Raw genomic sequence first — 54,494 nt, forward strand, 5'->3', positions numbered from 1 at the left:
TAAAAGAAACTTACGACGTCTATCAAGCGATTATAAAAACCGTAGGCGAGAATGATTACGAAGGTCTTGAGAAGCTAGTCACTCAAGCTTACTCTAATGGCCTCTCTTCTTATATGAAAACAAGTATCAAGACATTGAAAAAGCACTTACCTCATATCAAAAATACTTTTACCTTCCCGTACACGAACGGAAGAATAGAAGGTATGAATAACAAAATAAAGGTCTTAAACCGCGTAGCCTATGGCTACAGGAACTTTAACAACTATAAAAATCGCATCATCCTGCATTTTAATTTAAAACCAAGACCAAACCATAAGGATAGAGTACAAATAAAAACAAGTTCTATGGCCGCTTAAAGCGAGCCATAGAACTTATCTAAAATATTTCAATAAAAAAGATTATTATTCTCCACCAACGTTATTTGACGTAGAACCGATTTATACGCTACTGGAAAAGTTGATACAACGATTGAAGGCGTAGATATGTATGCTGATGACTGGTTGGAACAAGCGGCTGAAGCAGTGAATGCAGTCGAAGGGGATACTTGCGTTAAATTGGACCGTGGATTGTTAACGGTCGACCAAATAAATTATTTCTTAGCTTCTATGCCAATGGAACTGACATACGCTGATCACAACAACCAGTTCTTATACTACAATCATATTTTACCAGCTGAAGAGATGCTCGCTTCGCGTACACCTGGACAAGTCGGTAATCCTTTAGCTAAATGTCACCCGAAACAAGCCTTTAAAAATGTAGAATGGGTCATTCAGCAATTACGTTCGGGCGCAACAGATGCGGTTCGTGTGAATGTTCCCACTCACGGTCCTGATAAATTTGTAGTTCATAACTATCAAGCGATGCATGACAAAGAAGGGAACTATGTGGGAATTAATGAGTACATTTTAGACATGAAACCAGTGATAGACTGGTACTTGGAACAAACTGGTCAGTCTCTTGTAGGTGACGTAGATGCTGTATCTGGTGCTTCTAAAAACGAAAGCAAAGAAGAAGTAGCCGTAGATGCTGTTTCAGGAGCATCTGTTAAAGGGTAGTTTTCTATCCACATGATAATTTTTATAAATTCAATCAAAAAAGACAATCCTGTCTAGAAAACAGCGGGATTGTCTTTATTTATTTTACTATTTTTTTACGAGATGGGATTTTAAATAGACGCGTCCCATGCCGTCTAGTGTACATTCAATATCATGGTCATTGTAAGGCTCACTTAGAATACTTAAATTTTTTCCTTTAGCCCCTTGTTTAATTCTTGAAGAGCCAGATAATTTAATATCTTGAATAACTGTCACCGTATCTCCGTCAAAAAGCTCGTTCCCATTTACATCTCTTACAATAGCTGCTTCGTCAATCGCTTCTTGTTCTTCTTCTGTCCATTCGTGGGCACACATCGGACAAACAAGCAAATTCCCGTCAGTGTACGTTAAGTCACTGTCACACTGAGGACAATTAGGTAAAGCACTCATGTTTAGTCTCCTTTAATTAATCATCATTTTTTATCGCCTTTTAGCAATCAGTTCAATTTCCACTTCCGCTCCTAAAGGCAGTTCCAAAACTGCGACACATGTTCTGGCTGGGAAAGGGTCCTTGAACTGAATTTGATAGACATCATTCATTGCTTCAAAATGTTTCATCGTTGTTAAGTACACATTCACTTTTACAACATCATCAAAGGTCATCTTAGCCTGCTCCATGACGTCGCGTAAGTTATCAAACACTTGCTTTGTTTGGGCAGAAATATCTCCAGTCATATCGGGAGCGTCAATTGCATTTTTAGCCGTCTGACCCGAAAAAAAGACATATTCTCCTGCATCCACTGCATGTGAATAGGGGCCGGAAGATTCAACGTGCTGTCCTGTATATGTTTTTCTAACCATTTAGTTCACCACCTTTAAAAAGTCATACGAGCGACTTACTCTCCATCACTGAATACCCCGTCAACTTTTTCGACTTCAGCCTTTTTATATAAGTATCTGGCCTGCTGGTTTTCTGGCTTATAAGATAACGTTAGAGTTGTATGATGGAAGTCTTTCCTTTCTTTCTTTCGAATTGGATAAGTAAAGCATAGCCAAAAATAGGAAGGAAAGCAATCTATAAAAAGACTGTAACGAAAGACTTAATCATGTGAGCACATGTCAGCACATGTTAAACTGAATATACATAATAAAAGGAGCTGAGCAAGTGGAAGGAGTAGAGCATGCTTATATTGAAACAAACGGAATCACGCTGCACGTCGCTCAAAAAGGACCGAAAGACGGGAAGTTAGTGATACTCTTAGATGGTTTTCCAGAATTTTGGTATGGCTGGCATAGCAGTTAGATTATCTGGCTAATCAAGGCTTTCGTGTTTGGGCACCAGACCAGAGAGGCTACAATTTAAGCGACAAGCCAGAAAAAGTGAGTGACTATGATATCCGTCATCTAACTAAAGATATAGCTGGTTTGATTAAAGCATCGGGTCGTGAGAAAGCAACGATTGTGGGACACGACTGGGGTGGGATTGTTTCCTAGAGAATGGCAAGAGAGTACGCCCATTTACTGGACCAGGTTGTGATTTTAAATGCGCCACATGAAAGAGCGATGCCAACACACCTAATCAAACACCTAACACAATTAGTCAGAAGTTCTTATGGTGTCTTTTTTCAGCTACGTGGGTTGCCTGAAAAGTTAATCAGTCTTTCGAATTGGAAAGTAGGGATAACCATGCTTGAAAGCTCCAGTCTAACCCATGCGTTTTCAGAAGAGGACCTCAAGCTCTACCGTCAGGCCTGGTCAAAACCGAATGCAATGAAAGCAATGATTAACTGGTACAGAGCGAATATGAAAAGCATGACCCGGCCAGATCTACCTGCTAAAGTAGCCCTTCCAACATTATTAATATGGGGCGCACAGGATCAGTTTTTAGGAAAAGAATTAGCGGGAAAAAGCAGCCAATTTATTGAAGAAGGCCGATTGGTCTTTTTAGAAAATGGCACTCACTGGGTTCATTTGGAAGAAGCCGACAAAGTGAATGCCTTAATCGCAAAATTTATATAACTCTGTATTAATTCCTGCGCAGAAATATTTTTGAGCAGGAATTTTTTAAGTGAGTAGAAAAGTAAAACTTTAAGCTCAAAGGCTAGCTCTGTTTACTTAATGTAAATGAGAGGGTTGTTATAGGCACACTAGCTATGATATCGATGCAATAAATTAATTTGCGACCCATTAATTTGAGTTTCATGATTTATTGGGTCGCAAACTATATAAATGACACTTTAGGTGTAGTAAATTCCTCGAACTGATCCGAGCACTGTACTAAACTTTTTTAAACTAATTAATACTGACACGATAAGCTTTCGCAAAAATGAGAAGCTTTTTCTAAATTTTGTCAGTTGCATTTTTAAAAGAATAGAGTATACTATTTACTGTACATACTATATATAGTGCTTGTTATAATTAAAAACACTATATAATGTTGTTCTTTGACAATTAAAATCAGTTTGAAATGGAATCCGGTGAGAATCCGGAACGGTCCCGCCACTGTAAGAGCCACGTGCTTAAGTCAGGTCTTTTTTTAACTGTTTTTAAACTCGTTTAATGTTTCGCGGCAGAACATTACTATGACCCTAGGGACCAGTCTATCTTCTTTAGGGTCTTTTTTGTTTTTATAAGTATGAAGGGGGAAGACAATGATTGTTTTTATGTCTTTAGTAGGAAATACGCGCAAGTTTGTAAATAAAGTAAATGAGCCAGCAGTAGAATTATCCATAGATAATTCTTTGGATCTAGAGCTTAATACTCCATTCATTTTAATCGTTCCGACCTATTCCGAAGAAACATCGGATATCGTTAGGGAATTTTTGGAAAATGAGACAAACAGAGACCTCTGTAAAGGGATAGTCGGCGCAGGGAATCGAAACTTTGCTCAGCTGTTTTGTTATACAGCAAAAGATTTGAGTAAAGAATTCGACCTTCCCCTACTGCACCTGTTTGAATTTCAGGGCAGTTCATTGGATGTAAAAAAAATAGAAGAGGAGCTTGAGGCAATTGTATAAAATAAAAGAAGTAGATAAACCAAAAGCAGTGACGTATTTTGAATTAAATAACCGGGTGAATATTCCTGTAGATGGGAAGATCCCTCTTGATAAAGATAAAGAAGCCGTCAAAGCGTATTTTCTAGAGCAAGTTAACCCGAATACAGTTTTCTTTTACACTTTGAAAGAAAAAATCGATTATTTAATCGAAAACAACTATATTGAAGAGTCCTTTATCAAGCTGTATGATTTTGAATTCATTAAGCAATTATTCCAGGAACTGTATACTAAAAAGTTCCGCTTTAACAGTTTTATGGGAGCTTTCAAATTTTATAACCAGTATGCTTTAAAAACACGTGATGGAGAAAGGTATCTCGAAAGATACGAAGACCGCATTGCCTTTATGGCCCTTTATTTAGCTCAGGGAGACGAAGAGCTGGCACTAAACATTGCGGAAGAACACATTACTCATAGACTGCAAATGGCTACCCCCACGTTTCTTAACGCTGGAAAAAAAGCCCGTGGAGAGATGGTGTCCTGTTTCTTAGTCGATATTCAAGACAATATGGAAAGTATTGGTCGGACGGTCAACTCTGCTTTGCAGTTGAGTAAAAGAGGCGGAGGGGTTGGCATCAATTTAAGTAACTTAAGAGAAGCCGGTGCACCTATTAAAGGAATTGAAAATGCCGGTTCGGGCGTAGTTCCAGTCATGAAATTATTTGAAGATTCTTTCAGTTATGCTAATCAACTAGGTGCACGTCAAGGAGCTGGCGTGACTTATTTATCTGTTTTCCATCCTGATATCTATTCTTTCTTATCAACTAAAAAGGAAAATGCAGATGAGAAAGTAAGAGTGAAGACTTTATCTTTAGGAGTTGTTGTTCCTGATAAATATTATGAGCTGTTGAAATCAAATGAAACGATGTATCTGTTTAGTCCGCATGACGTTGAGCGTGTGTATAATAAGCCGTTTTCTTACGTCAACATTACTGAAGAATATGATGCTATGGTAGCTGACGACAGCATTAGAAAGTATCAGACAAATGCGCGTGAGTTGGAGCAGGAACTGTCTAAACTGCAACAGGAGTCGGGATATCCTTATATCGTTAATATTGATACAGCTAATAAAAACAATCCGGTTTACGGCGATATCATTATGAGTAATTTGTGTTCAGAAATATTGCAAGTTCAAAGTCCATCGGTTATGAATGAGGATTTATCTTACAGCGAAGTCGGAGCAGATATCAGTTGTAACCTCGCTTCTACCAATGTTTTAGAAATGATTAAGAGTGACCGATTTGAACAATCTGTCGAGACAGCTGTCCGAGCTCTGACACAAGTATCTGACTTGACAGAAATCCAGGCTGTTCCAACTGTTCAAAATGGGAACACTAAATATAATTCAATCGGGCTAGGAGCGATGGGTCTGCACACCGCTTTTGCGGTCAACCAAATAGAATATGGCTCAAAAGAGTCCGTTGAATTAACCGATGCTTATTTTAGAACCCTTAGATATTTCGCATTAAAAGCGAGTAATAAAATAGCACAGAAAAAAAATCAGACCTTTTATGAATTTGAAAAATCGGAGTATGCGGATGGTTCCTACATTCAGCGCATGTATTTAGACGAAGCAGAATTTGATTTTGAATTTGAAAAAGTAGCACAGATTTTCAGCGCCGTTCATATTCCTACGAAACAGGACTGGAGAAAACTAAGCGAAAATATTCAAGCACATGGTTTGTATCATTCTTATTTACTAGCCGTCGCACCGACAGGATCTATTTCCTATATCAATGAAACATCAAGTTCGCTTCATCCAATCGTCCAGCGTGTTGAGCACCGTCAGGAAGGGAATGTGGGAGCTGTTTACTACCCGGCACCTCATTTATCCAATGAAACAATTGACTATTACACGTCTGCTTATGACATGGACCAGCGCAAGATTATTGACGTTTATGCTGCGGCACAAAGGCACATTGATCAGGGTATGTCACTTACTTTGTTCATGCGGTCAGAATTACCAGAAGGCTTGTATGAATGGAAAAAAGGAAAAACGAATAAAATGACAACGAGAGATTTAAACCGATTAAGAAACTATGCTTACGCTAAAGGGATTAAAACTCTTTACTATGTGAGAACCTATACGGATGATGGGCAGTTAGTTGGAGCGAATGTATGTGAAAGTTGTTTAGTTTAAAAGAATTCGAGGAGGAGTAGAAGACGTGGAAAAACAAAAAAGATATTTTAATGAGATTTTAAATGGTGAGAGTGTAAAAAAGAATGTTTCCTATTATAAATCTGTCGACTGGAATCGACTGGAAGACGCAATCGACAAGCAAACATGGGAAAAATTGACCAGTCAGTTCTGGCTGGACACGCGTATCCCTGTTTCCAATGACAGGAGCGATTGGCGACAGCTTTCAGAAGAAGAGCGAGATGTGGTTAATAAAGCCTTTGTTGGACTGACTATGCTAGATACTCTTCAGTCTGAAGAAGGGGCAAATGTCATGCGCGAGGATGTGCGTACCCAGCATGAAGAAGCTGTCCTGAACAATATATTATTCATGGAAAGTGTTCATGCCAAGTCATATTCCACCATCTTTATTTCATTAAATGAATCGAAAAAAATAGATGAAATTTTTGAATGGGGAGACACCAACGAGCGTCTTCAGTATAAGGCTAAAGTGATCAACGACATTTATCAGAATGGAACAGGTCTGCAAAAGAAAGTGGCAAGTGTGTTTCTGGAGTCCTTCCTGTTTTACAGTGGGTTTTTCACCCCTTTATGGTACTTGGGAAATAACAAGCTCGAAAACGTGGCTGAAATTATTAAGTTAATCATTCGGGACGAATCAGTTCATGGAACATACTTAGGGTATAAATTCCAACTAGGTTTCAACGAATTGTCGGAAGATGAGCAATACGAGATAGTCGTCTGGATGTATGACTTACTGGAAAAACTGATGGTCAACGAAGACAAATATACAGAAGAAGTTTATGACAAAGTGGGATGGACAAAAGAAGTTAAAACATTCGTCCGCTATAATGCCAACAAAGCTCTTCAAAACTTAGGCTTCCCTGCTTATTATGATGAAGGAACAGCTGAAAATGTGAATCCGATAGTCATGAACGGTTTGTCGACAGATACGTCAAATCATGACTTTTTCTCACAAGTCGGTTCAGGCTATTTAATGGGAGAAGCTGAAGCAATGGATGATGACGATTACGATTTCTAATAACAAAAAGGAGGCTTTACAATGGCAGCTGTAACAGTTTATTCAAAACCGAATTGCATGCAATGTCAATTTACGAAACGCTTTTTAACTGATCAGGGAATTGACTTTGATATAAAAGATGTAGAAGAAAATGAAGAAGCTTTGGAAGAAGTTATCGCTCTTGGGTTTCAATCCTTACCAGTGGTCGCTATCGAAGGACAAGAAGCCTTCAGCGGATTTAAACCGGATAGATTAAAGATACTGAAGTAAAAAATCATCCAAACAAAGTGGAGGGAAGATATGTTAAAAATTGAATTACCCGCAGAAACCAGTCTGAAAGTACTAAAAAGGGACGGACGCGTTCAGTCTTTTTCCAGCCATAAAATTAACGAGGCTTTATCTCGTTCAATAGCAGGTACAAACACTGTGTGTACGGAAAAAACGATTGATGAAATAGTTGAAGATGTCACGACATCTATTGCTGAGATAGGTGACACTGAAACAATAACCATCGAACAGATTGATGAGTGTGTCAGGACCAGCTTGTATAAAAAAGGTTTGTCTGATATCGCCAGACACTATACACATTATCGGGTTGAAAAAGTTCGAAACCGTGAACTGAGACGCGATGTTAATCATATGATTGAACAATTAATGAATAAAGAATCCTCCGTAGTCAACGAAAACGCGAATAAGGATAGTAATGTCTTTAATACACAGAGAGATTTAACAGCGGGGATTGTAAGTAAAGCGGTGGGATTGAAGATGCTTCCGAAACATGTCGCGAACGCGCATGAAAAAGGAGATATCCACTATCACGATTTAGATTACACTCCTTATTCCCCGATGACTAACTGCTGTTTAATTGATTTTGAGAATATGTTTAAGCATGGCTTTTATATTGGGAATGCAGAAGTCGAATCTCCAAAATCTATTCAAACGGCTACTGCTCAAACGGCTCAGATCATTGCAAATGTCGCCTCCAGCCAGTACGGAGGCTGTACATTTGATCGAATTGATGAAGTACTGGCTCCATATGCTGAGCTCAATTATCAGAAACACTTGAAAACAGCAGAAGAATGGATTGAAACATCTGAGAAACAGCATTTATTCGCCGAAGAAAAAACGAAGAAAGACATTTACGATGCCATGCAGAGCTTGGAGTATGAAATCAATACCTTGTATACATCACAAGGGCAGACACCTTTTACCAGTGTGGGATTTGGCTTGGGAAGAAACTGGTTTGAACGTGAAATTCAGAAATCAATTCTCCGCATACGCCTGAAAGGTCTAGGGAAAGAGCAACGAACAGCTATTTTTCCAAAGCTCATTTTCACTCTAAAAGAAGGCCTGAATTTAAATCCAGAAGACGCTAATTATGAGATCAAACAACTTGCGTTGGAGTGTTCAATTAAACGCATTTACCCGGATATACTTAATTATGAAAAGATTAAAGAGTTAACAGGCAGTTTTAAAGCACCGATGGGTTGCCGTTCCTTTTTACAAGGATGGAAGAATGCTGAAGGCGAAGACGTGACTGCTGGTCGAATGAACTTAGGCGTGGTGACACTTAATATTCCTCGCATAGCGATTGAATCGAAAGGAAATGAGGAGCGATTCTGGTCTATTTTAGAAGAAAGACTTCTCGTTATCAGAGATGCCCTATGGTATAAAGCCAAGCGAACCATGGATGCTGTGCCGGAAAATGCCCCTATTCTTTACAGATACGGTGCGTTTGGAGAAAGATTACATACGAACCAGTCTGTCAGTGAGTTGTTTCTAAATAAACGAGCCACTGTGTCACTCGGTTATATCGGCTTGTATGAAGCAGCGACTGTGTTTTATGGGTCAGACTGGGAAGGAAATGAAGAGGCTAAGGCATTTACGCTGAATATTTTACGCCGACTTAAAGAAAAAGCGGATCAGTGGGGTCAGGAAACATCCCTTCATTTCAGTGTCTACTCCACACCTTCTGAAAGTTTGACCGACCGCTTCTGTCGCTTAGATACTGAAAAGTTTGGCCTGATGGATGACATCACAGATAAAGGCTATTATACCAACAGTTTCCATTATGACGTCAGAAAGAAGCCGAATCCTTTTGAAAAAATAGACTTTGAGAAAGAGTATGTTCCGTACTGTAGTGGAGGCTTTATCCATTACTGCGAGTATCCTAAGCTTCAGAATAATCCTAAAGCTTTAGAGGCCGTATGGGATTATGCTTATGACAAAATAGGCTATCTGGGAACCAATACTCCGATTGACCGATGCTATGAATGCGAGTTTGAAGGAGAGTTTCATCCGACTGAAAGGGGCTTCCAGTGTCCTAATTGTCAAAATACAAATCCCGATACCTGTGATGTTGTGAAACGGACGTGCGGGTATTTAGGGAATCCTCAAAAACGTCCTATGGTAGAAGGGCGTCATAAAGAAATTGCAGCGAGAGTTAAGCATATGGAGGAAAGATAAATGGCTATCAATCCTGTAAAATGGACCACGAAACAATTTAGCCGTAACTATGTAGCAGACTACAAACCCTATAACTTTGTGGACGGAGAAGGAGTCAGGTGCAGTCTTTATGTAAGCGGCTGTCCTTTTGCCTGTAAAGGATGTTATAACAAAATAGCTCAAAACTTTTCTTACGGTCAAGCTTATAGTACTGATTTAGAAAATCAGATTATAGAAGATTTAAAAGCGGAGTACTGTCAGGGTCTGACCTTGCTGGGTGGGGAACCATTTTTAAATACCGGTGTCACGATACCTTTGTGCAGACGGGTTAGAGAAGAATTTGGAAATGAAAAAGATATCTGGTCCTGGAGCGGGTACACATGGGAAGAACTCCTATATGAAGCAACAGGAGACAAAAGAGACCTTCTTTCTTTAGTGGATGTTCTAGTAGATGGACGTTTTGAACTAGAAGAATTTGATTCGAACCTGACGTTTAGAGGGAGTCGTAACCAGAGAATCATCGATGTTCAGCGTTCTTTAGAGGAAAACCAGCTCCTCTTATGGAAAGACGGAAGGTATAATTAAAGAAGAGGTAGGAATATATTTTAAACATGCTATGATGGATACATTATGCTCTAAGGAGAGTTATCCATGAATATCCCTATTTTATTTGAAGATAATCATCTGCTTTTAGTCGAAAAGCCTGTTAATGTCCCTGTGCAAGAAGACAGCAGCGGGGATCCTGATCTCTTGACCCTTTTTAAAAGAAGATATTAAAGTGCGGTACCAAAAACCCGGCAATGTCTATTTGGGATTGGTGCACCGATTAGACCGCCCTGTCGGAGGAGCAATGGTGTTTGCGAAAACATCCAAAGCGGCATCTCGTTTATCGGACATGGTCCGCCGCTATAAGATTGAACGGGTCTATTTGGCCGTCGTACACGGCACGCCCAAAGAGAAAGAAGGCGAACTGGTTCATTTCCTTTACAAAAATAAAAAGAAGAATCAGGTCTTTGTTTCGACCCATCCTAAAGCAAAAAAAGCCATTTTAAATTATACCGTACTGGAATCAAAAAATGGTCTAAGTTTGCTGGCTGTGAAACTTAAGACAGGCAGACCCCATCAAATTAGAGTACAGTTAGCGACTACCGGCCACCCCATCGTCGGGGATCAGAAGTACAATCAGCCTTTAAGCAAACCGGGCCAGCAAATTGCGCTGTGGGCTTACACTCTGACTTTTGAACACCCTGTTAGAAAAGAGCCGGTAAAAGGTACTTCCAGGCCACCTAATGAATACCTTTGGAACCTATGGGAAATAGAAAAAACTAGCTTCGACGCTCCCTTATCCAGGTAGAGTGTCGTAAGTTAGTTTTTTTATGATGGCTTCGTGTTCCGGATAGTGTGCCGATAAGTCTGCTTGAGTAAATAATTTAAAGTCAGCGAAATCAAAGCCGGGTACAACCGTACAACTGACTAGGGCATAGCCTTCTTCTACTGTGGAACCAAATATAGTTCCAGCTGGGACAGTATAATGAAGCGCTTGACCGTCTTTGAGTCCTAGGGTGACAGATGAGTAAGTACCATCCGTATGAAGAGAATGGACGGTCAATGGGTTTCCAGCATGATAAAACCAGAGTTCATCAGATGTGAGCTGATGAAAATGAGAAGGGCTCTCTGGAGTGAGTAGAAAATATATATTCGTATAAAGGGGAAAAGCTTTCCCGTTTTTCTCAGTCGTCTCTGAAGACAGATCTGTTTGCCTATAATACCCGCCTTCGGGGTGGGGTTCCAATTGAAGCTCTTCAATCCATTGTTCTGCTGATTTCATAAAAAGGCTCCTTTTTGAGTGGTATAGTTAATAGTGTATCACACTAATAAATGCTTACACGACCTTTAAGTAGACTATTTGAAGTATAAGGTCTATAAAAAAGTACATATAAGACCTCAGTCAATTGAAATAATCTTCGGAAGGCTTATATCGAGCTTTTATACGACCCGAAGAGTGAAATTTCCATTGATGAGGGCATATATAAAGCGGCCTTATATAGGGTCATGGAAAATGTTACACATCCAGTGTAGAAATCACATCTCACCTTGATAGCTTAGCTGAGGTATACTGAAGGAGGTAGAAACCAGACATTGGAGGAATGAATTTTGGAAACGTTAACGTTAAAACAAAAAATCGGACAATTAATGGTGATCGGTTTTCATGGTCTCTCAGTACCGGAGAATTTTACGGAGTTAATTAAAGAGTATCAAATTGGTGGCGTCATTTTATTTGGAAGAAATGTAGGAACGGCTGAAGAAGTGCTGGAATTAACGACCCAGTTACAAAGGAGTGCCAAAGAAGCAGGGAATGCCCAGCCTTTACTGATTTGTCTGGACCAGGAAAATGGCATGGTCAGACGTTTAGGAGAGGGGAGTACGATTTTTCCGGGGTCTATGCTTTTAGGGGCCACAAAAGATAAACAAAACGCGTTTGACATTGGCTACGCAACTGGAAGAGAATTAAAAGCCTTAGGTATTAATTGGAATCTCGCTCCAGTTATGGATGTCAACAATAATCCGGATAATCCCGTTATTGGTATACGCTCATTTGGAGAATTCCCCGATTTAGTCGGAGAGTTTGGTTCTGAAATTATGAAAGGCATGCAGAAAGCGGGTATCTTAACCACGCTAAAACACTTCCCTGGACACGGAGATACAAATGTAGACTCGCATTTAGATTTGCCAGTCATTAAGCATGACATGGATAGATTACGAGAAGTGGAACTCAAGCCTTTTAAAAAAGCAATCGATGAAGGCGCAGATACAGTCATGTCTGCACATGTTTATTTCCCGGCACTGGAAAAAGAAAAGAACAAGCCAGCTACTTTATCTGAAAATGTTCTAACCGGTTTATTGAGGAAAGAACTTGGGTTTGAAGGGGTTATTACAACGGACTGCTTAGAAATGCAAGCCATTTCCAATACAATAGGAACAGAAAAAGGAGCCGTTGAAGCGTTTAAAGCAGGAGTCGACTTATTGATGATTTCCCATAATTATGATGTGCAAGTCGGGGCTTTAAAAGCGTTAGAAGAAGCCTTTGAAAAGGGCTATCTGTCTATGGAACGATTGGATGCATCCGTCAATCGTATTATGAAGATGAAAGAAAAGTACTTAAGCTGGGATAAAGTAGATATACTCACCCAAGACAACTTAAAAAATGAAGTAGGAACTGAAGAAGCTAGACTCTTAGCCGAAGAGGTATACAAAAAAGGGGTCACGCTAGTTAAAGATGAAGCCTCCCTTCTTCCCGTTAAAAAAGGGGCTAAAGTCTTAGTTGTATTTCCTGATAACGGGCATTCGGTTTTAGTGGAAGACAAGCGCTTTACAGAGTTAGATGTCAAACCGATTCTAAAAGAAATAGATCCGGAAGCTGAAGTGTTCATCAGTGATGAGCTTGAAGAAGAGGCTTCGCTCCATTCCTTTATGGAAAAAGCCAAGCAGGCTGATTATGTCATTATCGGCACATTAAACGCATCGTCTGGAGACAAGCAGACAGAGTTGATTCAGAAAGTGAGACAAGTCAACCCGAATACGTTGGGTATTGGCTTAAGAAGTCCTTATGATTTGAACCACTATCCAGAACTGCCCACTTACGTAACGACCTATGAATACACAGAACCAGCTGTAACTATTGCTTTAAAAGCGATATACGGATTAGTCACGGTGGAAGGAACCCTTCCGGTTACTTTAAATTAAGAGAGAACGTTGCTCAATTAAATGGGCGACGTTCTTTTTTGTTTCATTAATTCAGTGAATAAAAGCTAATAATTTCCATAATGTGGTACAATGTTTCATAAAGTAAGCGGTTTATTGACACAGAGTTCCAGAGTGATATGATAAAGCTGAAGAAGGGGTTTTGATTATGGCCATAGCAACGATTAAATTAAAAGAATACAAAAAAGATGCAAGTCCGACAGAAAAAGCAATTATTGACTATATTTTAAACAATCCAGAAGAAACCAGTCGGCTCACTATTTATATGCTGGCGGAGAGAACCTATACATCTCCTTCTTCTATTATTCGTCTGTGTAAAAAGAATGGATACGGTGGTTTCAAAGATTTTATTAAAGAGTTGATTTATGAACAAGCTATACGAACCAATTACAAAGAAGTAACGAGTTCTGATTTAAAACGAACAGATGACATTGAAGAGATTGTATCCAAAGTGACACATAAAAATATTATCTCTTTAGAAGAAACAGAGTCTCTATTAGATTACGATGTTTTGAAAACGTGTGTAGAAAAAATATACAATTCTGAAAAACTGACTATTTTTGGAATGGGCGCCTCTCAAATTGTGGCTAAAGATGCCCAGTTGAAGTTTACACGGATTAATAAAATGTCTTATGTGAGTGAAGATTGGCATACTCAGCTGCTCTATGCGAAAAACATGGATAAAGGAGATGTCGCACTCGTGATCTCTTACTCCGGTCAAACGGAAGAGATGATTACATGTGCCCAGACAGCAAAGGCGAATGGAGCGACTGTGATTTCCATTACAAAAGTGGCGGATTCTCCGATTGAAAGACTGGCAGATTATTCCCTCTATGTTGCTTCTAATGAATTTAGCTTTAGAAGTGGGGCCATGTCCTCTCGTATTGCCCAGCTTAACTTAATCGATATTCTCTATTCTGGTTACGTCAATCAAATGTATGATGAATCACTGGAACTACTTGAGAAAACACAAATAAAAAAGGAGTAATCGTTTTGGTCGATTTAGCCAAAATGGAAACAGAAAAACAAAATCCAAATACTATGAATTTAGATAGGATGAGTGTAAAAGAAGCATTAGTCGTTATGAATAAGGAAGATAAAAAAGTAGCTGAAGCCATTGAGGAGGTGATTCCAGAAATTGAAGAAGCAGTTCAGGTTATCATTCGTCAGTTAAAAAAAGGAGGGAGGTTAATTTATACCGGTGCTGGAACAAGCGGCCGTTTAGGTGTACTCGATGCAGCTGAATGCCCACCTACTTTTGGCACACCGAAAGAACAGGTCATCGGGTTGATTGCAGGGGGAAAAAGAGCCTTTACAGAAGCGATAGAAGGCTCAGAAGATAGTCTTGAGAAGGGGAAAGAAGACTTAATTAATCTTGGCTTAAATGAAAACGATGTAGTCGTCGGTTTAGCGGCTAGCGGTCGAACGCCTTATGTTATTGGCGGGCTGACTTACGCTAACGAACGGAATGTCCCGACCATTGCGGTGGCGTGTAATAAAAACAGTGAAATTGGACAAGTCGCTTCTATTGCGATTGAAGCCTCACCAGGTCCAGAAGTGTTGACGGGGTCCACGCGTTTGAAAGCGGGTTCTACTCAAAAAATGATATTAAACATGTTATCTACCATATCTATGGTCGGTATCGGAAAAGTATATAAAAATTTAATGGTTGATGTCCAGCCAACCAACAAAAAATTGATATCTCGAGCTGAAAACATTGTAATGAAGGCAACAGATGTCGATAGAGAAACAGCCAAGCAAAAACTGGAAGAAAGTGACGGTAAAGTTAAAGTAGCTATTATTATGATTTTATTAGATGTGGATAAAGAAACAGCCGTCAAAAAGTTAGAAGAATCAGAAGGTCATATTCGAAAAGCTTTGTAAGAAAAGGAGAATGTTCAATGGCGAACAAGACAAACGAGCAATTAATTAAAGAAATAGTTGAAAACGTTGGCGGAGCAAATAATATTAATTCAGCCACCAACTGTATGACACGTTTACGTATTCGTATTAAAGACGACAGCCAAGTCAATCAGGAAGCATTGAAAAACCTTGAAGGTGTAATGGGCGTAGTGGATGCAGAGACGCTTCAAATCGTAGTAGGTCCAGGTAAAGCGAAAAAACTGGCTGACTTAATGATGTCTGAATATAAAGTGCCTCAAGATTCAGATCAGAAAAGCAATTGGCAAGAGAATAAACAAGAAGTAAAAGATAGACAGAATAAAGGAAAAGGGAAAAGAGTATTAGAAACCATTGCTAATATCTTTATCCCAATGATTCCGGCTATCATTGCAGCCGGTATCTTCCAAGGATTTAGCAGTTTGATTGGAACCATGATTGGTGAAGGAACCATTAGTGGAGACGTTTGGGAAGGCATACGTATTTTATTTGCACTCATCGGTAACAGTTTCTTAGGTTACTTTGCTATTTTCACCGGTGTGAACGCAGCGAAAGTCTTTGGAGCAACAGAAGCCCTCGGTGGAATGATAGGGGCAGCTTCCATTGCTGCACCTTTAGTAGAACTTTCTACTTTAATTGGATGGTATGATGCTGAGCAACCACTGGATTCTATTTTGACTACTGGTAAAGGTGGAATCATCGGGGTCATTATCGGTGTATGGATTCTATCTAAAATTGAAAAAGCGGTTCGTAAGCGTATGCCAGATGTTCTGGATATTATGGTTACACCTGTTATTACCTTACTTATTACTGTAGTGATTATGGCATTAGTGATCATGCCTATGTCAGGTTTCTTATCAGACTGGCTAGTGACAGGATTAAGCTACATTATCGGTTCAGATAATACGATTGTCAGCATCTTATCCGGTTATATTTTAGCTGCTGTCTTCTTGCCGATGGTATTGCTTGGTTTACACCACGGTCTCATTCCTATTTATGCGATTCAGTTAGAGGCTTTTGGTGGGGTTTCATTATTCCCGGTATTAGCTATGGCGGGTGCTGGACAAGTAGGAGCAGCGATTGCCATTTATATGATTGCTAAAAAAGTGGGAGACGAAAGAATGAAAGGGATCATTTCCGGAGCTCTTCCAGCTGGTATCTTAGGAATTGGGGAACCGCTTATTTATGGGGTTACTCTTCCTTTAGGTAAACCATTTATCACAGCTGGTTTGGGAGCAGGATTTGGTGGAGCGTACGTTATGATGATGGGCGTTATGGCAAATGCCTGGGGTCCTTCAGGATGGGTTGCTCTTCCGTTAATGCAAGAAGGTATGATTCATTACGCTATTGGATTAATCATTTCTTATATTGCTGGCTTTATCATTACTCGATTAGTCATTAAAGAAGATGATCTAGCGAATGTTTAAACCCTTTGGACTAGCTGTTTATGTCTCGGCATTCAAGCAGCAACTTCCTTTTTTAGAAAAATTAAAAGGACAGCACGTGCCTATCTTCACCTCTCTTCATATTGCAGAAGAAGTCACAGACACGTATGTCAACGAAGTAGAAGAGATGTGCCAGTGGCTTCATAAGAATGAGTTTTATATTATGGCAGACGTTTCGCCGTATACGCTTGAACATTTTGGGGAAGAGTCGCTCTCTTCCTTAGTCAAGCGGCTCCACATCGACAATGTTCGTCTAGACTTTGGTTTTGATAAAAAAAGTCTAGGTGATCTTTTCAAAGAAGTAGATGTGACATACAATGCTTCGACTATTCTTGGAGATGAGGATAGAGTTCCGGAGGCTTATTATATGCATAACTTTTACCCGCGACCAGAGACAGGACTGGATTCGGAGTTATTCGAAGAGTTAAACCGAGAGATACGAGCGGTCAAAGGGAAGATACTGGCCTTTATATCAGGAGATAAAATGAAGAGAGGGCCGATTTTTGATGGCTTGCCCACTCTGGAGAGTCACCGTTATGCGGCACCTTATGCTCAGTTCGTCGATTTGATTCACCGGTATCAAGTGGATGCGGCCTATGTAGGGGATATTTCTCTTTCTCATCAGCAATTGAAATGGATTTTGGCTTATTTAGAAGAACCCATCGTTAAATTGCCGGTTATTTTAGCGGAAGCATATCACTATTTGTATGATAAGAAGTTAACGGTTCGCGTCGACTCACCGAAAGGGTTTATTCGTGTACAAGAATCACGGGAATTTGCTCAAGAAGGTGAGAAAGTAGAACCTGCCGATGCGATTCTTCGTCGCAGAGGAACAGTCACGATAGATAATTTGCATTATAAACGGTATTCTGGTGAGATTCAGGTAATGAAAGCTGATTACCCGGACGATACAAGAGTCAATGTGATCGGGCATATGCCTGAGGAGTATCTGCTTTTGCTAGAGAATATAAAAAATGGCGAACAATTTAGTTTTGTTCCAATAAACGAAAACCTTCAAGGGTAATCCTTGAAGGTTTTTTAGCTAGAAAATGTGTTTCCTCTTCATTCCAATGTATTTCGAGTACTGGAGTGAAGGGAAACGGGTTTCCTCCTCACTCCAACTTTTATTATGTCTCTGTATGAAGAAGTTCTCTTAATTATACTTATTTTTCACGCACCCGTGTAAAGTGTGATAAACTGATATAAAATCAGTATATGAATGGGGCAAACAATGAATCCACTTTTTAAATTTTTATTAAAGTTAACTTCTTCTCCCAGAATTGATATGCAAGAAGATTATCTATGGGTGAGAAGAGCTCAAAATTTATTCGCTAAAGGGCCTTCAAGAGGATTTCGCTTTTTAGATGAGAAGATATACGCCTTGGATGAAAATCAAGAAGAAACACATGAAATTCCTGTTCGCATTTTTTATCCGAAAGAAAAATTACATGACGAAGCTATCATTTACTTGCACGGTGGGGGATGGGTCATTGGAAATATTGATACGTACACACGGGCCTGTATAAATTTAGCAGATAAATTAGGACGTATTGTGTACTCTATTGATTACCGATTAGCCCCAGAAAATCCGTATCCGCATGGATTAAATGACTGTCTTCGTGCAATTGAAGTGCTGCTGACTCCTATTGAAGGAGAAGAAAATAGAAAGTGGATTTTAATGGGTGATTCAGCTGGAGCTAATTTAGCCGCTGCTGTTTCTTTGCGTTTAAAAGAAGAAAATAGAGTACTTCCAGACAAACAAGTTCTCCTTTATCCCGTGACTTATTGGGATCATACAGAAAACTCGCCATTTAAATCAATAACCGATAACGGCTATGAATACGGATTGACTATCAAAAAAATACAAGAGTATATGGAAATGTACGCACCTGATGAGAGTATTCGTAAAGAACGGTTTATATCGCCTTTGATGGCTGAAGATTTAAGCCATCAGCCGGACACTTTAATCATTACGGCAGAGTACGACCCTTTACGAGATGAAGGCGAAGCCTACGGAGAAGCTTTAGAAAAAGCTGGAAATAAAACACGTGTTCACCGAATCCTCAATAGTGTGCATGGTTTTATCACTTATCCGGCTTTTGCGGAGCCCTTAGTCGAAGCGATTAATGTAATGAAAGAATTCCTGGATGAAGAATAATGCAACAATTGAATTTTAGTTTAAAATGTTTACTGAAGGAGGAGCAGTGATGGAGGTTGAAAACAGAAGATGGGCGAGGTTAGATAACGCCTCGAATATCTTTTTAGCGGCTCGAAACGATATTGATACGAAAGTCTTTCGTTTTACAGCTGAACTAAATGAGGCGGTCGATCCAGAACTGCTGCAAGAAGCCTTATTGAAAACTTACAAAGAGTACCCCTTATTTCAACATACATTAAGAAGGGGTGTCTTCTGGTATTACCTCGAACCTTATGAGGCTCTTCCAGAAGTAAAGAAAGAATTTGAACCGCCTTGTACTCAAATTTACCATTACGATCGAAAAGAGTTTCTGTTTCGTGTTTTATACTTTGACAACCGTGTTCATTTTGAAGCTTTTCATGCCCTGACAGATGGAACAGGCGCCTTTTGGTTTTTTGAAGATTTATTGGCAGAGTATGTCCGCCTAAAGTACACGGAATTTTTTGATTCAAGTGATGATCGAACCAAACGAGAAAAAGCCGATTTAGAAGATAGCTTTAGACGGTATTTTAAGAAAAAGAAAAAAGAAGTGAACATGCCGACAACCAATAAACCTTTAGAAGATATCTATATTCAGCAAGAATTAGATGAAGAAAAAACACCGGAACCGACTGATGAGCCGGTGAAAAAGAAAGTGTACCAAATCAAGGGAGAAAAAACGCCCGATCATCGTCCGCGTGTTATTAATCTCTCTTTGCCGGTCAAGCCCGTTCTAAACCTGGCCCGCTCTTATAATGTGTCTTTAACTATGTATATGTCGGCCTTATATATGTTAGCTGTATACAGAGCTAAAAAGACTAAGGAAGCAGAGACAACAATAACAACGTCTATACCGATTAACTTAAGACAGTTTTATCCTTCTGTATCGGTCAGAAATTTCTTTAGTACGACGACGGTTTCTTATACATTTAAAAGGAATGAAGAGCCAGACTTAGAAGATATCTGTCAAACCATTGATACACAATTTAAAGCACAGTTAGATAAAGAAGAATTGGAAAATCGGTTAAGACGTTTTATTGAATTTGAATTTAATCCATTTACCCGAGTCATATTTAGACCGATTAAAGACTTCATATTAAAGAGTGTCAATAAAATCAATAATCGAAAAGTAACTGTAGCGATGTCCAACTTGGGGAGAGCGAACTTGCCGGAAGAACTGGCAAAATACATTGAAAATATTTATTTTTACACGTCTGTTATTCGCCCCCAATTTTGCATGATCAGCTATGCTGGGAAACTCACGATTAGTTTTACGAGTCCCTTTATTAAAACGGACAGCCAGCGTGAATTTGTCCGTCTCTTAACATCACAAGGGATAGATGTGTCTGTTGATTCCAATAAAGTGACGCGAGAGGAGTTGGATGATGATGCAGTATTGTAAGGCATGTCAGGCTCAAATTAAGGGTAATTGGTCTGTCTGCCCTTTATGTCAGACCTCATTAGAAAGAGGAACAGAAGAATTAGAAGAGTCATCTTTCTTACCTGTTTCACTGCGATTTAACCGTAAAAAAGTAATGAAGGGATTTACTCTCGCTTCTTTCATTGTTATTGTCTTATACTTTGTTGCTCATTTTATATGGCGTTTTCGCTTTTTCGGTCTGGAGTATGTCTTATTTGGATTGATGATATCCTGGTTGATGACTGTTCTCCTTATCCGCAAGAGAAGAAATGTAGTAAAAGGGATTGTCTATGTCTTAATCATATTTTCACTCCTTAGTCTATATTTTGATTATGTCAATGGGTGGCTAGGTTGGTCAGTTACATTTGCTATACCCATTTTATGTATAGCAGCTATACTAGCTATGTTTATATCTATTCAGTTAGTTGATTTAAAAGCAGATGATTATATCTTGTACCTTCAGCTAGCCGCCATAGTAGGTATTATCCCCTTGCTCTTCTTGCTGATGAACTGGGTTGGTCATCCATTACCTAGCGCTTTGTCCGTCTTGTTTAGCGTCATTATTACTCTCATTGTCCTGTTGAAACATGGAAAAAAAGTAAAGAGAGAACTTCAAAAGCGGATGCACGTGTGATGGTGTACTTACTTTAGATTGGAGAAATTAAATGTATTCACTGCTTACTAATACTTCGAGGAGTACTTTATATAATGAGTTAACTCAATCCTTAAAAGAATGCAATCGATTTTTCTTTAATGTGGCCTTTATCAATTACTCTGGTCTTCAGTTGCTTCTGGATGCTTTAAAAACATCAGAGGAGAATAATATAAAAGGACACATACTGACAGGTACGTATTTAAATTTCACTGACCCTCAGGCTTTGAGAAAGTTGACTGAATTCAAAACGATTGAGAGCCGTGTATTTGTTACCACAGCAATTACTGGTTTTCACCCTAAAGCCTATATTTTTGAATACGATACCTACTACAAAGTTATCGTGGGATCGTCTAATATTACGCAAAGTGCTTTGAAAAGTAATATCGAGTGGAATTTAAAGATAGTGACGAAAGAAACACCATCTGTAGAGGATGAATCCTTTATATCGAATGTTCTGGATTCTTTTCATGAAGTTTGGAATCGAAGCGAAGAAAACAATGAGGAGTTTTTACAAGCTTATGAAAAATTTAAAGCAAAAAATCATGAGCACGTACAAGAAGTCTCCCGTTCTTATATTTTTAAATATAATAATTCGGACAGAATTATAGCTAATGAAATGCAAAAACAAGCTGTTTCTAATTTAGAGTTTTTAAGAAAACGTGGCCAATCCAAAGCTCTTATTGTAGCAGCAACTGGTACTGGAAAGACGTATCTTTCAGCTTTCGATGTAAAGAAAGCTAAACCCAATCGGGTATTGTTTTTAGCTCATCAGGAAAATATACTGAAAAAATCTCTGAAGTCATTTGAGAAGGTACTTTATTTACAAGAAGGAGAAGCGGGTTTGTACTCTGGTTCAAAAAAAGATACGGAGTCACGCTACTTATTTTCTACCATACAAATGATGAATAGAGAGTATTCAAGTTTTGCTAGTGATTCATTTGATTATATTATTATAGACGAAGCGCATAGAGCAGCCAGTCCGACATATCGAAAAGTAATGGAATACTTTAAACCCCAATTTTTATTAGGCATGACTGCGACTCCTGAGCGTACGGATGGAGTCAATTTACATGAACTGTTTGATCACAATGTAGCAGTTGACATCCGTTTAAGAGATGCTTTAAAAAATGACTTGCTTGTTCCTTTCCATTATTTTGGAATAACAGACATTGATTCTATTGACTTATCTGATGTGAGACCGAACGATATAACAACTATAGCCAAGAAGTTGATGATCAACCAAAGAGTCGATTTTATAATAGAAAAGATGGAATTTTATGCTCAAGATGGAGTTGAGAGAAGAGGTCTAGGGTTCTGTGCAACAATTGAGCATGCAGAATATATGGCGCGGGAGTTTAACAAAAGAGGGATACCTAGCATTATTCTTTCCGGAAGAGATTCAGTTGAAGCGCGAGAACAGGCTATCAAAAGATTAGAAGAAAAGACAGATCCATTAGAATTTATTTTTACAGTTGATATTTTTAACGAAGGGATAGATATCCCAACAGTTAATATTGTATTGATGCTGCGTCCTACACAGTCCCCCATTATTTTTACTCAGCAACTGGGACGAGGACTTAGAAAAGCTGAAAATAAAGAATTTTTAACAGTATTAGACTTTATTGGGAATCATCAGTCAAACTTTTTACTAGCAATAGCCCTACACGGTTCAAAAGTATATGACAAGGATAGTCTTAAAACGGCAGTGAAGAGAGGATTCACAAACCTCCCAGGAAGCAGCCATATCCAACTAGATGAAATCAGTAAAGAGCGCATTTTAGAACAACTAGATAAAGAAAACTTCAATAGTTTGGAACATTTGAAAAATAATTACTTTGAATTTAAATCTTCAAACAACGGTCAAATCGTCTGGTATTTAGAAGACTACTTATATGTTGATTCCGCTCCCGATCCTACTCATTTTTTTGTAAAAGCAAAAAACTATTTAGAGTTTTTATCAAAAGTAGAGAAAAATAATGAACGCCTATTAGCTCATCTCTCTGATGAAAACTGGATGAGTGTATTAAATTATTTATCTGGCATGCTTCCTATAAAAAGGATCCATGAATTTGTAATCATAAAAGTTATAATGGAAAACAATGAAGTAACTTTTGAAGATATAAAAAGAGAGTGTTTAAAGTATCTTGAAGAAACAGAAGATGAGATTATTATCCATGCTATTAACAGGCTATTACTGGAATTTGCCGACAAGCGCGAATTAAAAACGTATCCTCGTTTAATTAAAGAGGAAAATGGGAAATGGTATGCTACAAAGCTTTTTCGTTCTATATTTGAAAATGAAGAGTATCATCTATTTTTAACGGATGTGATTCAGTACGGTATCCAGCGGTACACAAAAGAATTCGGGCATAAGAACTATGGTGTTCCTCATTTTAAGTTATATGAAGAGTATTCCATGATAGATATTGCTGTATTATCGAATTACGAAAAAACACATTCATCCTTTAGAGGATCGGGTGTTTTAAGAAATCCTGAAATCAATCATTATTTTTTATTTAATGATCTACATAAGGATGAAGATATTGAAAGTCGTCTACAGTACCAAGATAAATTTATTAACCGTCAAGTGTTTCAGTGGGAGTCATCAAATACAACCCGCTTGAATAGTGATAGAGGAAAGGATTTGACTCATCCACAAGAACGGGAAGCAGTCATCCATCTGTTTGTTCGGAAATTCAGAGAAATTGACAGAGTGGTATCTAAATTTATCTATATAGGTACAGGAACGCCAACCTATTATCAGAATGAAAAGCCTATAAAAATACATTATCAATTAGAGGAAAAAATACCAAAATATTTAGCTGAAGAATTTGAAGTGGAATAAAAAGAGACGATGGCCATGTACATGGCACTTTCGTCTCTTTTTTAATGATTTAAATATCTATGTGCTGCAATTTATCTACTGCCGGTATATCTGCCGGAGCCCATTCCAATGTCTGGAGCTTTTCAATCGGAAGCCACTTTAAATTATGATGTTCTAAAAGAGAGGGCTGCACATCTTTTAATTTACATAAGTAAGTAGATAAATGAACTCTACCAAACGAATAGGTATAAGAAGTTTTATCAAAAAAGGATTGGACAGTTATAGTGCACCCCAGTTCTTCCTTTATTTCCCTTATCAATGCTTCCTCTGGTGTTTCCCTATCTTCAATTTTTCCACCAGGAAATTCCCATAATAACTTTAATGATTTTCCTCTAGGTCTTTGTGCACATAAAACACGGTTCTGATCCATTATAATTGCTCCAACTACTTGAATATCTTTCACTGCCATTATTCTCCTTATGTGGTTATGAGTATTAGTCATCTTAATTATAGATGTTAAAGGAAAAAAGTTCAAAAGTGATTTACAATACCTAACTTTGTGATAAAATGAACATGGAAGCCAACTTAGGAGGAATCGTATAAAAAGATTAGAAGGAAAAGTAGCTATTGTGACAGGAGCAGCAAGCGGTATGGGAGAGACACACGTGAGAGCCTTCGTAGAAGAAGGAGCTAAAGTCGTGTTCACAGATATCTTAGAAGAGGAAGGAAAAGACCTGCAGAAAGAGTTGGGTGATCAAACTCTCTTTTTAGTTCATGATGTGCGTGAAGCTTCCGCTTGGGAACAGGTTGTAGAAAAAACGAAAGAAACCTTTGGACCAGTGGATATCTTAGTGAACAATGCTGGTATTTCTGTAGCTAAGTCCATGTTTGACATGTCTGAAGAAGAGTACCGACGCATTTTTGAAATCAATCAACTCTCTGTCTTTTTAGGGATGAAGTCTGTCGCTCCTTTCATGAATGAAGGCGGATCGATTATTAATATATCTTCTATTAATGGCTTAGTAGGAGGAGCAGTCGGATATACGGACACTAAATTCGCCGTTAGAGGAATGACTAAAGCAGCTTCTGTCGAATTAGCCCATAGAGGAATTCGAGTCAATTCTGTTCACCCTGGAGTCATCGAAACACCAATGGTGACAGAAGGAGATGCAGTAGAGCAAATCAAACAATTCGCTCAGACCATTCCTATGAGAAGAATGGCTCAACCTGAAGAAGTCACAAAAATGGTCGTCTTTTTAGCTTCTGATGATGCCAGTTACTCAACGGGTTCAGAATTTATCATTGATGGAGGACTAACTGCCAACTAAATAATAAAAGCAAATCCTCTTAAGTGGAAGTCAGCTTAAGAGGATTTTTTTAATAAGTATAAAGGGTCTAAAGTGCCTTCCATATCGAATGAAGCTTAGGAAAAACAACGTACGTTAAGGTGATGATGAGCGCAATTATAATAGGATAAGCGATTAAGACAGATGCCTGCATATGTTCACTCAAACTGTACTCTCCCCATTCCAGCCACAAGCGCCATCCCATACCTACGGAACTTAAGATAAGGCTATGAAAAAATACGAATAATAAGTGATCTCTTAAAAGCTCTACGAAAATGGTCGCAACGAAAAAATATAAACAGAGGGATGCGAATAAAAACATCCAATTAAAGCCTTTTAATCATGGTATGACAAAAGTAAAGGTTATACCAGCAGTCACAATCACAATAAAACTACTTATAAAGAGAGCACGCCGACGGTACTCTTGAATGAGGCTATTAAAGTGTTCTCCTGACATCTGTTAATCTCCTAATATCAAAAGAGCAATCAAATGGATTGGCTCTTATTTATCTGATGTTTTTCTACACTTTTATTTGCATTCGTTCAGCCCTGTCATTTACTATGAAAGTAAATAGTTAGGAGAGGATGCTCATATGTCCATTATATATTATATTCTAGGCTTTGGTTTAACACTTCTTGTGACAGTTGATTTAATTTGGACCACGCTGTGGATAGATGGAGGGGCTGGCCCCCTTTCAGATAATTTAACGAGTTTGCTTTGGAAGATTTTAAGAAAATTAAACAATAAGTTTTTATTGAATATTTCAGGTCCTCTGATTTTAATCGCTATCTTATTAAGTTGGTTCTTAATCGTATGGCTGGGAGTTACGTTGATATTTGCAGCGAATCCTGAATCCATTGTAAACCCATCTACCGGAGATCCTGTTTCATGGATTGAACGTATTTATTTTTCTGGCTTTACGATTTTTACTTTAGGTATTGGTGACTATACACCTCAGTCTGGTTTCTTCCAGTTAGTGACTGCTTTTTCATCAGGATTGGGAATGATGGTTTTAACTCTAAGTGTGTCGTATGTTATCTCGGTAGTTGATGCAGTGGTTCAAAAAAGATCGTTTTCTAGAAGTATTTCAGGTTTAGGTCGAAACAGTATTGAGTTGATAAACAAGGTCTGGAACGGCCAGGATTTTCACCAATTTGATTTAATCCTCTCTACCGTTAACACTCAGATTACTGAATTGACTCAACAAAATCAGGCTTTTCCTTTACTTCAGTATTACCACAGTGAATCCGTTGAAAAGACATTAGCCGTCAATATTATTGTATTGGACGAAGCTTTGTCTCTCCTTCGTTACGGGGTAAAGCAGGATGATCCTATCATGCATACAGCCTTAATAGAAGCGACACAGTCAAGTATCCAAACGTATTTAGATACTGTAATTGAAGGATATGGAAATGAAGCTAAAAAAATAGAGGATGTACCGCCAGTTATGAATTTATCTCTTATCAAAGATTCAGAACTTCCGCTCACAGTTGAATCAGACTACTATAAAAAAATGGAAGATTTGTCAGATAGAAGAAATAAATTATTATCTATTGCACGAGTCGATAATCATGAATGGCCCAACCCTGAATCATAATAGAGTATAAATAAACTAAAAAAACAGAACGAGTAACGCTTAGGCTTTCATAGAAGCTAGCGTCACTCGTTCATTTTATTCATTATTCTATTGAAAAAGGAGCATAGACTTCTTGTCCATTGACTTGTTTGACAATCCGGTAATCCCCTGGTTCTAAATAGTCTTCAAATAATGTCAAATCAATGGTTTCTTCCGTCTGTTCACCTGCAGGCAAGTCAATAGCTATTTGAATAAAGGACATCTCCTCTTCAAAAGGCACTTCTTCCCATTCTCCATCTACTCGTCTGTCTACTCTGAATTCCACACCATAATAGGCATCTTCGTCTGTATTATTGGTTATAAAAACGGACAGTTGGTCTGTTTCAGATGGATAGGTGCTCTCTTCAGTTTCCATACTGAAATTATTTACTACACTGGGTTCCAAAGAGTCTTCATCTGAATCCTCCGATTGATCAACCCTGTCTTCCGGTACATCCTCGGGCTCTTCTTCATTTGTCCCGCATGCTGTGATAAATAATAAAGCTACACACATGAATAGGGCTAGAAAGGTCCTTTTCTTCATTATAATCTGCCTCCTTTAGCTAAAAACTAGCTGGTTAATAAGCTAAATATAATGGAAAGAAATCCACTATTCAATAAATATCAGTTTGAAGGATAGAAAAATTATCTTTATCTCTCGTTAAATCATGTGAATAGACAGAACCAGAAGCAGAAAACGAATTGACGTCTCATCATTTGAGGAAAGGTCAATCCGCTTTAAGAGTGTATTAAAGAGAAAGAGTTGAGCTCTCTAAATATTTATCAATAAATCGTTTAATACGGAAACGGTACTCTTCTTTATCGGTAACATAGCCATAGGCATGCGCAGCACCTGGTACGATATATAATTCTTTAGGTGCATCAGTGGCGTGAAAGACTTCATAGGCCATATGAGTCGGAACAAAGTCATCTTCATCCCCATGGATAAAGAGAATAGGGGTTTGACTTTTTTGAACTTGCTTTTTAGGATTGGCTTCTCCAAACCAGTAACCCGCTTTGACTTTCGTCACAAAACTGGCCAGAGGTAAAAACGGAAACTGAGGCAGTTTATACATACGCTTCATCTGATGGGCTAACTCTTTAGAGACGGAGCTGTACCCACAATCTTCGACGATAGCTTTGACGTTAAAAGGAAGGTCTTCACCGCTCACGTTCATGACAGTAGCTCCACCCATACTTAAACCGTACAAGACAATTTCAGTATCTGATCCGAATTTTTCAATTAACTGATCAATCCAAAGGAGGTAGTCTTTACGCTCATGCCAACCAAATCCGATATAATCACCCTCACTGTCGCCATGTCCTCTGGCATCAGGGATTAAGACATGAAAACCTAAATCGTAAAATAGCTTAGCCCAAGGGGCCATATCCTTACTGCTTCCGTTATACCCATGAGCGACTATCGCTACTTTCCTTGACTCCGTTTTTGCTGGAATAAAAAGACCAGAAAGCACTAACTCATCTGTGGAATGAATCGTTACGCGTTCATGCTCGACTTCTTTATACCATGTTTTTTCTTCTGTCCATGGATCATCAGGGTAAATTTCAGACATGCTGTATTCACTCACAAAATCTTTCTTACTAATGCCTACAGCTGTTTTGTAAAAATAATGAGCCGCAAAGGCTAACCCGCTTGTAACCAGGCTTAAACCACCAAGAGCTCCTAAAACTTTCTTATTCTTCAACTCATTTCATCCTTTCTCAGAACTATCATTACGTCTATTGTAGATGGAAAAAGTGAAGAAAGTAAGAAAGAAATAAAATATACATCTTAATTCACGTCACTAGTGTTGCATAAAACTTAGAATAAAGGATTTCCATAGATTGTTACTTTCGTCACAACTAGTTTTCGTTAAAATTTCCAAAAAAGTCAATTGCTGGCGCAAAGGATGACTTTTTCCAGAAATTTTTAGGGTTATTCAGTTGTGGATTAGTCTTTTTGTACTCTCTTTCACTTAACCAGGTGCGAACGATTCTTTGAAACACTCAAATGGTTCATACTGTAACGCTCTGATTTGTCTCAAAATAGTGAAGAGGGTTGATATCAACCTTAATTCTAGTTTCATCAGTAACGTCAATAAGTAGACAATCATCGCAAGAATCACTTGATTCTCTACGCCTTGTTCAGACTGTGACTAGTACGTTTTAATGGTCAAATGTTGTTTGATGTGCTTGAAAAACAACTCGATCTGCCATCTTGATTGATACATCTTTCCGATAGCCTCTGCTGAAAGATCCATTCGGTTCGTCAGGATACGTAGATTCGATTGATGCTTACGTTCAATCGTTACTAAGCGAAACAAACCCGTCAGGTAGGTCGATTTTCCCAGATGAAAAGTATGCTATTCAAGTAGCCATAAGTTTAGATGTCACGGTTTATGATTTACCAGAAGGCTACCGACAAGCTGTTGATACTCAAAAAATCATGCGCTTACTTGAAACAGCACCGCGTATTTTATCTTATCAAGACACAGGTTTGTATCAGTTGTTTTTAGAAACAAACACGCTAGCCTCTTTGGAACACTTTATTCCGGTTAGTGTGCGGGAAATGAAAGAAAACAAACCTGAGCTTCTAGAAACACTCTTTACCTTTATTAATAAAAATCAGAATTATTCTAAAACAGCCCAAAGCCTGTTTGTGCACCCTAAGACTGTGCGTTATCGAATAAATCAGTTAAAAGAACAGTATGCCATTGATTTTCAAAGTCCAGAAGAAATGCTGCGTTACAGTATTGCTATACGAATTCTAAAAGTCCTTCCTAATCATCAGGTTAATTAAATACTCTCATATATGTAAGTATCTGAGCGTATTAACTGCAAAAAACGTTCATCCCTGATATGATATCTGTGTGTTTTAAAGATAGCAATAGGAGAGGATGTTTATGATGAACAACAAAGCTATAAAATTAGGAGTGCTTTCAGTATCAGCAGGATTACTACTTGCGGCTTGCGATACCTCTAATAACGAAGACCTGCAAGACACAATACCTGAAGACGAAACCGGTCAAGTGGAAGATACACCTACGGATGAGGGTACAACAGACGATACCACTACAGATGATGGAACAACAGACGACACCACTACCGATGATGGAACAACAGATGACACAGCAACCGATACCCAAGGGCAAGGCCTGGAAAGTATGACATTTGAAGTGACTTTAGACGATGCGATTAGCACGTTCTATGACACATTTGGAAGTGAAGATATCAACATTGAAAGTATTCAACTCAACCGTGATGATGGCCGATTCTTATACGAGTTTGAAGGTTGGGACAATCAAAGCGAATATGAGTTAGATATCGATGCAGAGACGGGAGATATCGTACAGCAAGAACAAGATGAAGATAGTGACACTGATGGAGATGTACTAGAATTAGATAGTATTATTACTCCTGAAGAAGCGATGACTACTGCATTAGAAGCATCTGGTTCTGGATATGTTCAAGAATGGGATTTAGAAGTAGAGGACGGAGTCACTGTTTTTGATATTGACGTTGAAGATGGCGACGATCAAAAGGTTGACGCTTTAACAGGTGAATTAGTCCAGTAATATAATATAAACTGAAAAACGAGCATCCTTAGATAATCTAGGGATGCTCGTTTTTTTCTTACCTAACAAGCATGATAGATGAAAACTCCCTCTCATGCCTGTTATGCTTGAAGTAGGTGATACAGGAGGAGAAGCCAATGAAAACACATAAAGGGATAAAGCTCAGTATGCTTTCTTTATCTGCAGGACTTTTGCTTGCAGCTTGTGACACTAATGATACGGTGGATACCACTCCAGTAGATGAAGGAACGGAGCAAGTGGATGAGGCGGATGACTCGACAGCAGGAGAGAGTGACACGGAAGAGACGACAGACACGAATGAGTCAACCGATACGGATGAGGAGATGACAACTGGAGACGATACCGCAACAGATAGCGAAGGAACGGATGCAGCTAATGGCAATGATGCGGGGACACAGACTCAAAATGACTCCCCAGGGATTGAAGATAGTGAGTTTGATGTCAGTTTATTTGATGCTATTGATCTCTTTTATGAAACGTTCGGCAGTCAAGAGATTCATATTGAAGAAATAGAATTTGATAGCGATGGAAGTCGCTACTATTATGAATTCGAAGGCTGGGATGGCGAATACGAGTACGAACTGGAAATTGATGCAGAGACAGCTGAAATACTGCAGCAGGAAATGGAATTGGACAGCGAGACTGATGATAGTTTAGACTTAGACGGTATTATTTCCCCGCAAGAAGCCATGTCTCTTGCACTTGAAGCAGCAGGAGACGGATATGTTGAAGAATGGGAACTGGAAGTAGAGGATGGTCGAACCATTTATGACATAGATATTGAAGGGGCGAGAGACCACGAAGTCGATGCCCATTCTGGAGAGGTATGGCCCGATTAAATGGATAGGTAAACACAAAGGAGTGTGACAAACACGTCATCCACTGTCATAGGGACTAGTGATACTATAAACAACACAAAATAGGAGAAGCGTTAAATCCGAGTGAGGGGTTCGCTTCTCCTATTTATTATGTGATTTGTCTGCTTATTTATACGTCTGAGACTCGTTTCTCTCTAGACTAGTCTGACTGTGAGTCAGTTCTCCTAAACGAAGAATCGTACTGCATGTGGCACGTATGCCGTTAAAAAATTCTTTCAACCCCATATTTTCGTTCGGTGCGTGATTATCTTCGTCCACATTCGCGTATGGAACAGTGACAGAGGGAATATTTAGTATATCAGTAAAAACATACATAGGTCCTGTTCCACCCAGAGCGGGAAGCACAACGGGCTTTTTATCATAAGCTATATGGACAGCTTCAATCACTTCTTGTACTAAAGGATGGTGCAAAGACGTTTTAGATGGTTTAACGGCGCTTAGTTTCTCGATAGTAAACTGACAATCGGAAGGGAAATGCGCGACGTGTTCTTTTAATAAGCTATAAATCAGTTCTGGATCTTGTCCGGGTGCTAAGCGTATGTCTAATTTAACTGTCGCATGGCTGGGTATAATCGTCTTTGTGCCTTCGCCCGTATACCCGCTTTCGATTCCCGCAATCGTAAAGGTCGGTTTGAAACACAGGTTGGTATAATATTCCTCTTTACTCATATTAAGGGTAGGCATCCCGATAACTTTAGCCGTTTTATCTGGATGATAAGGGAGGGTACTTAGGTGAGCTAATTCTTCTTCTGTAGGGGGCCAAATATCAGAATAAAAATCTTTAATCAGCACTTCTCCTTTTTCGTTTATCATAGAGCGAATTAAATGGATACTAGCAAGTGCCGGGTCCGGTGCAATGTTTCCTTTGTTTCCTGAATGGTTATCTCGATTAGCCCCGTATCCTCGAATTTCGGAATATAAAATACCTCTGTTACCTAAAGTAACCGAAGGCTGATCCTCTCCTTCCATCGGACCATCTGCCGTATAAGCCAAATCAGCTTGAAGCAGCTCTTTATTTTCTTCTACAAAGGAAGCAAGATTGACACTTCCCATTTCTTCTTCTCCTTCAAATAAAAATTTGACATTCACGGGTAAGGAACCCAGTTCTTTTAATAGCGTCCCGACAGCAAGAACATGAGCAATCAGCTGGCCTTTATTGTCACCTACGCCACGCGCATAAATTTTCTTATCGCGAATAGTTGGTTCGAAGGGATCGGATTTCCATAAATCTAAAGGCTCTGGAGGTTGAACATCATAATGGCCATAAAATAAGACTGTTAGCGTATTGTCAGGATGAATCACTTCTCCGTAAACCACTGGATGACCTTTCGTTTCCATTATTTTTGTATCTATCCCACTGTCTTCCATAATCGAACATAGCAAGGAAGCGCATTCTCGGACACCTCTATTTTGAGTGCTTATACTGGGTTGGCGAAGCAGAGAAAATAAAATACTTAAGTGGGATTCTTTTTGATAGTCTAAGGACTGGACTATAGAAAGAAACTGTTTCTGTATCATATGTATGTGACCTCTCCTTTTTTATTATAAAATGATTAGAATAAATGTTTATTTTCTCATATTATACACATAATACTAGCGATGTACAGTCCTATTTTCTTGGGAGGAAATAAAAAAAGTCCTATTCGGTCTGTTTCTCTATTAAAAAGGATGGCCATATCAGTTAAACTAGAGAAGAAGCAGAAATAAGCGACAGAGGGGTTATGAAATGGATAAAAGAGCGATTATTTTAGAAACAGCAGATATGGTAAAAGAGAAACTGAAAAATGAGGGAACAGGGCATGATTGGTACCATATAAAAAGGGTGTGGAAAACAGCTCAGTCAATTGGAGAGCAAGAAAAAGCTAATCTGTTTATTATTGAAATGGCCGCTCTATTGCATGATTTGATTGATGACAAGCTAGTTAAAGACGCATCAATAGCAGCAGAAGAAGTAGAATACTGGTTGGAAGGGGCTGGTGTGCATTCGAAGGACATGGAAAGCATCATCAGTATCATTCACTCGATCTCTTTTAAAGGAGGAGGCAACCGTTCTTCCCTCTCTCTAGAAGGGCAAATTGTACAGGATGCCGATCGATTGGATGCGATAGGAGCCATAGGGATTGGACGCTGTTTTTCCTATGCCGGCAGTAAAGGACACGTTATGTTTGACCCCGAACTTTCTGTTCGAGAACAGATGACTGAAAAAGAATACAGAGAAGGAAAAACCAGTGCTATCCATCATTTTTATGAGAAGTTACTCAAGTTGAAAGATCTGATGAATACGGAAAGTGGCAAACAGCTGGCTGAAGACAGACATGCTTTTATGGAAGATTTCCTCGTTCAGTTTTTTGAAGAATGGGGAGAATAGAAAGTGAAAGACAAGACTCTTTAAACAAGGAGTCTTGTCTTTTTTTAGAATTCAATATGGTCGAAATCATCATGGGCTGTACGAGTCGTTTCTGCTCTCAAATTTTCGGTGTAGGGACTGTTCGTTCCTTTAATAGAGAGCATGATTCGTCTCCCTATGAAGAAAAACACCATTAAGCAGATGATAAACACCGCAGAAATCACCAAATACTCAACAGGGCGTTCATCCACTAAATTCGAGAGAGTCATCATCTCAAAATGAAGATCCATAGCATTCGGCTCCGGTGTCAGCATAGCGGGAAGAATAACAAATAAATTATACAGTGCATGAGCTATGATGGGGTAAAACAGATTATTATATTTTGCATAGATAATGGCACAGAACAAACCTAATAGTAATTGAGGAATAAATAAAGACTGGAAATGAACTATCATAAATATAAGAGAACTAAACCATATGCCTTTATTTAATCCGTATTTGTCCACCCATTTATTCATTAAGTAACCTCTAAACACCACTTCTTCCACTAGAGGAGCAAAGATAACTGCTGTAACAAAAATATAGATATAGGAAATCTCTACTTCCGCAAAAGACACATCCATAACGTATGGCATGACGATATCAAATAATGGAGGAATAAAAGAAACTGAAGTTAAGATAAACTGAATAAATGTAAAAGCCATGAGTGCCAGTAAAAGTGTGATTCCAAAAATAGAGAGGATGGCTTTTTTATTTTTAGGTCCGGGTTCAGATAAAGCTTCTGTACTGAGGGATTGTCTCTCCATTTGCCTCAGAGTGATTTTATAAAAAGCAAAGTACAATAATCCATCAGTCAAAATACTGATGAACGCTAGAAACTGGAAGTTAAATAAGCCCATCAACAGGCCGGCAAAGAGTGTTACGCCTAATAAAGCTAAAGCTGAACGCCATAAAATAGCCCATATGGAAGCTTCTTTGAACGTGGGTTGATACATTGAAATCCACTTCTTTCATAAGATGTTAAGCTTAGATTAGCATAGTTCAGGTAACAACGCTAGATAATTAAGAACAGGGGGCATTTTTGTGATAAACTATGAGAAAATGCTGAAAGTAGGATGTATGGTGGAACCTATTTTAGAATTATCTCATGTACGTAAAAGTTTTGGAGAAAAAGAAGTATTGAAAGGCGTCTCTTTTTCAGTCATGCCTGGAGAAATCATTGGGTATATTGGTCCGAATGGTGCAGGGAAAAGCACGACTGTCAAAATACTGTTAGGTATGATTGAAAAAGATGAAGGAGAGATCCGTCTGTTTAATCAGCCTTTAAACACTCAGAATGTCTCTTATAAAGCACGCATTGGGTATGTGCCTGAAAATGCAGAGTTATATGATACGCTAACAGCTAAAGAGTACCTTCTTTTTGTTGGAGAACTTTATGGAATGACAGAAGAAGAGATTATGAATAAAAGCCTGACTATGATGGAAGCTTTGGGCATTAAAGAAGCGTTTAACACACGCCTGTCTTCCTTTTCTAAAGGCATGCGTCAGAAAGTCCTGATTATATCTAGTCTGCTGCATGACCCGGATATATTATTCTGGGATGAACCCTTGAGTGGCTTGGATGCCAACAGTGTGCAGGTGATTAGAGAAGTGCTCATTCAATTGAGAGATGCCGGAAAAACAATCTTTTATTCTTCTCATGTGATGGATATGGTACAAAGACTGAGTGACCGTATATTAATCTTACATAACGGAGAAGTGGTAGCGAATGGTCCCTTTGAAGAGCTGAAAGAAGAAGCAGAAGGCACCTTGGAGCAGCTCTTTAATACCCTGACAGGCTTTGATGAACATGCTTCTCTGGCGGATCAATTTATAAAAGGCATGAAGGGGGAACGAGCCGATGATGCGTAATACCTTTGGCTCCAATACTGAAGCGAAGACCCCATTCTATTTAAGGATAACAGATGCTTTAAAACCTATTTATTCTTCTTTAGGTGTAGATTACCCTCAAATGCGTGCGATATTAAAGATGAAAATGACTGTAGACAGTAGAAGAGAAGCTGTAATTCAAGGGACAGGCAGCTCAGATCAAGAAGAAGGAAAAGAGAAAAACCAGTTTTTTAGCTCTCTTTGGGTTTATACCTTACTTAGTAGTTTTTTTATACTATTGTTTGTGTATGATAACTGGGTTTTCCAATATACGACTTATTTTAGTTTCGTCTTTATAATGATCTTTTCCACTATGCTAGCGAACTTTTCAACTATTTTACTAGATGTGAAGGATTCCGTTTTAATTGGGACAAAGCCTGTATCCAGTCAAACCATTGGCGCCGCTAAAGCGACGCATATCGGCATTTATTTAGTGTCGTTTACTCTAGCTATCGGCTTACCGATTATTTTATTCACCTTTTACTTTAATGGATTTCTGGCAGGTATCCTTTTATTACTCTTAACGTTCTTAGCCTCTCTTTGGAGTCTGGGGCTAACGATTGTTATGTATGCGACTGTTTTAAGAAAATTCGATGGAGAACGGCTTAAAAATATTATTGCTTACAGCCAGATTATTCTCTCTATAGGGATTGTGTTTGGTTATTACATTATGGGTCAGTTATTTGAAGTCATTGATCCTGAAACGCTCTTAGTAGAAATGAATCTGCAGCTCGGCCATATCGTTTTATTTCCCATGTGGTTCGTAGCTCCTTTCGGCCTGTTACAAGAAGGATTTTCAGTGGTGTATGGTGTATATACCCTTCTTCTTGTTATAGGAACCATTGTTATTGGAGTATTGTATTACACTCAAAACAATAAAATAGAACAAAACCTGCAGAAAATGAATAGCTCTCAGGCTAAAGAGTCGACCCGATCGCTCATTGAAAAGGCGTTTGCCAAACTCTTGTGTTTTGATTCCATTGAAAAAGCGTATTTTCATTTTTCGTGGCAAATAACCAAAGAAGAGAGAGAATTTAAAACGCGGATCTATCCTTCCTTGGCAAGTGCCCTTGTTTTTCCTGCGGTGATTTTATTTCAAGAATTGAGCGGCGACAGGGACAGTAACACTTTTTTATTAGGTATTCTTCCCTATTTTTCTGTCATGCTTGTTCCTATGCTCGCGGTATCTATCCAGTTTTCTACCCAGTATAAAGGAAGGTGGGTATTTCACTTAAGTCCCGTTCGCGTGCGTCCGCCCTTTTTGAGAGCTGTGACTAAGGTGATACTGATTAAAATCCTTATACCGGTCTATGTAGCTATTAGTGTAGCCGTTGCTTTCTCAACAGGCCCCACTTATATTTGGCACCATGTCAATGGTCTATTATTCATGATGCTCCTGATGTATTTTGAAACCCAGCGGACTGCTGTAACCCTTCCATTTTCAAGAAAATATGGGGCATCAGAGGCCAATATGGGATGTATGGCGACCTTGATTTTCTTTGTGCCCGTTTTTGTTATAGCCGGTGGACTGATTTTAATCCAATCGCTTTATCCGTTTACAATAGGGGTTCTACTGGTTCTATTAGTAGCACTGAACTTCTGGTGGATGAACAGAGGGTTCACCTCTCATCCGAAACGAGCAAAAAAGACAAATACGGTAGCCAGTTAACCTTTTTTTTCAGGAATAAGTAAGATACAATGAAAGCAATGAGATCATCTTGAAGGAGATAAAAAAATGGAAAGAGTCATACTAACAGGCGACAGACCTTCTGGGAAATTACATTTAGGTCATTATGTCGGCTCATTAAAAACACGTGTAGCATTGCAAGAAGATGAAAATACAAACATGTTTGTCATGATTGCTGACCAGCAGGCTTTGACAGATAATGCAGATAATCCGCAAAAAGTAAAAGAAAGCGTCATGGAAGTCGCTTTGGATTATTTGGCGGTTGGACTGGATCCTGAGAAGACGACACTCTTCATTCAGTCTCAAATTCCACAACTGCCTGAACTAACCGTTTATTTGTTAAACTTAGTAACGGTATCCAGATTGCAGCGCAACCCGACAGTAAAAGCAGAAATTCAGCAAAAAGGCTTCAATGAAAGTGTTCCAGCAGGATTCTTTGTGTATCCCGTCAGTCAGGCTGCAGACATTACTGCCTTTAAAGCTACCCATGTACCGGTTGGGGATGACCAGAAACCAATGGTTGAACAGACGCGTGAGGTTGCAAGAGATTTTAACCGAATCTATGGAGAAGAGGTTTTAGTCGAACCCTCTATTATGCTGCCTCCTCAAGGTCAAGGGCGTTTAGTGGGCATTGATGGGAAAGGAAAAATGAGTAAATCTTTAAACAATGGAATTTATTTGTCAGACAGTGCGGATGACATTCAAAAGAAAGTCATGAGCATGTATACCGATCCAAACCACATTCGTGTGGAAGATCCGGGACAGGTAGAGGGCAATGTTGTCTTTACTTATTTAGATGTGTTTGATGATGATAAAGCTAAAGTTCAGGAATTGAAAGACCATTACCAGCGCGGCGGGTTAGGTGACGTTAAATTAAAACGCTACTTAAACGACGTCCTTCAAGCCAAACTGCAACCGATTCGTGAACGAAGAGAGTACTATGCTCAAGACAAAGGAGCCGTTTTGGCGATGCTGAAAGAAGGCAGTGAAAAAGCGGAAGCTGTTGCTGCTCAAACCTTGTCTGAAGTGAAACAAGCGATGGGAATCAACTATTATTAAATCGTAAATAATCACATAGATTAAGTCATTTTCCTTTTTTCATATTTAGGAAGATGACTTTTTTTATCGGAATATACGTCTATGAAGAAAAAATAGAACTTACTAAAAATAAGAGTTGCATTTATTGTCATACTTTATATAATAGATAGGTCACTAAAAATTTATTTTAGGATGGGTTCTGGAAAAACTCATCTAAGACCTTTAATCTTTTGACACTTCCATACATTATATTAGGAGGAAGATTAATGGAAACGTTAAGTATTCTATTAGTATTAACCGTCTTTGTTGCCGTAATCTTTGGATTATGGACCATGCAGAAAAAATACGTGGCCTTCTCTAAACGTGTTTTTGCTGGACTAGGCGCTGGGGTTGTATTCGGAGCAGTGATACAACTTTTATTTGGAGCAGATGGAGCTGTCACCCAGACATCCATTGATTGGATATCGATTGTGGGAACAGGTTACATTCGCTTTTTACAAATGCTTATTATGCCACTGGTGTTTGTTTCAATCGTGCGGGCCTTTACTAAAATTGAAGGCACGACCAATCTAGGTAAAATCAGTTCGACAGTATTGACGACATTACTGGGAACCACTGCCATAGCAGCCCTTGTAGGAATCGTCAGTGTCATGGTATTCAACTTGGATGGCGCTCAATTTGTTCAAGGAGCAGCTGAAACAGCTCGTATTGAACAAATTCAACAAACTCAGCAGCAGGTAGCGGATATCACATTGCCGCAGCAAATCATTAACTTTATTCCGGCTAATTTCTTTGCAGACTTAGCTAACACACGCGATACAAGTGTTATTGCCGTGGTTATCTTCTCAGTCTTTGTGGGTGTGTCTTATTTAGGAGTCAGACGTAAAGATCCGGAAAATGGAGAATTCTTCGAAAAAATTATCAGCAGTATTTATGCGATTGTTATGCGTATTGTGACATTGGTTCTTCGCTTAGCGCCTTTTGGTATCTTTGCATTAATGACACGGACCCTTGCCACAAGCAGTATCCAAGCACTAATTAACTTGGGAGTATTTATGATTGCCTCTTATGCGGCACTTATCACTATGTTTCTCATTCATTTAGCGATTATAGCAGCAGCCAAATTGAGTCCGATCCAGTATCTGAAAAAAACTTGGCCAGTACTCAGTTTTGCCTTTTCTAGTCGTTCAAGTGCGGGAGCCTTACCAATGAATATAGAAACTCAAAGAAAAGCACTGGGAGTCGATGATGCCTCTGCGAACTTCTCAGGCACATTCGGCTTGTCTATCGGACAAAACGGCTGTGCGGGAATTTACCCAGCTATGTTGGCAGCTATAGTTGCTCCAACAATGGGTATGGACATCTTTGATCCTATGGTCATTTTAACGATTGTTTTAATTGTTGTCATCAGTTCTTTTGGTGTAGCTGGTGTCGGTGGAGGCGCAACATTTGCGGCTTTAATCGTACTGGGTACATTAGGACTTCCGGTGACAATCGTTGGCTTAGTTATATCTGTTGAACCGATTATTGATATGGGACGCACCATGTTAAACGTTAATGACAGTATTTTAGCCGGTGTTTTATCTTCAAGAAGAATTAAATCTTTTGATGAGACAGTCTTTAACGAAGATACAGCTACAGTCCAAACGGAAATGTAAGCAAAATTAAAAGCTGATTCCAGTCTTATAATTGGAATCAGCTTTTTTAGTTATTTAGTTTTATTAGCGAATTTGTCCGTTCCCGAAAATGATGTACTTGGATGATGTTAATTCTTCTAACCCCATAGGTCCTCGCGCATGAAGTTTTTGAGTGCTGATACCAATCTCTGCCCCAAAACCGAATTCAAAACCGTCAGTATAGCGAGTCGACGCATTAACATAGACAGCAGCCGAATCGACTTCCTTATGAAATCGCTGGCTTGATTGGTAGTCATTCGTCACGATAGACTCAGAATGGCCTGTACTGTACTGATTGATGTGGCTGATGGCTTCATCAAGAGAAGAGACTACTTTAACAGCTAGAATATAATCCAAATATTCTGTTTCCCAATCCAGCTCAGTCGCAGGTACAGCCTTCTCTAAAAACTGGGATGCTTTTTCATCGGCTCGCAATTCCACATCCCAAGCAGTGAGTTCTTTTTCGATAAGCGGCAAGATACTCTCCGCCATACTTTCATGCACTAATAAGGTCTCAACTGCATTACAGACGGAAGGGCGACTTGTTTTGGCATTGACGATAATGTCTTTTGCCATCTCTCTGTCGGCTGTTTTGTCAATATAGACGTGACAATTTCCGGTGCCTGTCTCAATAATCGGAACCGTTGCGTTTTCGACAACAGCTTGAATTAAGCCAGCTCCTCCTCTAGGTATCAGCACATCTATATATCTGTTCAGGCGCATCATTTCATGCGATGATTCCCTCGACGTATCTTCCACTAACTGAATAGCTGCTTCTGGCATATCACACTTTTTCAATGCCCGGCGCAGACTATTGACGATGGCTAAATTGGAATGGAAAGCTTCTTTTCCACCTCTTAGAATAACCGCATTTCCGGACTTAAAGCAAAGACCGGCCGCGTCTGACGTGACATTCGGTCTCGCTTCATAAATAATGCCGACCACACCTAAAGGCACCGTCTGCTTTCCAATCTTCAGACCGGCTTCATTGGTCCACATACTGTCTACTAAGCCAATAGGGTCAGGTAACTGCACCATATCCTTTAAACCATTCGCCATAGATTCTATGCGTTCTTCTGATAATGTGAGTCTATCAAGTAAAGTTTCTGTTATACCTGCCTCTTTAGCTGTGTCAGTATCTTTTGTATTGGCGTCAAGAATGGTCTGTTTATCCTGTAATAGACTTTCTGCCATTTCTAACAACACGTTGTTTTTATCTTGTGTCGATGCCTGGGCTAATAAGCGTTCGACTTGTTTGGCTGCTTGTCCTAATTCAATTAAATTTTTCAATAGCCTACTCCTTTCTTTAAACGTCCTTCGTAAATAATGTGCCTTCTTCTTTTCCTTCGAGTATGCGGAAAAGAACCGTCACATCTGATCCATCAGCTAGGACCATACTTTTGTTCGCTTCAAGTACAATTTGAGCTGCATGCAATTTCGTAATCATGCCACCTGTTCCAAATCGTGTACTAGAATCGCCAGCTAGAGATAAAGTCTCTTCTGAGATGGCATGTATGGTATCGAAGCGTTTGGCATCTGGGTGTGTCGATGGGTTTTTATCATAAAAACCGTCGATATCTGAAAGCATGATAAGCAAGTCTGCCTGCGTCAATTCAAGAACGATAGCCGACAAGGTATCATTATCACCAAAACGGGTCAGATGGTCAAGTTCCTCAACGGATACCGTATCATTTTCATTAACGATTGGAATGATTTTTTTTGCTAATAACTGTTCAAACGTATTGATTGTGTTTTGTCTGCTAACAGGGAAATCTACGACATCTTTGGTCAGCAATACTTGCCCTATTTGGTGGCCGTAGTGATAGAAGAACTGACTGTATAAACTCATGAGCTCAGTCTGCCCTACCGCTGCGATGGCTTGCTGCTCAGGAATCGTAACAGGCCGTTTGGTCAGATTCAGTCGAGCCAATCCCACGCCGATAGCTCCAGAAGAGACTAGAATCACTTCCTTGCCACTATTTCTCAAGTCACTGAGCACAAAGGAGAGTTTCTCCATCTGCTGTAAATTAATCGCTCCATTGGAGTACATAAGTGTACTGGTCCCAACTTTAACCACTATTCGCTTACTCTTTTTTATTTGTTCACGTAGATTATTCATCGTCTTACCCCATACTTTCTATTGTTCTTCATACAGTATAGCAACTCATTGCACTTAACTCCATATCAATCGTTTCTCATTTATTTATCAAAAATTTAAGCAGTGACTACGCATGTTTCAATAGTATCTATAAGTTGCCTGCTGGAACATGTACGCATAAACTTATAAACGGATGGGATTCGTTAGGAAGAAAAACAGTTCTAAAGGAGAGCATTGATACTCTCTTTTAAAACTGTTTCCACTATTATTCGTTCTGATAATTCATAATACTATAATTATTAAGCAATAATTCATAATTACGAACGTCTTGTGAATCTTTGACATCTATAAACCCAGTAAATAAGGTCTCTTGGGTTTCTAAATCTATTACTTGAAACAAAGGACGACTTACTTCATTTGAATAATCATTTTCATAAGCATATAGTTTGCCGTCAATTATGTGGAGATTGGTAGAATTTGGATCATGATGATATAAATCGCCTCTTCCGATTCTTGGCGTAGCCATTTCCAATGAGCCAATTCTATCAAGTTCCTGAGTTTCAATATGCATTTCATGTATCTCTATAGTATCACCTAGATTTTTACCTACATAAACGGTGTCTTCTTCTGCTAAGACAATTGTCTGGCTGTCTTCGAAAGCAGGAATATCAATCACTTCATTTGTCTGGATGTCATAAACATAATGCTCTCCAGAAGGGATTTCTGTTTCCGTATATCCACCGTCATAATACTCTAGATCTGGTTGGTCTCTCATATAGATAGGGATATAGCGACCAGTATCGGAGGCTGACGAGGATATATTTAGAATAGATTCAGAAGCATCTAATTCAGCTGTCAAATTTAAAATGGGTTCTAAAGTCTCTACAGGTTCCTCAATATTAAATGTATAGACAAAATAATTATCCATATAATCGCCAGATATATGCTCACTGGTAATAATGGTTAGCTCAGGATAATTAACGTAAGATGTGACGACGTTGACAGAATGTGTTTCTCCGGTCTGGTTGTTTAAGTCAACTTCAAATTCTTTTTCTTCTTCTGATTCCTTATCTAATACAGCAACGGTTAAGTTATTTGCATCATATTGAGTCCAATCAACGTCGTGTGCCATTCCAGTATAAATAAGATGCTCATCGGTTTCAGTAAGTAGAGCAGAATTACGGCTTTTTCCTCTCATAAAGGACCGATGATTTTCCACTACACGATTTGCTGTAGCGTTATACTCAAAGTCCATTTGTTTCAGAAAGGAAAGATCACTTAGTGAACGCATATGACCACTGGAGTGAATAAATGTATTAAGGTTCCTGTATGTACTAGTAGAGTACACATTCCCAATAAATTCGACATGATCAAAATGACTGATATCTCCTTCGTCAGTGATAATAGCAACATCGGTTCGACCGTCGCCTGCATAGGTTTGATAAAATCCGAATCCTAAAAAACTTAATAAAATGAAAGTTAAGAACCCAAATAATTTAGATTGTTTATTCATATTGCCATTCCTTTCTATATGGTTACCTTATGGTTTAATAAGTAACGGCTGACTACAATAGAGACGACACCAATCATGAGCAAAAGAATACTCACCAAAATGGCTAACTCTGAATCATAAAGAATATATCGATTATTCAGAATATTCCCTAAAGCAAATGGGGCAAGAGTGATAATCAAGGCAATTAAACCATAAGCCATTCCCATGACAACTCCTTTTATTGAAAAGCTTCTCTCCATTAAAATCATTGTAAATAAGACAAGTAAGAAGACCACTCCTATTCCGATAGCATAGAAGAACATCCCTGATTCGATAGGTAAAACATAGTGGAAAGTGACTTGTGAATAAAGCATTTGTATGAAAGTAGTTGCTTGTAAAAATTCAGTCGGAACGATAGCTTGACCTATCTGATACCCAATGTATAAAGAAATCAGTTGAATAGATACAAGACTGAAAATACCGACAAATATAATAAGGAGTTTTGAAAAGTAAATGTGTATTCTTGAAATAGGAAGCATGAGCAGTCGGTAGGCAAAAGTATTTTTTCCGAACCATTCTCTATACCAGATAAAAAAGGAATAAAAAAGAAATGCAATAATCCCTAGTGCGACAGGACCAATAACCCAAAAGGAGTGAGTCACTCTGTCAAAGGAAAAATAATCAAACTGCTCAAGAGCTTGCTGAGTAGAGCTGTTTTCCTGCACAACAAACTGATTAATGCGGTTTGTATACTGCATAGGTAAGAGTATAAAACCAACCAAATTCGAAATAACTGTTACTCCTATCAAAGTCAAAAGAAATTTAAATAAGCGATTTAATTCAAAAGATGTTAAATGTACAAATGATTTTAATGATTTATTCATCCGTTATATACCTCCCTCATAACATCGACTACGGACTTGCCTTCTGTTTCTCGCATGTGTTCAGCATTGAATTCCTTATAGACCACTCCATTATCGAGCAGGACGACTTTGTCTATTAAGTGCTCAATGTCATGAATTTCATGAGTAGTAATGAGTACGCCACGGTTTTCAACTAAATCGCTGCTGAAGACATCAGTTATTTGTTCGCGAGTAAAGATATCAATACCAGAGAAGGGCTCATCCATTAAAATATATTCGACATCAAGAGCCAGCCCCATGAGTAAATTCACTTTTGCCTGGTTCCCTTTGGATAATTCCGAAATTTTATCTTGCGGATTCAAGCGAAAGAAACGAACAATGTCTTTTGCGCGCTTAGCATTCCATACATCATAATAGTCACTCATAAAATCCATGGCTTCCTGCACAGTCATATGGGGCAGCATGATGGCTGCGTCTGGTATAAAAGTGATTTTGTTGTAGGACTTATGAGTCAGCTGTTCACCATCTATTAAGATGTTACCCTTTTTTATAGGGGTTAATTTCATAATAGCATTGAGTATGGTCGTCTTACCGACACCGTTGACCCCGACTAAGCAAGTAATTTCTCCCTTTTCAGCTGTGAAGGAAACGCCATTCAATACTTTTTTTCTACCGAAACTTTTGTATATATCTTTGACTTCAATCATTTACTTATCCTTCTTTCTTGTGGAAATTTCCTCTTCTATTAAAGCAAGCAAATCATCTAACGATATATCAACGGGATCAATAGCGGAAACAAATTGACTAATCGCTTGGTTCAACCATTCTTTCTTGAGTTGTCGTAGGACATTCGGGTCTTCGGTTATTTTGCTGGGCTTATTCGGTTCTGTATAAAGCAATTGTTGTTCCTCCATTTCACTGAATGCCCGTTGAACGGTATTCGGATTTATTTTCAACTGATTTGCGAGTTGTCTGCGGGACGGCATTTCTTCACCAGGTTTTAACTCACCCGATACAATGAGACGCTTGAAGTAATGCATCACTTGCAAATAAATAGGGTCTCTTTTATTGAAGGTAACATTCAAAAGAGTCAGTCCTTTCTGTTTAAGGTACAATCTGTATTAAGTTATTAGTACACTATGAGCAAAAAACTGTATGAATCACATAATACATCTGTCAGGTGTATTATATACATGGTACACTTTGGAAGTCAACTCTTTATTTCAATCTTTTGTTAAGTGAGTCATTCAAGCGTATGAACGTGCGGGTAAATTTCAACCATTTATACCTATAAAAAGAAGAGTATTTAGAAAAACTTGGTATTAGAATTCAACTCTATCACATTAAAGAAAATAAAAATGAAGTGTGCACCTTGATTAATGAATCCAAGCCTTTATGCACTTTCTTTATTCTACTTCGTCAATTAATAAATTGACAGTCTGGTCGTATAAAAGCAGTTTATAAGACCTCGTCCTAAGTAAAGACCTTTCTCTGGTCGAATAAAGTTAGAAACAATATAAGTTCGACACTTTGTTCATTCACTATCCTATTAAATTAGAGGACATCGTCAGTGTAACCCCTGATGGCACCTTTATAAAAAAGCTCTCTTTAAGCTGTTAGGTAACAGTCTAAAGAGAGCATGTATTATTTATCTAAAAGTATTAGCTAATTTAGTGTAAATTTTTCCATGTTTCTGACCAGTCGTTAACTGACGTTTCAAGCTGTAGTAAGAGCCGAGGAGAGGAATCAGTGCGGCAACCCAAGCAAGTGGATTAGCCAAACCGACACCGACGAACCCCATTGAATGGGACAGTAATAGAACGGCACCGACTCGAGCGACTAATTCAAACAGACCAGCAAGGGTAGGGGCTGTACTTTTGCCCAAACCTTGTAAAGTATAGCGGTGTACGATAAGTGTAGCCAAGAATACATATAAAGATGAGTTTGTCATAAAGTATAGACGGGACATTTCTAAGATTTCAGGATTTTCTGCACCGACAAATAACATGGCAAGTTGACGACCAAATACAACAAGGATAAGACCTACAACCGTACTGTAAAGGAGAGAGACTTTCAATATTTTGCTGACGCCTTCCCAAACGCGATCCAATTTACCTGCACCGTAGTTTTGAGCTGTATACGTGGCCATAGTGACCCCCACAGCCATTAATGGCTTAGTGGCTAGAGAATCGATTTTTTGAGCTGCCGTTGTAGCTGCTACTGCTTCAGGACCTAATGTATTTAAAGTCATTGAAACAGCAATCATACCGATAGCGATAATGGAGGTTTGGAAGCCCATCGGGAAAGCAATGCTAGCATGTTCTTTAATTTGCTTCCATCCAGCACTCCAGTCTTCCTTATAGATGCGGAACATGGGAACATTTCGTTTAATATAGATTAACCCGATAATAGCTGAGACGAACTGAGCGATAACTGTGGCTAAAGAAGCCCCCGCTACTCCCATATTAAAGACAAGGATAAACACTAAATCCAGTACGACGTTTAAAACAGATGCAATAGCTAAGAAAACAAGCGGTGCGCGGGTGTTACCAATGGCTCTTAGTAAGTTCGAGATTAAGTTAAATAGAACTACGGCTGACATACCTAAGAAGGAGATTCTTAAATAACGAAACGCATAATCGAATAACTCCACGGGTGTGTTCATAAATTCTAAAATAGGGCGAGTAAAAGTGACGGCTAAAACGGATAAGACAATACTAGCGATTCCAGCGATAATGACACTGGCAGCTAAATTTTCACGAATGCCTTTTTCATCTTTTTTACCAAAGCGCTGCGCAGTGATCACAGACAAGCCAGATGTTAATCCAATAGCTAAACCTAATACGAGAACATTAATGCTGTTTGTGGACCCAACTGCTGCAAAAGCTTCGACTCCGATAGTCTGACTGATAATGTACGTGTCTGCCATTTGATATAATTGCTGTAATAAGTTTCCTAATACTAAAGGAAGGGTAAATAATACGATTAATTTTAAAGGGCTGCCTTTGGTCATATCTTTATTCATGTCAATTTCCTCCTGTTGATTTTCAAAAATAGCTTTTAAATTGTTGTTTTCATTGGTTTTCATTGTTGAGCCTTTGAACTAGTATAGGCTCATTCTGAAATAATGCAACCCTTAAATCTATAAAAATATGACAGTGTTGTGAACTTTAGAAATGGTGTCGTTTACATAGTGAAACAAATAAAAAAGAGCGCGAAATGCGCTCTTTCTGTCTTATTTTCCTCTAAGTGTTGAAGCTTTTAGTCGAGGAACGACTTCCTCTTCATTCGTCACTTCTAATCGACCAGATAGGTCACGTTTCGTTGCACGATAGGTCCAGACAAGTGGAATAACTGCCGCTATCCAAGCCAGTGGGTTAGAGACAACCGCTCCTAAAAATCCGAAATGGGCTGAAAGGAATACAGCTCCTAATATACGTGCAAGTAATTCTCCAATTCCAGCTACGGTTGGCGCTAAACTGTTTCCAAGACCTTGGAGGGTAAAACGAATAATAAACAATACAGATAAGACAGCATATAAAGAAGAGTTCGTTAAAAAGTACTGTTGAATCATCTGCATCACATCAGGTGACGCATTGGTACCGACAAACAGAGTGGTAAACTGTCTTCCCCATAAGATAAAGACAAGGCCAATAATAATACTGTATGTGACACTCATCTTGAGAGCCTGATTGACTCCAAACCATATACGGTTAAATTTACGCGCTCCATAGTTTTGCGCGGCATAAGTAGACATCGCCACACCGAAAGAGTGTAAGGGCATCATCGCAAAGGATTCAATCTTTTGGGAGGCTGTATAAGCAGCAATAGCGTCTGCGCCTAGACGATTGAGCGTAATGGTAATGGCGATGGATCCAATGGCTATAATAGAAGATTGAAACCCGTAAGGAAGACCGATACGCAGATGTTCTTTAAATTCCTCTGTATTTAACGCCCAGTCTTCTTTATAGATGCGTATAAAAGGAACTTTCTTCCATATATAGAGAAGACATAAGACACTGGAAGTGATTTGCGACGTAATCGTTGCTAATCCAGCACCAGCTATTCCCATATCAAAAAGGAGAATAAAGACATAATCTAAAACAATATTTAGAATAGACGTCACGATCAAAAAGTATAGAGGCGTTTTACTGTCCCCTAAAGCACGTAGAATGTTGGCTAAGTAATTAAAAAGAACAACGGCCCCGAGTCCTTTGAATAAAATATTGATATAGTCATAGGCGTACTGATAGGTTTCTTCAGGCGTCTGCATCAGTGTTAAAATTTCATGAGTAAAGGTAGTCGTTAGAAAGGTTAAAGCAACAGCAATAATGACGCTGATAATTAATCCTGTAGCTAAACTCTTTCTAAGCGCTTTTTCATCATTTCTACCAAACCGCTGGGCCGTAACCACTGCTAAACCAGCTGTTACCCCAATGGCTAGTCCAAGAATGAGCATTTGAAGACTAAGGGTGGAACCGATAGCTGAAAAAGCCGTCACTCCAATCGTCTGACTGACAATAAAAGCGTCTGCCATATTATAAAATTGCTGGAATATATTTCCAATTAATAAAGGAATAGTAAAAGCAAGAATCAATTTAGTTGGGCTTCCGTGTGTCATATCTTTTTTCATAAGTATCCTCCTGGAATCAGCTCTACATTCAATAGAGTATAGATGTATGCATCGTTAAGTATTTAAAATAATCGTATAGAACGAATAAATGAGTATGATACCAGACTATTATAGACCTCTATTTAGAAAACACAAGGGAATTTACACTCATTTTACAATTAATTCTCTTGACATTTTTTTTGAGTCTAGTAACGTATCTAAAGAAGAAACTAAACGGAAAAGAAAGACAGAGAAAAAGAATAGGTGGCTATGATGAAAGATTTTATAACAGAGACCATTAAAGAAGAGAGTATCCACTCTCTAAAAAGATTAATAGCTATTCCATCAATTAATACAACTCAAAATAACGAATTGGCTTTTCCTCCCTTTGGAAAAGAAATTGACAAAGCCTTAAAAGAGACCCTACAGATATGTGATAAATTAGGAATGGATACCTTTTATGATCCAGAAGGATACTATGGTTTTGCCGAGTATGGCCAAGGAAGTGAAACCGTAGGGGTTTTGTGTCATTTAGACGTTGTACCAGAAGGTGACCGTGACAAATGGCAGTCCGACCCATTTGAATTAACCGAACGCAAAGGGGTTTTATACGGTCGAGGCGTGCAGGATGATAAAGGTCCCACTATAGCTGCCTTATACGCCCTAAAGTCAGTCATGGATGCAGGTGAAACATTTAATAGAAAAATCCGATTCATATTCGGAACAGATGAAGAAACGTTATGGCGTTGTATGCGTATGTATAAAAAACACGAAACCCTCCCTAATTTTGGTTTTGTTCCGGATGGCAGCTTTCCTTTGACTTATGCAGAAAAAGGCTTGCTACAGGTAAGAATGACTGGCCCTGGTGCAGCTAAAATGCGTGTAAAATGTGGCCAGTCACCCAATGTTGTTCCTGATTATGCAGAATATACGTCTGGAAACATCAAGGAACTGACTGCTGTCTTTCAGAATATGCGCATCCCTTATAAGGTTGAGGGAGAAAAAATTATAGTCCATGGAAAAACAGCTCATTCCAGTGTGGCTCATGAAGGAAAAAATGCGATTGCTATTTTAGCTAAAGGACTCGTGAGTGTTCAACCTCACCCAGTCATATCGTTAATAGCTGAAAAAATAGGACTCGAGACAAACGGAGAGTCGTTATTCGGAAAAGTAATAAAAGACAGATCAGGCGAGTTGACATTAAATGTCGGGAAATTAGAAATCACCGATACCTCATCTGAACTTGTATTAGATATACGCATCCCTGTTTCCTATGATAAAGAAGAGATAGAAGAAAAATTGAAAACGGTGGGTGCGCTGTATGGTATGGATTATCAAATCATAGACTATCTTCCATCCCATCATATACCTGTAGAAAGTGACCTTGTTCAAACTCTATGGTCTATCTATAGAGAGAAAACAGGGGATACAACCGTACCGAACACATCTGGTGGTGTATCTTTTGCTCGAGCCATGCCTCATTTTGTCGCATTCGGGGCACGTTTTCCAGAAGTGAGAAGCACTGCCCATCAAGAAAATGAATGTATGACTGTAGATAATTTTTACAAAGCTCTATCTATATACGCAGAAACTATTTACCAGCTATGCTGTACAGCATAGACAGATTATAAATTAAGCGGAGGGATTCATATGGAAGATGAAAAAGTTATCGGTATTCTTGGAGGAATGGGGCCAGAAGCAACGGCTAGTCTTTACATGAAACTAATCAAAGCTACTCCTGTCTCCAAAGATCAAGATCACCATCGCGTGCTTATTGATAGTAACCCAAAGATACCAGACCGCACCCAAGCGATACTTTACGGAGGTCCTTCCCCCTTAGAGGAAATGATCAAGACAGCTAACCGTTTGGAAAAAGCAGGAGCTACCGTTATAGTCATGCCCTGTATCACAGCCCATTATTTTTATGAAGACTTGAGTCAAGCTGTCTCTATTCCTATCTATCATGTTCTTAAAGGCCTTAATGATTATATTAAAGACACCTATCCCCACGAGAAGAAGATAGGCGTTTTATCTACAACAGCTACACAGGAAATGCAGCTTTTCCAAAAAGCACTAAAAGGAGTAGAGATCCTTCATCCAAATAAAAGTATCCAAGAAAACAAAGTCATGGAAGCTATATATGGAGAAGAAGGAATCAAGCGGGGCGGAGAAGTCAGCGGCACCAAACAACTGTTAAAAGAAGCAGCAAATTATCTAATCAAAGAAAAGCAATGTGAACTGATTATAGGGGGCTGTACAGAAATTGAACTGGCCTTAAAGTCTGAAGATATATCTGTTCCATTCATTGACCCTATGAAAGTCGCTGCTGAAGTATTAGTAAAAGAAACGAACTGAGCTAAGAAGACTGAGTGTCTCTAGCTCAGTTTTTTTATTATAGTGTCCACTCATAGAAATAGTTTAATCGAGTGGATACAATAGAAACTTTTATTATTTTTCTTTAACTGGGCCCTTGACTTCAATCGTTTACGAGTGTAAACTATAAATAACCGATACGATTACATTCGTAAACAAAGGAGGTTAGCACATGAAGGAAAACCAGATTTCACCAGCAGAATGGGAAATTATGCGAGTCGTTTGGACGACTCACCCTATAACCAGTACAGAAATATATAATATATTACAGGAGAAAACAAATTGGAAACTTCCTACAACAAAGACCTTAATTGGACGCTTAGTTAAAAAAGGCATGCTGACAACTCAAACAAAAGGGCGGAAGTATGAGTACTCACCAGCTGTTACAGAAAAACAGAGCATAAAAGAAACGACGGATGCCTTACTTGAGCAAGTGTGCTCGACTAAAGTAGGTCAAACCATTGAAGTGATGTTAGAAAACAGTGTGTTAAGTCAAGATGATCTAGCATCATTAGAACAATTAATAGAAGAAAAGAAAAAAACGGCCCCGGAAGTGGTTGCTTGTAATTGTACACCGGGCCAATGTGACTGCAGACATGAAGGAGGAAAATAAGTGAATACAAAATCATATGCAATCGAAGGCATGACCTGTGCGGCCTGTGCATCCAATGTGGAGAGAACAGCCAAAAAAGTATCTGGAGTCGTTGAAGCCTCCGTCAATTTGGCCGCAGACAAATTAAATCTGAAGATTGATGAAACACAATTTGATGCGGATAGTCTAGCCCAAGAAATTGATGCCAGCGGGTATACGGTTGTTATGCCTCAATTAGTGACGCGTTCATTTGATGTGGAAGGAATGACCTGTGCTTCCTGTTCAGCGACAGTGGAAAAGACGGCTGGGAAAATGGACGGGATGGAGAAGGCCTCAGTTAACTTAGCAACAGAAAAACTGACGGTCACTTATAATCCTTTGACCTTATCTGTCCGAGATATTGCCGATGCTGTTTCTAAAGCAGGGTATCAGGCCCACCTTGAGCAGGAAGAACAAAGGGAGACGTCTACAGTAGAAGAAACAGAAAAAGAGTCAAAAGAAGAGGTTTTAAGAAAGCGAACGATTTTATCTGCTATCTTTACACTTCCTTTAATGTATGTATCCATGGGTCCGATGATAAGCTTACCCATGCCTGCTTTATTTGACCATATGGAAAGCCCGGCCTTATTCTCTTTATTACAGTTAGCTTTAACGATTCCGATTGTGTGGTCAGGCAAATCCTATTTTGAACAAGGCTTCAAAACTTTGTTTAAAGGACACCCTAACATGAACTCACTCATATCATTAGGTGTTTCTGCGGCTTTCCTTTATAGTTTAGTCGCCACATTTGGGATTGTATTCCAGGGGGCAGACTTAGCTATGATGTTATACTACGAAACAGCTGGAGTCATTTTGGCTTTTCATACACTCGGAAAATATTTAGAAGAACGTTCAAAAGGAAGAATGTCAGAAGCCATACAGAAATTGATGGATTTAGCCCCGAAAACGGCTCGAGTGGTGCATGATGGGGTGGAAGAAGAAGTGGCTATCGAAGAAGTCGCGCCAGGAGATATTATAAGAGTCCGGCCTGGAGAAAAAATGCCTGTTGATGGTACAATTATAAGTGGACGGACGGCCGTAGACGAATCGATGCTGACTGGAGAGAGTATGCCGGTTGAAAAGATGAAGGGCGATGCCGTCATAGGAGCAAGCATGAACAAAAACGGTTCAATTGATTACCGTGCTACAAAAGTAGGAAAAGATACGACTCTTTCGCAAATTATTCAGTTAGTAGAAGAAGCACAAGGATCGAAAGCACCTATTGCTAAACTGGCAGATATCATTACAGGTTATTTCGTTCCCATTGTCATTGCTTTAGCTGTTATTTCAGGACTAGTCTGGTTGATTATCGGAGAAGGGTTCATCTTCTCATTGACTATTCTTATTTCTGTTTTAGTTATCGCCTGTCCGTGTGCGTTAGGACTAGCCACACCAACCGCTATCATGGTAGGAACAGGCAAAGGGGCTGAACACGGTGTTTTAATTAAAAGTGGAGAAGCTTTAGAAACCATTCATAATGTAGATACTGTTGTCTTTGATAAGACAGGTACCTTAACGGAAGGGAAACCAGTAGTCACAGATATTGTACTAAGCGAAACAGCCCAATTTGACGAAACATCTATCTTATATCTGGCGGCAACTGCCGAAAAAGGAAGCGAGCATCCTTTAGGAGAAGCAATCGTTAAAGAGGCAGAAGACCGTTCACTCACTTTAGGAGAAGCCGCTCACTTTGAAGCCATTCCTGGCCAAGGATTGAAAGCGGAAGTGGATCAGAACGTCATCTTCTTTGGGAATAAGAAACTGATGACCGAACAAGCGATTGAGATTACCCACTTAGAAGAAGAAGCCAATCGTTTAGCGGATGAAGGAAAGACCCCGATGTATTTATCCATTGATGGAGTGGGCCAAGGTTTAATTGCAGTGGCAGACACACTCAAAGAAAACAGTGTGGAAACCATTCGAGCCTTACAAGAGCGGGGAATTGAAGTAGCCATGATTACAGGAGACAACACACGAACAGCTCATGCTGTAGCTAAACTGGCTGGCATTGACCGCGTTTTAAGTGATGTTTTACCTGAAGATAAAGCCAATGAAGTGAAAAAGCTTCAGAGTGAAGGCATGAAAGTGGCCATGGTTGGAGACGGCATTAATGATGCGCCTGCCTTGGCTCAAGCAGACATTGGAATAGCCATTGGCTCGGGCACGGATGTCGCCGTAGAATCCGCAGATGTTGTTTTGATGCGTGATGATGTGAAAGAAGTGCTGACGGCCATAGAGTTAAGTGAAGACACACTGAAAAACATTAAGCAAAATCTATTCTGGGCTTTTGCCTATAATATTGTAGGGATTCCGATAGCGATGGGGCTGTTATATTTACTAGGAGGACCTTTATTGAGTCCTGTGTTCGCAGCTGTTGCTATGAGCTTCAGTTCAGTGTCTGTTTTGCTGAATGCATTGAGGTTGAAAAAGTTCAAACCAAC

At 39.0% G+C, this 54,494-nt stretch carries 51 protein-coding genes, 3 pseudogenes and 1 riboswitch; of the genes and pseudogenes, 37 read left to right on the forward strand and 17 right to left on the reverse strand.

Annotated features, from left to right (window positions below; all coding sequences use genetic code 11):
• Positions 1-356 (forward strand): transposase (locus ABDZ53_RS11965; protein ID WP_343756836.1); only part of this gene is annotated, 356 nt, incomplete at its 5' end.
• Between the two features lie 78 nt (positions 357-434).
• Positions 435-1,055, forward strand: a pseudogene (locus ABDZ53_RS11970) (PAS domain-containing protein); the annotation flags it as partial.
• 87 nt (positions 1,056-1,142) lie between these two features.
• Here the strand turns inward: ABDZ53_RS11970 and ABDZ53_RS11975 are convergent.
• Both ABDZ53_RS11975 and ABDZ53_RS11980 read right to left on the reverse strand, forming a co-directional pair.
• Positions 1,143-1,484: a zinc ribbon domain-containing protein YjdM gene (locus ABDZ53_RS11975; RefSeq protein ID WP_343756838.1), complete on the reverse strand. Its 342-nt coding sequence runs from the start codon at positions 1,482-1,484 to the stop codon at positions 1,143-1,145.
• A 30-nt stretch (positions 1,485-1,514) separates the two neighbouring features.
• Positions 1,515-1,895 carry a RidA family protein gene (locus tag ABDZ53_RS11980; protein ID WP_343756840.1) on the reverse strand — a complete coding sequence of 127 codons (381 nt, stop codon included), beginning with the start codon at positions 1,893-1,895 and terminating at the stop codon, positions 1,515-1,517.
• A 304-nt stretch (positions 1,896-2,199) separates the two neighbouring features.
• Here ABDZ53_RS11980 and ABDZ53_RS11985 point away from each other — a divergent pair, with 304 nt between their 5' ends.
• From ABDZ53_RS11985 to ABDZ53_RS12035, 11 genes are all read left to right on the forward strand, one after another.
• On the forward strand, positions 2,200-2,337 hold the full coding sequence (locus ABDZ53_RS11985) for a hypothetical protein (protein WP_343756842.1): 138 nt from the start codon (positions 2,200-2,202) through the stop codon (positions 2,335-2,337).
• Positions 2,338-2,342: 5 nt separating this feature from the next.
• Positions 2,343-2,528 carry an alpha/beta fold hydrolase gene (locus tag ABDZ53_RS11990; RefSeq protein ID WP_343756938.1) on the forward strand — a complete coding sequence of 62 codons (186 nt, stop codon included), beginning with the start codon at positions 2,343-2,345 and terminating at the stop codon, positions 2,526-2,528.
• A gap of 3 nt (positions 2,529-2,531) precedes the next feature.
• Complete coding sequence (locus tag ABDZ53_RS11995) at positions 2,532-3,053, forward strand: alpha/beta fold hydrolase (protein WP_343756844.1); 522 nt, start codon at positions 2,532-2,534, stop codon at positions 3,051-3,053.
• Positions 3,054-3,476: 423 nt separating this feature from the next.
• A riboswitch (adenosylcobalamin (AdoCbl) riboswitch) is annotated at positions 3,477-3,623 on the forward strand.
• A 62-nt stretch (positions 3,624-3,685) separates the two neighbouring features.
• Positions 3,686-4,051, forward strand: a complete 366-nt coding sequence (gene nrdI, locus ABDZ53_RS12000) for a class Ib ribonucleoside-diphosphate reductase assembly flavoprotein NrdI (RefSeq protein ID WP_343756846.1) — start codon at positions 3,686-3,688, stop codon at positions 4,049-4,051.
• A complete protein-coding gene (gene nrdE / locus ABDZ53_RS12005; RefSeq protein ID WP_343756848.1) occupies positions 4,044-6,227 on the forward strand; it encodes a class 1b ribonucleoside-diphosphate reductase subunit alpha in 2,184 nt (727 codons plus the stop codon). Before nrdI ends, nrdE begins: the two co-directional genes overlap by 8 nt.
• Positions 6,228-6,282: 55 nt before the next feature.
• Positions 6,283-7,266: a class 1b ribonucleoside-diphosphate reductase subunit beta gene (nrdF, locus tag ABDZ53_RS12010; RefSeq protein ID WP_343756939.1), complete on the forward strand. Its 984-nt coding sequence runs from the start codon at positions 6,283-6,285 to the stop codon at positions 7,264-7,266.
• Positions 7,267-7,287: 21 nt separating this feature from the next.
• On the forward strand, positions 7,288-7,515 hold the full coding sequence (gene nrdH / locus ABDZ53_RS12015; protein ID WP_343756850.1) for a glutaredoxin-like protein NrdH: 228 nt from the start codon (positions 7,288-7,290) through the stop codon (positions 7,513-7,515).
• A gap of 30 nt (positions 7,516-7,545) precedes the next feature.
• Positions 7,546-9,711, forward strand: coding sequence for an anaerobic ribonucleoside-triphosphate reductase (gene nrdD, locus ABDZ53_RS12020; RefSeq protein ID WP_343756852.1), 2,166 nt, complete (start codon positions 7,546-7,548; stop codon positions 9,709-9,711).
• Positions 9,712-10,275: an anaerobic ribonucleoside-triphosphate reductase activating protein gene (gene nrdG, locus ABDZ53_RS12025; RefSeq protein WP_343756853.1), complete on the forward strand. Its 564-nt coding sequence runs from the start codon at positions 9,712-9,714 to the stop codon at positions 10,273-10,275.
• Positions 10,276-10,341: 66 nt separating this feature from the next.
• Complete coding sequence (locus tag ABDZ53_RS12030; RefSeq protein WP_343756854.1) at positions 10,342-10,467, forward strand: hypothetical protein; 126 nt, start codon at positions 10,342-10,344, stop codon at positions 10,465-10,467.
• 1 nt (position 10,468) lies between these two features.
• Complete coding sequence (locus ABDZ53_RS12035) at positions 10,469-11,044, forward strand: RluA family pseudouridine synthase (RefSeq protein WP_343756855.1); 576 nt, start codon at positions 10,469-10,471, stop codon at positions 11,042-11,044.
• Here the strand turns inward: ABDZ53_RS12035 and ABDZ53_RS12040 are convergent.
• Positions 11,033-11,518, reverse strand: coding sequence for a cupin domain-containing protein (locus ABDZ53_RS12040; RefSeq protein ID WP_343756856.1), 486 nt, complete (start codon positions 11,516-11,518; stop codon positions 11,033-11,035). The genes ABDZ53_RS12035 and ABDZ53_RS12040 overlap by 12 nt on opposite strands.
• Positions 11,519-11,844: 326 nt before the next feature.
• Between ABDZ53_RS12040 and nagZ the strand changes: the two genes are divergently transcribed.
• From nagZ to ABDZ53_RS12085, 10 genes and pseudogenes are all read left to right on the forward strand, one after another.
• Positions 11,845-13,434: a beta-N-acetylhexosaminidase gene (nagZ, locus tag ABDZ53_RS12045; RefSeq protein ID WP_343756857.1), complete on the forward strand. Its 1,590-nt coding sequence runs from the start codon at positions 11,845-11,847 to the stop codon at positions 13,432-13,434.
• Between the two features lie 166 nt (positions 13,435-13,600).
• A complete protein-coding gene (locus ABDZ53_RS12050) occupies positions 13,601-14,440 on the forward strand; it encodes a MurR/RpiR family transcriptional regulator (RefSeq protein ID WP_343756858.1) in 840 nt (279 codons plus the stop codon).
• Between the two features lie 5 nt (positions 14,441-14,445).
• Positions 14,446-15,336, forward strand: coding sequence for an N-acetylmuramic acid 6-phosphate etherase (gene murQ, locus ABDZ53_RS12055; RefSeq protein ID WP_343756859.1), 891 nt, complete (start codon positions 14,446-14,448; stop codon positions 15,334-15,336).
• 17 nt (positions 15,337-15,353) lie between these two features.
• Entirely contained in the window at positions 15,354-16,778 is a 1,425-nt protein-coding gene (locus tag ABDZ53_RS12060; protein ID WP_343756860.1) for a PTS transporter subunit EIIC, read from the forward strand.
• Entirely contained in the window at positions 16,771-17,820 is a 1,050-nt protein-coding gene (locus tag ABDZ53_RS12065) for a MupG family TIM beta-alpha barrel fold protein (protein WP_343756862.1), read from the forward strand. The genes ABDZ53_RS12060 and ABDZ53_RS12065 overlap by 8 nt, the downstream gene beginning before the upstream one ends.
• A gap of 207 nt (positions 17,821-18,027) precedes the next feature.
• Positions 18,028-18,954 carry an alpha/beta hydrolase gene (locus ABDZ53_RS12070; RefSeq protein ID WP_343756864.1) on the forward strand — a complete coding sequence of 309 codons (927 nt, stop codon included), beginning with the start codon at positions 18,028-18,030 and terminating at the stop codon, positions 18,952-18,954.
• 49 nt (positions 18,955-19,003) lie between these two features.
• Positions 19,004-20,374, forward strand: coding sequence for a condensation domain-containing protein (locus tag ABDZ53_RS12075; protein ID WP_343756865.1), 1,371 nt, complete (start codon positions 19,004-19,006; stop codon positions 20,372-20,374).
• Positions 20,361-21,026 (forward strand): DUF6320 domain-containing protein, encoded by a 666-nt coding sequence (locus tag ABDZ53_RS12080; protein WP_343756866.1) that lies wholly within the window; start codon positions 20,361-20,363, stop codon positions 21,024-21,026. Before ABDZ53_RS12075 ends, ABDZ53_RS12080 begins: the two co-directional genes overlap by 14 nt.
• A 31-nt stretch (positions 21,027-21,057) precedes the next feature.
• Positions 21,058-21,453: pseudogene (locus ABDZ53_RS12970) on the forward strand (phospholipase D-like domain-containing protein); the annotation flags it as partial.
• A gap of 261 nt (positions 21,454-21,714) precedes the next feature.
• A pseudogene (locus ABDZ53_RS12085) lies at positions 21,715-23,892 on the forward strand (DUF3427 domain-containing protein); the annotation flags it as partial.
• Positions 23,893-23,941: 49 nt separating this feature from the next.
• On the opposite strand, the gene ABDZ53_RS12090 reads toward ABDZ53_RS12085, so the two are convergent.
• The gene (locus ABDZ53_RS12090; protein WP_343756869.1) at positions 23,942-24,340 is read right to left on the reverse strand and encodes a (deoxy)nucleoside triphosphate pyrophosphohydrolase; all 399 of its coding nucleotides are present in this window, start codon (positions 24,338-24,340) and stop codon (positions 23,942-23,944) included.
• A gap of 130 nt (positions 24,341-24,470) precedes the next feature.
• On the opposite strand from ABDZ53_RS12090, the gene ABDZ53_RS12095 reads away from it, so the two are divergent.
• A complete protein-coding gene (locus ABDZ53_RS12095; protein ID WP_343756941.1) occupies positions 24,471-25,199 on the forward strand; it encodes an SDR family NAD(P)-dependent oxidoreductase in 729 nt (242 codons plus the stop codon).
• A gap of 611 nt (positions 25,200-25,810) precedes the next feature.
• A complete protein-coding gene (locus ABDZ53_RS12100) occupies positions 25,811-26,815 on the forward strand; it encodes an ion channel (RefSeq protein ID WP_343756870.1) in 1,005 nt (334 codons plus the stop codon).
• Between the two features lie 82 nt (positions 26,816-26,897).
• Here the strand turns inward: ABDZ53_RS12100 and ABDZ53_RS12105 are convergent, their stop codons facing one another.
• From ABDZ53_RS12105 to ABDZ53_RS12975, 3 genes are all read right to left on the reverse strand, one after another.
• A complete protein-coding gene (locus ABDZ53_RS12105) occupies positions 26,898-27,377 on the reverse strand; it encodes an immunoglobulin-like domain-containing protein (RefSeq protein ID WP_343756871.1) in 480 nt (159 codons plus the stop codon).
• Between the two features lie 205 nt (positions 27,378-27,582).
• Positions 27,583-28,539 (reverse strand): alpha/beta hydrolase, encoded by a 957-nt coding sequence (locus ABDZ53_RS12110; protein ID WP_343756873.1) that lies wholly within the window; start codon positions 28,537-28,539, stop codon positions 27,583-27,585.
• 450 nt (positions 28,540-28,989) lie between these two features.
• The gene (locus ABDZ53_RS12975; protein ID WP_425541716.1) at positions 28,990-29,157 is read right to left on the reverse strand and encodes a transposase; all 168 of its coding nucleotides are present in this window, start codon (positions 29,155-29,157) and stop codon (positions 28,990-28,992) included.
• 122 nt (positions 29,158-29,279) lie between these two features.
• On the opposite strand from ABDZ53_RS12975, the gene ABDZ53_RS12120 reads away from it, so the two are divergent.
• The 3 genes from ABDZ53_RS12120 to ABDZ53_RS12130 all read left to right on the forward strand — a co-directional run bounded on the left by ABDZ53_RS12120 (position 29,280) and on the right by ABDZ53_RS12130 (position 31,268).
• Positions 29,280-29,633: a helix-turn-helix domain-containing protein gene (locus tag ABDZ53_RS12120; protein ID WP_343756875.1), complete on the forward strand. Its 354-nt coding sequence runs from the start codon at positions 29,280-29,282 to the stop codon at positions 29,631-29,633.
• Positions 29,634-29,736: 103 nt separating this feature from the next.
• On the forward strand, positions 29,737-30,408 hold the full coding sequence (locus ABDZ53_RS12125; RefSeq protein ID WP_343756877.1) for a PepSY domain-containing protein: 672 nt from the start codon (positions 29,737-29,739) through the stop codon (positions 30,406-30,408).
• A 137-nt stretch (positions 30,409-30,545) separates the two neighbouring features.
• Complete coding sequence (locus ABDZ53_RS12130; RefSeq protein WP_343756879.1) at positions 30,546-31,268, forward strand: PepSY domain-containing protein; 723 nt, start codon at positions 30,546-30,548, stop codon at positions 31,266-31,268.
• A gap of 144 nt (positions 31,269-31,412) precedes the next feature.
• Here ABDZ53_RS12130 and ABDZ53_RS12135 read toward each other — a convergent pair whose 3' ends face one another.
• The gene (locus ABDZ53_RS12135; protein WP_343756881.1) at positions 31,413-32,825 is read right to left on the reverse strand and encodes a M20/M25/M40 family metallo-hydrolase; all 1,413 of its coding nucleotides are present in this window, start codon (positions 32,823-32,825) and stop codon (positions 31,413-31,415) included.
• 208 nt (positions 32,826-33,033) lie between these two features.
• On the opposite strand from ABDZ53_RS12135, the gene ABDZ53_RS12140 reads away from it, so the two are divergent.
• Positions 33,034-33,675 carry an HD domain-containing protein gene (locus ABDZ53_RS12140; RefSeq protein ID WP_343756883.1) on the forward strand — a complete coding sequence of 214 codons (642 nt, stop codon included), beginning with the start codon at positions 33,034-33,036 and terminating at the stop codon, positions 33,673-33,675.
• 44 nt (positions 33,676-33,719) lie between these two features.
• On the opposite strand, the gene ABDZ53_RS12145 is transcribed toward ABDZ53_RS12140, so the two are convergent.
• Complete coding sequence (locus tag ABDZ53_RS12145; RefSeq protein WP_343756885.1) at positions 33,720-34,649, reverse strand: CPBP family intramembrane glutamic endopeptidase; 930 nt, start codon at positions 34,647-34,649, stop codon at positions 33,720-33,722.
• Positions 34,650-34,773: 124 nt separating this feature from the next.
• Between ABDZ53_RS12145 and ABDZ53_RS12150 the strand changes: the two genes are divergently transcribed.
• The 4 genes from ABDZ53_RS12150 (at position 34,774) to ABDZ53_RS12165 (ending at position 39,966) form a co-directional block, all read left to right on the forward strand.
• Positions 34,774-35,565, forward strand: a complete 792-nt coding sequence (locus ABDZ53_RS12150; protein ID WP_343756943.1) for an ABC transporter ATP-binding protein — start codon at positions 34,774-34,776, stop codon at positions 35,563-35,565.
• Positions 35,555-37,252, forward strand: a complete 1,698-nt coding sequence (locus ABDZ53_RS12155) for a hypothetical protein (protein WP_343756887.1) — start codon at positions 35,555-35,557, stop codon at positions 37,250-37,252. Before ABDZ53_RS12150 ends, ABDZ53_RS12155 begins: the two co-directional genes overlap by 11 nt.
• A 66-nt stretch (positions 37,253-37,318) precedes the next feature.
• Entirely contained in the window at positions 37,319-38,329 is a 1,011-nt protein-coding gene (gene trpS / locus ABDZ53_RS12160; RefSeq protein WP_343756889.1) for a tryptophan--tRNA ligase, read from the forward strand.
• Between the two features lie 245 nt (positions 38,330-38,574).
• On the forward strand, positions 38,575-39,966 hold the full coding sequence (locus ABDZ53_RS12165; protein ID WP_343756890.1) for an L-cystine transporter: 1,392 nt from the start codon (positions 38,575-38,577) through the stop codon (positions 39,964-39,966).
• A 63-nt stretch (positions 39,967-40,029) separates the two neighbouring features.
• Here the strand turns inward: ABDZ53_RS12165 and ABDZ53_RS12170 are convergent, their stop codons facing one another.
• The 8 genes from ABDZ53_RS12170 to ABDZ53_RS12205 all read right to left on the reverse strand — a co-directional run bounded on the left by ABDZ53_RS12170 (position 40,030) and on the right by ABDZ53_RS12205 (position 49,070).
• Entirely contained in the window at positions 40,030-41,274 is a 1,245-nt protein-coding gene (locus ABDZ53_RS12170) for a glutamate-5-semialdehyde dehydrogenase (RefSeq protein ID WP_343756892.1), read from the reverse strand.
• 16 nt (positions 41,275-41,290) lie between these two features.
• Positions 41,291-42,103, reverse strand: a complete 813-nt coding sequence (proB, locus tag ABDZ53_RS12175; protein ID WP_343756894.1) for a glutamate 5-kinase — start codon at positions 42,101-42,103, stop codon at positions 41,291-41,293.
• A 244-nt stretch (positions 42,104-42,347) separates the two neighbouring features.
• The gene (locus ABDZ53_RS12180) at positions 42,348-43,595 is read right to left on the reverse strand and encodes a hypothetical protein (protein WP_343756896.1); all 1,248 of its coding nucleotides are present in this window, start codon (positions 43,593-43,595) and stop codon (positions 42,348-42,350) included.
• 14 nt (positions 43,596-43,609) lie between these two features.
• The gene (locus ABDZ53_RS12185) at positions 43,610-44,458 is read right to left on the reverse strand and encodes a hypothetical protein (protein ID WP_343756898.1); all 849 of its coding nucleotides are present in this window, start codon (positions 44,456-44,458) and stop codon (positions 43,610-43,612) included.
• Positions 44,455-45,144: an ABC transporter ATP-binding protein gene (locus ABDZ53_RS12190; RefSeq protein WP_343756900.1), complete on the reverse strand. Its 690-nt coding sequence runs from the start codon at positions 45,142-45,144 to the stop codon at positions 44,455-44,457. The genes ABDZ53_RS12185 and ABDZ53_RS12190 overlap by 4 nt, the downstream gene beginning before the upstream one ends.
• The gene (locus tag ABDZ53_RS12195) at positions 45,145-45,522 is read right to left on the reverse strand and encodes a GntR family transcriptional regulator (RefSeq protein ID WP_343756902.1); all 378 of its coding nucleotides are present in this window, start codon (positions 45,520-45,522) and stop codon (positions 45,145-45,147) included. It abuts the gene before it with no gap.
• Between the two features lie 563 nt (positions 45,523-46,085).
• Positions 46,086-47,462: an MATE family efflux transporter gene (locus tag ABDZ53_RS12200; protein ID WP_343756904.1), complete on the reverse strand. Its 1,377-nt coding sequence runs from the start codon at positions 47,460-47,462 to the stop codon at positions 46,086-46,088.
• Positions 47,463-47,672: 210 nt separating this feature from the next.
• Entirely contained in the window at positions 47,673-49,070 is a 1,398-nt protein-coding gene (locus tag ABDZ53_RS12205; protein ID WP_343756906.1) for an MATE family efflux transporter, read from the reverse strand.
• 252 nt (positions 49,071-49,322) lie between these two features.
• Here ABDZ53_RS12205 and ABDZ53_RS12210 point away from each other — a divergent pair, with 252 nt between their 5' ends.
• From ABDZ53_RS12210 to ABDZ53_RS12225, 4 genes are all read left to right on the forward strand, one after another.
• Entirely contained in the window at positions 49,323-50,669 is a 1,347-nt protein-coding gene (locus tag ABDZ53_RS12210; RefSeq protein ID WP_343756908.1) for a Sapep family Mn(2+)-dependent dipeptidase, read from the forward strand.
• A gap of 30 nt (positions 50,670-50,699) precedes the next feature.
• Entirely contained in the window at positions 50,700-51,404 is a 705-nt protein-coding gene (gene cuyB / locus ABDZ53_RS12215) for a cysteate racemase (RefSeq protein WP_343756910.1), read from the forward strand.
• A 190-nt stretch (positions 51,405-51,594) separates the two neighbouring features.
• A complete protein-coding gene (locus tag ABDZ53_RS12220) occupies positions 51,595-52,035 on the forward strand; it encodes a CopY/TcrY family copper transport repressor (RefSeq protein ID WP_343756912.1) in 441 nt (146 codons plus the stop codon).
• On the forward strand, positions 52,036-54,494 hold a 2,459-nt coding region (locus ABDZ53_RS12225; RefSeq protein ID WP_343756914.1), incomplete at its 3' end, for a heavy metal translocating P-type ATPase. It abuts the gene before it with no gap.

Origin of the sequence: Alkalibacterium iburiense (genome assembly GCF_039521845.1) — a bacterium.
GTDB lineage: Bacteria > Bacillota > Bacilli > Lactobacillales > Carnobacteriaceae_A > Alkalibacterium > Alkalibacterium iburiense.

Excerpts from the sequence above, each read along its gene's own strand:
- ABDZ53_RS11975 (WP_343756838.1), bottom strand. The coding sequence starts at position 1,484 with ATGAGTGCTTTACCTAATTGTCCTCAGTGTGACAGTGACTTAACGTAC.
- ABDZ53_RS11980 (WP_343756840.1), bottom strand. The coding sequence starts at position 1,895 with ATGGTTAGAAAAACATATACAGGACAGCACGTTGAATCTTCCGGCCCC.
- ABDZ53_RS11995 (WP_343756844.1), top strand. The coding sequence starts at position 2,532 with ATGGCAAGAGAGTACGCCCATTTACTGGACCAGGTTGTGATTTTAAAT.
- nrdI (WP_343756846.1), top strand. The coding sequence starts at position 3,686 with ATGATTGTTTTTATGTCTTTAGTAGGAAATACGCGCAAGTTTGTAAAT.
- nrdH (WP_343756850.1), top strand. The coding sequence starts at position 7,288 with ATGGCAGCTGTAACAGTTTATTCAAAACCGAATTGCATGCAATGTCAA.
- nrdD (WP_343756852.1), top strand. The coding sequence starts at position 7,546 with ATGTTAAAAATTGAATTACCCGCAGAAACCAGTCTGAAAGTACTAAAA.
- nrdG (WP_343756853.1), top strand. The coding sequence starts at position 9,712 with ATGGCTATCAATCCTGTAAAATGGACCACGAAACAATTTAGCCGTAAC.
- ABDZ53_RS12030 (WP_343756854.1), top strand. The coding sequence starts at position 10,342 with ATGAATATCCCTATTTTATTTGAAGATAATCATCTGCTTTTAGTCGAA.
- ABDZ53_RS12040 (WP_343756856.1), bottom strand. The coding sequence starts at position 11,518 with ATGAAATCAGCAGAACAATGGATTGAAGAGCTTCAATTGGAACCCCAC.
- ABDZ53_RS12050 (WP_343756858.1), top strand. The coding sequence starts at position 13,601 with ATGGCCATAGCAACGATTAAATTAAAAGAATACAAAAAAGATGCAAGT.
- ABDZ53_RS12060 (WP_343756860.1), top strand. The coding sequence starts at position 15,354 with ATGGCGAACAAGACAAACGAGCAATTAATTAAAGAAATAGTTGAAAAC.
- ABDZ53_RS12065 (WP_343756862.1), top strand. The coding sequence starts at position 16,771 with ATGTTTAAACCCTTTGGACTAGCTGTTTATGTCTCGGCATTCAAGCAG.
- ABDZ53_RS12070 (WP_343756864.1), top strand. The coding sequence starts at position 18,028 with ATGAATCCACTTTTTAAATTTTTATTAAAGTTAACTTCTTCTCCCAGA.
- ABDZ53_RS12075 (WP_343756865.1), top strand. The coding sequence starts at position 19,004 with ATGGAGGTTGAAAACAGAAGATGGGCGAGGTTAGATAACGCCTCGAAT.
- ABDZ53_RS12080 (WP_343756866.1), top strand. The coding sequence starts at position 20,361 with ATGCAGTATTGTAAGGCATGTCAGGCTCAAATTAAGGGTAATTGGTCT.
- ABDZ53_RS12090 (WP_343756869.1), bottom strand. The coding sequence starts at position 24,340 with ATGGCAGTGAAAGATATTCAAGTAGTTGGAGCAATTATAATGGATCAG.
- ABDZ53_RS12100 (WP_343756870.1), top strand. The coding sequence starts at position 25,811 with ATGTCCATTATATATTATATTCTAGGCTTTGGTTTAACACTTCTTGTG.
- ABDZ53_RS12105 (WP_343756871.1), bottom strand. The coding sequence starts at position 27,377 with ATGAAGAAAAGGACCTTTCTAGCCCTATTCATGTGTGTAGCTTTATTA.
- ABDZ53_RS12120 (WP_343756875.1), top strand. The coding sequence starts at position 29,280 with ATGCGCTTACTTGAAACAGCACCGCGTATTTTATCTTATCAAGACACA.
- ABDZ53_RS12125 (WP_343756877.1), top strand. The coding sequence starts at position 29,737 with ATGATGAACAACAAAGCTATAAAATTAGGAGTGCTTTCAGTATCAGCA.
- ABDZ53_RS12130 (WP_343756879.1), top strand. The coding sequence starts at position 30,546 with ATGAAAACACATAAAGGGATAAAGCTCAGTATGCTTTCTTTATCTGCA.
- ABDZ53_RS12135 (WP_343756881.1), bottom strand. The coding sequence starts at position 32,825 with ATGATACAGAAACAGTTTCTTTCTATAGTCCAGTCCTTAGACTATCAA.
- ABDZ53_RS12140 (WP_343756883.1), top strand. The coding sequence starts at position 33,034 with ATGGATAAAAGAGCGATTATTTTAGAAACAGCAGATATGGTAAAAGAG.
- ABDZ53_RS12145 (WP_343756885.1), bottom strand. The coding sequence starts at position 34,649 with ATGTATCAACCCACGTTCAAAGAAGCTTCCATATGGGCTATTTTATGG.
- ABDZ53_RS12150 (WP_343756943.1), top strand. The coding sequence starts at position 34,774 with ATGGTGGAACCTATTTTAGAATTATCTCATGTACGTAAAAGTTTTGGA.
- ABDZ53_RS12155 (WP_343756887.1), top strand. The coding sequence starts at position 35,555 with ATGATGCGTAATACCTTTGGCTCCAATACTGAAGCGAAGACCCCATTC.
- trpS (WP_343756889.1), top strand. The coding sequence starts at position 37,319 with ATGGAAAGAGTCATACTAACAGGCGACAGACCTTCTGGGAAATTACAT.
- ABDZ53_RS12165 (WP_343756890.1), top strand. The coding sequence starts at position 38,575 with ATGGAAACGTTAAGTATTCTATTAGTATTAACCGTCTTTGTTGCCGTA.
- proB (WP_343756894.1), bottom strand. The coding sequence starts at position 42,103 with ATGAATAATCTACGTGAACAAATAAAAAAGAGTAAGCGAATAGTGGTT.
- ABDZ53_RS12180 (WP_343756896.1), bottom strand. The coding sequence starts at position 43,595 with ATGAATAAACAATCTAAATTATTTGGGTTCTTAACTTTCATTTTATTA.
- ABDZ53_RS12185 (WP_343756898.1), bottom strand. The coding sequence starts at position 44,458 with ATGAATAAATCATTAAAATCATTTGTACATTTAACATCTTTTGAATTA.
- ABDZ53_RS12190 (WP_343756900.1), bottom strand. The coding sequence starts at position 45,144 with ATGATTGAAGTCAAAGATATATACAAAAGTTTCGGTAGAAAAAAAGTA.
- ABDZ53_RS12200 (WP_343756904.1), bottom strand. The coding sequence starts at position 47,462 with ATGAATAAAGATATGACCAAAGGCAGCCCTTTAAAATTAATCGTATTA.
- ABDZ53_RS12205 (WP_343756906.1), bottom strand. The coding sequence starts at position 49,070 with ATGAAAAAAGATATGACACACGGAAGCCCAACTAAATTGATTCTTGCT.
- ABDZ53_RS12210 (WP_343756908.1), top strand. The coding sequence starts at position 49,323 with ATGAAAGATTTTATAACAGAGACCATTAAAGAAGAGAGTATCCACTCT.
- cuyB (WP_343756910.1), top strand. The coding sequence starts at position 50,700 with ATGGAAGATGAAAAAGTTATCGGTATTCTTGGAGGAATGGGGCCAGAA.
- ABDZ53_RS12220 (WP_343756912.1), top strand. The coding sequence starts at position 51,595 with ATGAAGGAAAACCAGATTTCACCAGCAGAATGGGAAATTATGCGAGTC.